Raw genomic sequence first — 56,556 nt, 5'->3', positions numbered from 1 at the left:
CAGCTCGCGGATGATCTGCCACATGGTGTGGCGGGAGCGCGGGTCGAGGCCGGTGGTCGGCTCGTCGAGGAAGATGATCCGCGGGTTGCCGACCAGGGTCATGGCGATGTCGAGGCGGCGCTTCATGCCGCCGGAGTAGGTGGAGGCGGGCTTCTTCGCGGCCTCGACCAGGTCGAAGCGCTCCAGCAGCTCGGTGACGACCTGCCGTCCCTCCCGGCGGGAGAGGTGCTGCAGGTCGGCCATGAGCAGCATGTTCTCCTCGCCGGTGATCAGCCCGTCCACGGCGGAGAACTGCCCGGTGACCCCGATGGCCGCCCGGACCGCCTGGGCCTGGGCGGTGAGGTCGTGCCCGGCGATCCGGGCCTGGCCGCCGTCGGCGGAGATCAGCGTGGACAGGATGCTGACCACCGTGGTCTTGCCCGCGCCGTTCGGCCCGAGCAGGGAGAAGATCGTGCCGGCGGGCACCTGGATGTCGATGCCGTCGAGGACTGCCTTGTCCCCGTAGGCCTTGCGCAGCCCGGTGGCCGCGATCGCGAGTTCTTGTCCGGTCGTCGTCATGCCCCAGAGCGTGCGGCCGACGCGGTTCAGAGCGGCTTCAACGGGGTTTCAGCCGGGCGGGAAGGGCTGCGGAACGCTGAAACCCGCAGGTGAGCGGTGGGCAGCGGCCCGCCCTTTAGGCTTCCTCTTGTGGGAAAGTCGCTTCGGAAAGAGGTCCCGTTGAGCTTCTGGTCGATCTACCAGCACGGCTTCGCGCGCGTCGCCGCGTGCACGGGCCACACCGTCATCGCCGACCCGCCCGCCAACGCCGAGGCGGTCCTGCGTCATGCGCGTCGGTGCGCCGAGGAGGGTGTCGCCGTCTCGGTGTTCCCGGAGCTGTGCCTGTCCGGGTACGCGATCGACGATCTGCTGCTGCAGGACGCGCTGCTCGACGACGTCGAGACGGCCCTCGCCACGATCGTCGCCGAGTCGGCGGACCTGCTGCCGGTGCTCGTCGTCGGCGCCCCGCTGCGCCACCGCGACAGGATCTTCAACTGCGCGGTGCTCGTGCACCGCGGCCGGATCCTGGGCGTCGTACCGAAGTCGTACCCGCCGAACTACCGCGAGTTCTACGAGCGCCGGCAGATCGCGGGCGGCGACGACGAGCGCGGCGGCACGATCCGGCTCGGCGGCGCGGACGTGCCGTTCGGCGTGGACCTGCTCTTCGCGGCGGCGGACGTGCCCGGTCTCGTGCTGCACGCCGAGGTCTGCGAGGACATGTGGGTGCCGGTGCCGCCGAGCGCGGAGGCGGCGCTCGCCGGGGCGACCGTCCTGCTCAACCTCTCGGGCAGCCCGATCACGGTCGGCCGGGCCGAGGACCGCAAGCTGCTGTGCCGCTCCGCGTCCTCGCGCTGCCTCGCCGCGTACGTCTACGCGGCGGCCGGCCTCGGCGAGTCGACCACCGACCTGTCCTGGGACGGCCAGACCCTGATCTACGAGAACGGGGAACTGCTGGCCGAGACCGAGCGCTTCCCGCTGGGCGAGCAGTACGCGGTGGCCGACGTCGACCTCGACCTGCTGCGGCAGGAACGGCAGCGGATGGGCACCTTCGGCGACAACCGCCGCACCCACGCCGCGCGCACCGCCGACTTCAGAACCGTCTCCTTCGAGCTCGCCCCGCCGGCCACCACCGACCTCGGCCTGCGCCGCCGCGTGGAACGCTTCCCCTTCGTCCCCGCCGACGCCGAGCGCCTCGCCCTGGACTGCTACGAGGCCTACAACATCCAGGTCGCGGGGTTGCAGCAGCGCCTCGCGTCGATCGGCGGCCCCAAGGTCGTCATCGGCGTCTCCGGCGGCCTGGACTCCACGCACGCGCTGATCGTCGCCGCCCGGGCGATGGACCGCGCCGGCCGCCCGCGCAGCGACATCCTGGCCTTCACCCTGCCCGGCTTCGCCACCAGCGACCACACCAAGGACAACGCCCACCGGCTGATGCGCGCCCTCGGCGTCACCGCGGCCGAGCTGGACATCACGCCGACCGCACGGCTGATGCTGAAGGAGATCGGCCACCCCTTCGCCGCCGGCGAGCCGGTGTACGACGTCACCTTCGAGAACGTCCAGGCGGGCTTGCGCACCGACTACCTGTTCCGCCTCGCCAACCAGCGCGGCGGCATCGTGCTCGGCACCGGCGACCTCTCCGAACTGGCGCTCGGCTGGTCGACGTACGGCGTCGGCGACCAGATGAGCCACTACAACGTCAACTCCGGCGTCCCGAAGACGCTGATCCAGCACCTCATCCGCTGGGTCGTCAGCAGCGAGCAGTTCGACGAGGAGACCGGCAAGATCCTCACCGCGATCCTCGACACGGAGATCAGCCCCGAACTCGTCCCCGGCGAGGAGATGCAGTCCACCGAGTCCAAGATCGGCCCGTACGCGCTGCACGACTTCACCCTCTTCCACGTGCTGCGCTACGGCTTCCGCCCCTCCAAGATCGCCTTCCTCGCCTGGCACGCCTGGCACGACCGCGAGAACGGCGCCTGGCCGCCCGGCTTCCCGGAGGACGAGCGCGGCACATACGACCTCGCCGCCATCCGCCACTGGCTGGAGGTCTTCATCCGCCGCTTCTTCGCCTTCTCCCAGTTCAAACGCTCAGCCATGCCGAACGGCCCGAAGGTCTCGGCGGGCGGCTCCCTCTCCCCGCGCGGCGACTGGCGGGCCCCCTCCGACGGCAACGCCCAGGCCTGGCTGCGGGACCTGGAGCGCTTCGGCCTCCTCGGGGAGGACGCCGGACGGTAAGCGTCCCCCGGCCCCGCGGTCCTAGGCGGGTCCCGGCGCTCCCGGCGCTCCCGGGTCTTGCGGCGTCGGGAAACGGGTGGCCCGCCAGGCAAGGACGAACAGGGCGGCCGAGGCCAGTGAACCCAGGGCCAGCCAGGTGATCTGCCCCGGAGAGCCGGCCACGCTCGTGGGGTGGAGGTAGCACAGCGGCAGCAGCCAGGCGGCCGTACCGGCGAGCGCGCCCGCGAACGGCAGGGCCGACGGCAGCACCTCGTCGTCGGGCCGTCGGCGCCCGCGCAACCGCAGCAGTACCTGCGCCGCCGGATACCCCGCGGCGAGGCCGAGCACGGCCGTCGTGACGGCCACGCTGCCGCCGGTGATCACGTGGTCGTGCCAGACGTACCGCTTCCCGGCGACCTTCATCACCTGGCCGTGCCAGACGGTCAGTTCGACCCGGTCGCCGGCCTGGAACGCCCCGGCGGCCTCGAAAGAGACCTCCAGCCGTTCGGTCGGCCTGCCGCCCGAGAAGTACAGCCGGTTGGTCTGCTTCGGCCCGCGCGCCTCGGTCCGGGAGATCGTCGCCGGAAGGGTCGACAGGCAGTCGTACGACTGGGCGGCGGACGCCCCGGCGGGGCAGGGGACGGCCTTCTCCCAGCCCCGCTGGTACGCCGTGGCGGCCGGCACGAACCATCCGGCCGTGCCCGCCGCCATGAGCAGCAGCAGACAGGCACACAGACGGCCCGCCCAGCCGCTGCCCACGCTGTTGCTCCGGACATAGCGGATCCTGCTCGACTCGGGAGTGCCGTACAGACCGTGCAGCCGCCGCAGCGCGGTCAGTCGTTCGGTGAACTCCGGCTTGCCGTACGCGGCGCCGGACGGCTGGGGCAGCAGCATCCTGCGCCCGTCGCGCAGCACCACCATGACCCGCTCGTTCTCCCCGCCCCGGGGCAGGGTCTGCACCCGGACCCGCAGATCGGCGATCTCCCGCCACGGCACGCTGCGGCGGCGCAGCAGCGTCCAGGAGTGCAGCCCGTACGCGTCCGCGCGCGCCCACCCCGTCGCCACGTACAGCGACCACACGACGGCCGCCACTAGCGTCAGCCCGAGGGTCGCCAGCACGACCGGCAGCTTGTCCGAAATCCCGTCCGCGCACGCCAGCCCCACTGCGGCCAGCAGTCCCCCGCCCGCCCCCAGGGGAACGAGCCACCGCGCGCTGTGCTCCCAGGGGGACCGGCAGACGATGTCAGAGCTGTTCACGCCCGCGATTGTGCCGCCGGTCAGCCCGCTGTTCTTGTGCCGGTTCCGGCAACGAAGAACGGCCCGGGACTGCCCGGACCACGACGTCACTTGTTCCAGGTCTCGTCGTACGGATCGTGCGGCACCGGGACCGGCTTCGCCGAGGTGACCTTCAGATAGGGGATGGGGCCGTTGTTGACGGGGTCCCGCGTGAGCGTGGGCGTGTACGTGCCGGTCACCTCCAGCCAGGCGTCCGGGCGCAGGACCGGGGGCAGGTTGCCGGTGAGGGCGATCTTGATCGGCTGGGCGTCCGCGGCGCAGCAGTTGAGGGCCATGCGGACCAGGTACGGCGCGCCCGAGTGGTCCAGGGCGAGGAACCCGGTGACGCGGACCGTACGGCCGTGCAGGGAACGGCCGTGGCCGTAGGCCGCACGGGAGGCGTAGTCGATCACGGACAGCGGGGCCGGGTCGGCGGCGGGCAGCCTGTCGTAGGTGAACGGCTTCTGCAGGGCCGTACCGGAGCGCAGGGCGCTGTAGGAGCCGAGGGCGGGCGGGGCGATGAGGATGAGGGCGAGGAGGGGGAGCAACAGGAGCCAGGAGATGCGGGGTTCGGGGTGGTGGTGGTCGTGTGTTTCGGTGGCGGCGGCCCTGGCACGCCGGCGTTCGTACCAGACCGTCGCCAGCGCCGCCGCGATCAGTACCGCGCCCGAGGCCAGCAGCAGCGGGCGCAGGCCCCCCTTGACGTACCGGAGGTAGAGGTCGGTGCTGCCCGCGTGGAGGAGGGCGGCGCCGAGCAGGAACATGACGGCGGCCTGGGACTGGCGGTTCACAGCAGCACCGTCCCGGTCACGAGCGCGCCCGCGATCGCCAGCGCGAAGGTGGCGGGCGCGAAGCGGAGGGCGAAGGTACGGCCGAAGGTGCCGGCCTGCATCGCGAACAGCTTGAGGTCGATCATCGGGCCCACCACCAGGAACACCAGCTTGGCCGTCAGCGAGAACTGGGTGAGGGAGGCCGCGACGAACGCGTCCGCCTCCGAGCAGATGGAGAGGAGTACGGCCAGGACGGCCAGGGCGAGCACGGAGAAGACCGGGTTTCCGGCCGCCGTGCGCAGCCAGTCCGCCGGGGTCGCCGCCTTCAGCGTGGCCGCGGCCATCGCCCCGAGCACCAGGAAGCCGCCCGCGTGCGTGGTGTCGTGCCGTACGGAGTTCCAGAACGCCTCCCCCTTGGTCGCGCCCTCGTGCGCCCCGTGGGCCGGCGGGCGCAGCCAGTCGGTGCGGCCCAGCCGCTGCCACAGCCAGCCCATCGCGCACGCCACCAGCAGGCTCGCCAGGAACCGGGCCAGCACCATCTCCGGGTCGCGCGGGAAGGCGACGGCGGTGGCGGTGAGCACGATCGGGTTGATCGCGGGGGCGGAGAGGAGGAAGGCGAGCGCGGCGGCCGGGGTGACTCCCCTGCGGACGAGGGCGCCCGCCACCGGCACCGAGGCACACTCGCAGCCCGGCAGCACCGCGCCGGCGATCCCTGCGACCGGGACGGCCAGAGCGGGGCGGCGCGGGAGGGCGCGCGCGAAGAAGGACGGCGGCACGAACACCGCGATCGCCGCCGACAGCAGCACGCCGAGGACGAGGAAGGGCAGCGCCTGGACCGTCACCGCGACGAACACCGTCATCCAGCTCTGCATCAGCGGGGTGCCGAGCAGCCCGCGGATCGGGGACTGGGCGAGCACCGCGAGGAGCAGAGTCAGCGTCAGTACGAGGGAGGAGCTGAGCCGGCGGCTCTCCTGGCCGCCCGGCGCGTCGCCGGGGCCGGCCTCAGCGCCGGGCGGGGCGTCTTCCGTGATGGCCACGTGCGGTTACCTCCGGCTGGCTGTCCTGGTTCGCTCCCTCCCCTTCGGTACGTGAGTCCTCCCCCGGGTGTTCACACCGTTGCTGGAACCACTCCTCTCCTTGGGACAGTCTTTTCCCTCGTGGGGAGCGTTCCGTATCAAGGTGGGCCGAGGGCCCCGCACATGGTGGTGTGCGGTGACGACGGGCTCGCGCACCGGCTGGCCGCCGAGCTGCGCGGAGTCTACGGCGAGCAGGTCACCCTCGTGGTACCGCCGAACGAGCGCACCGCCAGGCCCCCGGTGGTCGGACGGGCCCGGTCCGCTTCGGCCACGCTGTTCGACCGCATGGTGAACGCCGCGGTCGGCCGCGGCGGCAACGGACCCGGCTCGGGATCCGGCTCCGGATCCGGATCGACCGCGGCAGCCACCAGCACCGGCAGCACGGGCGGCAGCACGAGCGGAACCACAGGTGGCGGCAACGCCGGTGAGACCGCACGGGTGCTGGAGGCCGCCGAGATCACCGAGTCCGTGCTCGCCCAGGCCGGAGTGGAACGGGCCGCCGCGCTCGCCCTCGTCTTCGACGACGACGAGACCAACATCCGGGCCGCGCTGACCGCCCGCCGGCTCAACCCCCGACTGCGGCTCGTCCTCCGCCTCTACAACCGGCGGTTGGGCCAGCACATCGAGGAACTCCTCGACCAAGCCGCCGCGTTGGCCGCCGGCGACGGTGAGGGCGGCTCGGACGCGTCCACCACCGTGCTGTCCGACGCCGACACCGCCGCGCCCGCACTGGCCGCCACCGCCGTCGCCGGCACCAGCAAGGTCGTGCAGACCGAGGGGCTGCTGCTGCGGGCCGTCGAACGGCCGTCGGCCGGCACCGGGCTGTGCACGCTCGCCCTGCTCTCCCCGCCGGGCGCGGATCCCGAGGCCGGCGGGGACCAAGAGCCCCGGCTGCTGCCGGACGACGACGAGGTACGGCAGGCCGCGGGGCGGGCGGCCGTGGTGCTGGAGCAGGTGTCCTCGGCGGGCGGCGGGGAGCCGACCGCGCCCGGCCGCGGCGGGGTGCCGCCGCTCGCCTCGCTGTTCTCCCGGCGGCTGCGCTGGTCGCTGGCGGGCATGGTGGCCTGCGTGGTCGCGCTCGCCGTCGCGCTGTGGGTGGTCACCGGGATGCATCCCCTCAGCGCCTTCTATCTGACCCTGCTGGACCTCTTCGCGATCGACAACCCGGCCATCGGCGCGCCCATGGGCCGGCAGATCCTCCAACTGCTCTCCGGACTGGTCGGTCTGCTGCTGCTTCCGGTGCTGCTGGCGGCCGTGCTGGAGGCGCTGGGCACCTTCCGCACCGCCTCCGCCCTGCGCAAACCGCCACGCGGGCTCGGCGGGCATGTGGTGCTGCTCGGGCTCGGGAAGATCGGCACCCGGGTGCTGACCCGGCTGCGCGAGCTGAACATCCCCGTGGTGTGCGTCGAGTCCGACCCGGAGGCGCGGGGCCTGGCGACTGCCCGGCGGCTGCGGGTGCCCGTGGTGCTCGGGGACGTCACCCAGGAAGGGGTGCTGGAGTCCGCGAAGATCCACCGGGCGTACGCGCTGCTCGCGGTGACCAGCGCGGACACCACGAACCTGGAGGCCGTGCTGTACGCGCGGAGCGTACGGCCCGATCTGCGGGTGGTGCTGCGGCTGTACGACGACGACTTCGCCACCGCGGTGTACCGCACCCTGCGGGCCGCCTACCCGCACGCCCTCACCCGGAGCCGAAGCGTCACGCATCTGGCCGCGCCCGCGTTCGCCGGGGCGATGCTGGGGCGGCAGGTGCTGGGCGCCATCGCGGTGGAGCGGCGGGTACTGCTGTTCGCCGCGGTGGACGTCGCCGGGCATCCCCAGCTGGAGGGGCGGACCGTACGGGACGCTTTCCGGGCCGGGTCCTGGAGGGTGCTGGCACTGGAGGGGCGGGCGGACACGGCACCGGACCATGTGCTGGTCAAGGGGGACCGGGTCGTGGTCGCCGCCACCCGCCGGGGCCTCGCGGAACTGCGCTGACCTCGCTCAGCAAGCGCCCAGGTGCCGGGCCGCGAAGTCCATCTCCAGTCTCACCTGCTTGATCCGCTCGTCCACCACCAGGGAGCCGTGACCGGCGTCGTAGCGGTACACCTCGTGGGTCGCGCCTCTCGCCTCCAGGCGCTTGACGTAGTTGTCGATCTGACGGATCGGGCAGCGGGGGTCGTTGACGCCCGCCGAGATGTAGACCGGGGCCTTGACCGCGTCGACGTACGTGAGCGGGGACGAGGCCTCGAAGCGCTCGGGGACCTCCTCGGGGGTGCCGCCCAACAGGGTGCGGTCCATGGCCTTCAGGGCCTCCATCTCGTCGTGGTACGCGGTGACGTAGTCCGCGACGGGCACGACCGCGATGCCCACCGTCCATGCCTCGGGTTGGGTGCCGAGGCCGAGCAGGGTGAGATAGCCGCCCCAGGAGGCACCGGTGAGGATCAGCCGGGCGGGGTCGGCGAGGCCCGAGGACACCGCCCAGTCGCGGACCGCGGCCACGTCCTCCAGCTCGATCAGACCGACCCGGTGCTTCAGGGCGTCGGTCCAGGCGCGGCCGTAGCCGGTGGAGCCGCGGTAGTTGATGCGGATCACCGCATAGCCCTGGTCGACCCAGGCGGCCGGGCCCGCGGCGAAGGAGTCGCTGTCGTGCCAGGTCGGGCCGCCGTGCAGGTCGAAGACCGTGGGGAGCGGGCCGGTGGCGCCCGCCGGCTTCTGGATCAGGGCGTGGATACGGCCGCCGGGGCCCTCCACCCACACGTCCTCCACAGGCACCGACGGCGGGCAGGCCATGCCGGGCGGGTCCAGGACCACGCCGCCGGAGGTGGACCGCACCGCGGGCGGCTCGGCGGCCGACGACCACAGGTACTCGACATTCCCGTCCGGGCGGGCGGTGGCGCCGGAGACCGTGCCGGGCGGGGTGGGGATGCGGGTCAGCTCGCGGCTCGCCAGGTCGTACCGGAACAGCTCGCTGCGGGCCTCGAAGCCGTGGGCGATGAGCAGGGCCGAGCCGTCCGGGTACCACTCCGCGCTCACGTCGCCCGGCAGGTCCAGGGCGAGGTCGGTCTCCTCGCCCGTCGCCACGTCCCACACCAGCGGCTCCCAGCGGCCCCGCCGCTGATGGCCGATGAGCAGCCGGGTGTCGCCGTCGACCGGCGCGAAGCCCAGCACCTCCAGGCCCAGCTCCTCGGTGCCGCCCTTGGTGTCGTCCAGCTCGGCGACCGGCGTGCCGTCCGGGCGGAGCACGCGCAGCGCGGCGTGCATGGCGTCGCCGTGCTCGGTGTGCTCGACGGCGATCAGGGAGCCGTCGTGCGAGAGGTCGCCGACGCCCGCCGACTCGCGGTGCCGGTAGATCTCGACCGGGTCCTCGCCCTCGCGCGCGAGGTGGATCGTCGTGCCCTCGTCGTCCGTGGAGCGGCCGACGACCGCCGTACGCCCGTCCCGGGACAGGGCGAGCCCGGCCGGATAGGACGGATCGAGGCCCGGGACGGCCGGCTCGTCCTCGCCTCCCCCGAAGGGCTGGCGGCGCCAGATGCCGAACTCGTCGCCGTCCTTGTCGTCGAACCACCAGATCCAGGCGCCGTCCGGGGAGAGCGCGCCGTCCGTCGTGCCGTTCGGCCGGTGCGTCGCCTGCCGCTGCCCGCCCGTCGCGCGGTCCCACGCGTACAGCTCGTACGTGCCCGTCGCGTTCGACACGAACAGGGAGCGGTCCGGCGCGTCCTCCGCCCAGTCGGGCAGGGACACCCGCGGCGCCCGGAAGCGCTTCTCCCAGTCCGGCATGCCGGCCGCGTCCGCGCCCGGCCCGTTGCTCTCACTCATCGCCCCAGTCATGCGCCCATACTGCCTGGCCGCGCCGACAATTGGGTGACGGGTGTGCGCAGCCTGTGGATAACTTCCCGATCATGAGCACCCAGATCGACCATCACTCCGAGCACCACGTCTCGCTCTTCCCGATCTCCTCCCTCAAGGCGAGCAAGAGCTGACCCGCGGGCCGGCGCCCGGCGGCGGCGCCGTACCGTGGAAGGCGTGTACCGGTTTCTGCTGACTCCCCGCTGGTGGGGCATCAACGTCTTCGTGCTGCTCGCCATCCCGTTCTGCATCTTCATGGGGTCCTGGCAGCTGAGCCGGTTCGAGGGGCGGGTGCAGGAGCATCGCAGCGCCACCGAGCAGGCCGCGTCGGACAAGCAGGAGACCGCGCGCCCGCTGGAGTCGATGCTGCCCGTCGACAAGGCCACCTCCGGCCGCCGGGTCACCGCGAGCGGGCACTACGGCACCCAGCTGCTGGTGCCCGGCCGCCAGTTGGACGGCAGGAACGGCTTCTACGTCCTCACCCTGCTGCGCACCGACTCCGGCAAGGCACTGCCGGTCGTACGAGGCTGGCTGCCGGGCAAAGCGGACCCGGCGAAGGCGCCCGCGCCGCCGAGCGGTGAGATCACCGTCACCGGCGCGCTCCAGGCGTCCGAGACGCCCGGGGACAACGGGGTCAGCGCGACCGGCGGACTGCCGACCGGGCAGACGGCGGCGATCAGCTCGGCATCACTGGTGAACCTGGTGCCGTACAAGCTGTACGACGCCTGGGTGACCCTCGACAAGGCCGACGCCGGGATGAGGGCCGTGCCCGCGACGGCACCGGACGGCACCGGGCTGGACCTGAAGGCGTTCCAGAACCTCGGCTACACCGGGGAGTGGTTCGTCTTCGCCGGTTTTGTGGTGTTCATGTGGTTCCGGCTGGTACGCCGAGAGGCCGAGGCCGTGCGGGACGCTGCGCTGGGCCTGGTGCCGGAGGAGACACCGGAGCCGGTGACCAGTGGCTGACCACCGGCACCCCGGCTGCTAGGCCCCCGCCAGCACCCCGGTGTAAATGACCGTCCCCGCGCACTCCCCCGTCACCGTCGCCGTGGCCGCAGGGGAGCCCCCCTGTGCCGTGTGGGTGATCTGCACGCTGCCGTCGGCCGTGCCGTCCTCGGTCATCAGCTGGGTCGTCGTGCCCGCCGAGCCCCCGCTGTCGGCCGAACCGCCGGTGGCACTCGCGTCCTGGGACGGCGTCGGGCCCGTTGTGGCGCCACCGGTGTTCGAGCCGCCGGTGGTGCTGGTGCCGCCGCCGGTGGTGGGGCAGGTCTCGGAGGGTACGAAGGCGAACTTCTCCTCGTAGGCCCCGCCCGGCTGCAGGACCAGCCCGGAGACCTCCAGCGAGGGGTCGGGCAGATCGGTCGCCGCGTCCCCGGCCACATGCCGCGCGGTGCCGATCTTGGTCGGGTCGGCCGCGCCCACCGCGGTCGGGGTGATGGTGCCCGCGCCGGCGACGGTGCAGGCGGTGGAGGAGACGTTGACGACGCGGAAGGTGCCGTAGACCACGCCCGCGGAGTCGGGGGCGCCGGCGGTGCCGGTGGCCGAGCCCAGCTGGGCCGTCGTACACAGCGGGACGCCGCCGGCGGAGACGGTGGAGGACGGGTTGGCGCCCCCGGTGGAGCCGCCGCCGCTGCCGCCGCCCCTGCCCTTCTCCCCGGGCCTGTCCGGCTCCTTGCCGGGCTTGACGCTCGTACTGCCGGTGTCCTTGCTGCCGCCCTTGTCGCCGCCCTTGTCCTTGCCCTGCCCGGTGCCGCCCTGGGCCTGGGAGGACTGGCCGGCCATGGCGGTGTTGGGGTCGGTGCCGCCGGACTCGGAGACGTGGACGAGGGCGGGGATCGCGGTGCCGATGAACAGGGCCGCGGCGGCCATGCCGACGACGGCCTGCCGCTTGCGGGCCCGCCGCGCGGGCACGGCCCGGCGCAGATGCTCCAGCGTGCCGGTGCGCGGCTCGATGCCGTCGACGGCGGAGTGCAGCATGCGGCGCAGGGCCAGCTCGTCGGCACCGAGGCCGTCGAGGTCCGTGCCGAGGCCGTCGAGGTCGAGGCCGCCCGCATCGGTGCGGGAACCCTGCTTGAGGCCCTCGGGACCCTGGTCGAGGCCCTCGGGGCCCTTCTCGTCGGGGCCGTGGTTCACAGTTTCGTTCCCAGCGTGCGATTGCGTGTGCTCTTGCTCGTCCCGCCCCGTCGGCTCGTGCCAGGCGAAGGGCTCGTGACGTTCGTGGGAAAGGCGTTCATCGGAATCGCCCCCTTGGGCGCGCTCACTCATGCCGATGCCCCCATGGCCACCCGCAGCGCGGCCATGCCCCGCGAGCCGTACGCCTTCACCGAGCCCAGGGAGATCCCGAGGGTCTCGGCGACCTGGACCTCGGTCATGTCCGCGAAGTAGCGCAGGACCAGCACCTCGCGCTGGCGGCGCTGCAGGCCCTTCATCGCCTTGATGAGGTCGCGGCGCTCCAGCTGGTCGTAGGCGCCCTCCTCCGCACTCGCCATGTCCGGCATCGGCTTGGAGAGCAGCTTCAGGCCGAGGATGCGGCGGCGCAGGGCCGAGCGGGAGAGGTTGACGACCGTCTGCCTGAGGTAGGCGAGGGTCTTCTCGGGGTCGCGGACCCGTTTTCGGGCCGAGTGCACGCGGATGAAGGCCTCCTGGACCACGTCCTCGCAGGAGGCGGTGTCGTCCAGGAGCAGCGCGGCGAGGCCGAGCAGCGAGCGGTAGTGCGCCCGGTAGGTCTCGGTGAGGTGGTCGACGGTCGTACCGGCGGCCGCGGTCGCCGTGGTCGCCGCGGTCTCGTCGGAGCCGTCACGCTGACTGGGTATGCGGGCGGGCCGCGCTGCGGGCATGGGCGCGATCACCGGCATGCCGCCGGGCGTGCGGGGCCGGAGCGCCGCACGGGGCGGCCGGAGGGCCGCCGAGCCGCGGGCCGCGCTGAGTTCGAGTACCTCTGCCACGCCAGTTGGACACGTCCGACCCCGTCAGGGTTGTACGTGCCGGGCGTCACATGTGCGACAACCGGCCATGCCTCAAGTGCCGTCATGTGCCCCGCTCTTCCCCTATGTTCGATATGGGCGGGTATCCCCACACCCGGCCCGATCACGGCGTCCCCACACCCGAAGAGTGACCGCAAAGACGCTCCCCGCCCTCCGCACGGTTGCGGGGACGGGGAGAGAAATCCTCTGTTGCCTTGAGCAATGGTTCAAGTGGTTTGGACCATGCTCCCGGCCACATCTCTTACCCAGATCCTACAAACCTCTCGTCGGACCGGGTCACCGGTCGGCCCACTCCGCCGCGACCAGCTCCGCGATCTGCGCGGTGTTCAGCGCGGCACCCTTGCGGAGGTTGTCACCGCAGACGAAGAGTTCGAGCGCGGTCGGGTCGTCCAGGGCCCGCCGCAGCCGGCCCACCCAGGTCGGGTCGGTGCCCACGACGTCCGCGGGGGTGGGGTACTCGCCGGCGGCCGGATCGTCGCACAGCACCACGCCGGGCGCGGTCGCCAGGATCTCCCGGGCGCGGTCGACCGTGACCTCGCCCTGGAAGCGGGCGTGCACGGTCAGGGAGTGGGTGGTGATCACCGGGACGCGGACGCAGGTCACGGCGACCGGCAGCCGCGGCAGCCCGAGGATCTTGCGGGACTCGTCGCGGACCTTCATCTCCTCCGAGGACCAGCCGTCCTCCCGCAGCGACCCGGCCCACGGCACGACGTTCAGCGCGACCGGCTCCGGGAACGGCCCGGTGTCCTCCCCGACGGCCCGCCGCACGTCACCCGGCTTGGTGCCCAGCTCGGTGCCGGCCACCAGGGACAGCTGGGCCCGCAGCGTCTCCACCCCGGCCCGCCCGGCCCCGCTCACCGCCTGGTACGACGACACCACCAGCTCGCGCAGCCCGAACTCGGCGTGCAGCGCGCCCAGGGCGACGATCATCGTCAGGGTCGTGCAGTTGGGGTTGGCGACGATCCCGCGCGGCCGGGTGCGTACGGCGTGCGGGTTGACCTCGGGCACCACCAGCGGCACGTCGGGGTCCAGCCGGAAGGCGGCGGAGTTGTCGACGACCACCGCACCGCGCGCGGCGGCGATCGGCGCCCAGTGCGCGGCGACCTCGTCCGGGACGTCGAACATGGCGATGTCGACCCCGTCGAAGGCCTCCTCGCTCAGGGCCACCACCTCGACCTCCTCCCCGCGCACGGCCAGCTTGCGGCCGGCCGAGCGCGGGGAGGCGATCAGACGGATCTCGCCCCAGACGTCCGCGCGCTGGGACAGGATCTGGAGCATGACCGCGCCGACGGCCCCGGTCGCTCCCACGACCGCGAGCGTCGGCTTGCCGGTCATCGTCGTACGCCTCCGTACGTCGTGGAGACGGTCATCGGCCGGTGCCGCCGTAGACGACGGCCTCGTCGGTGTCGGAGTCGAGCCCGAAGGCGGTGTGCACGGCGCGCACGGCCTCCGGCACGTCGTCCTGGCGGGTGACGACCGAGATGCGGATCTCGGAGGTCGAGATCAGCTCGATGTTCACACCCGCGTCGCTCAGCGCCTCGAAGAAGGAGGCGGTGACGCCCGGGTTGGTCTTCATACCCGCGCCGACCAGCGAGATCTTCCCGATCTGGTCGTCGTAGCGCAGCGAGTCGAAGCCGATGCCGGAGCGGCTCTTCTCCAGCGCGTCGATGGCCTTGCGGCCCTCGGTCTTCGGCAGCGTGAAGGAGATGTCGGTCAGGCCCGTGGCGGCGGCGGACACGTTCTGCACGACCATGTCGATGTTGATCTCGGCATCGGCGATGGCCCGGAAGATCGCGGCCGCCTCACCCGGCTTGTCCGGCACGCCGACGACCGTGATCTTGGCCTCGGAGGTGTCGTGCGCGACACCGGAGATGATGGCCTGCTCCACCTTCTTGTCCCCAATCGGCTCACTGCTGACCCAGGTGCCCTGCAGCCCGCTGAAGCTGGACCGGACATGGATCGGGATGTTGTAGCGGCGGGCGTACTCCACACAGCGGTGGAGCAGCACCTTGGAGCCGGAGGCCGCGAGCTCCAGCATGTCCTCGAAGGAGATCCAGTCGATCTTCTTCGCCTTCTTCACCACGCGCGGGTCGGCGGTGAACACGCCGTCGACGTCGGTGTAGATCTCGCAGACCTCGGCGTCGAGCGCGGCGGCGAGCGCCACGGCCGTGGTGTCGGACCCACCGCGACCCAGCGTGGTGATGTCCTTCTTGTCGGCGCTGACGCCCTGGAAACCGGCGACGATGGCGATGTTGCCCTTGTCGAGCGACTCCCGGATCCGGCCCGGGGTGACGTCGATGATCCGGGCTTTGTTGTGGACCGAGTCGGTGATGACGCCTGCCTGGCTGCCGGTGAAGGACTGGGCCTCGTGACCCAGGTTTTTGATCGCCATCGCCAGCAGGGCCATGGAGATCCGCTCTCCGGCGGTCAGCAGCATGTCGAATTCACGCCCGGCAGGCATCGGAGAAACCTGCTCGGCGAGATCGATCAGCTCGTCCGTCGTGTCGCCCATCGCGGAAACGACGACGACAACCTGGTTGCCGTTCTTCTTCGCTTCCACGATCCGCTTGGCGACGCGCTTGATGCCCTCGGCATCGGCTACGGAGGAGCCTCCGTACTTCTGCACGACAAGGCCCACGTGCGCTCCTCGCTCGGTTCGTTTGTGTCGGCTCAGTCTAACGAGCGCCCGAATTCCACCACCGTGCTCCCGCATGGTGAGACATCGGCTGCTCGGTTCCGGAACCTGCCCAGCGTTCGGCGTCGCACGCGAAAAGTGCCCCGGGTCACAGAGGAGGACTGTTAAGTTTCAACCACTACGGGGGTGCGGCATGACGGAGATCCTGCTCGCGGCGACCGTCCTGCTCGGCGGGTGCGTGCAGTGGCTGACCGGGATGGGCTTCGCCCTGGTCGCCGTACCCGCCCTGGTACTGCTGCTCGGCCCCGCCGACGGGGTGGTGCTGGCCAACTGCGCCGCCGGAGCCATCAGCGTCGTGGGCCTGGCGGGCGGCTGGCGCCGGGTACGCCCGGCGGCGATGGTCCCCCTCTGCCTGGCGGCCGCCTGCACGGTCCCGGCGGGCGCCTGGCTGACCCGCCGACTCCCATGCCCCGTCCTGCTGTTGGTGATGGGCGCGCTGGTGACGGCGGCCGTCCTGCTGGTGATGCGCGGCGCCCGGGTCCCGGCCCTGCGCGGCGGCAAGGGAGCGGTGACTGCCGGCGCGCTGGGCGGCTTCATGAACGCGGCGGCGGGCGTGGGCGGCCCACCGGTGTCCCTGTACGCCCTCAACGCGGGCTGGACGGTACGGGAGTTCCTCCCCAACGCCCAGTTCTACGGCGTAGCCGTCAACGCCTTCTCCATCGCCGCGAACGGCACCCCTCGCCTGACCGGCGTGCAGTGGGCGGCCGTCTGCGCCGCGATGACGACCGGCGCGCTGGTCGGCTGCGCCATCGCCGGCCGCATCCCCGAGCACCGGGCCCGGCACCTGGTCCTGCTGCTGGCCCTGGCGGGGGGCGCGACGGCGATGACGAAGGGGCTGTGGGGGGTGTGCCGGTCCGTGCTCGGCTGACCGTTCACACGGCCAACTCCGCCTGCTGACGGCCTTTCGCCGCGTCGGGAATCGGGCTGGGGGCTCGTTCGTGAATTCGCGGTTCACCTCTGTATGAGAGAGCGGCGCCGACACGGGTTGCGGTCACATCATGTGGCACCCATCACAGGCTCAACTGACGGGAAATTTGCGGTTGTCGATGAACCCGTCCGTGACTTCCCCCGTCTTGGAGGTCGCCTGCAGCTGTGGTTGCGAACGTCGCCCCCGGGGCGGTCGCGGACACCGCCGGCATCTCCATGCAAGCTGCGTTCTGACTGTTCAGGAGTGTTCTCATGCAGGCAGAGAAGCATGCCCCTCACCCCTGCAAGGTGCGACGCCGGCGCGCGGACATGCCGCTGCTCGGTGGTGTCCGCCCACCCATAGCCCTGTTACCGAGCCTCTTGGCGGCCGTTTGCGCCCTGACCATATTTACTGTCGGGAATTCTCAAGACCATGACGTGTCCCGCGCCGTCTCCGAGTCCCAGAGGGATATCGCGACCGATTCCGCGCTTTCTCTGGGAGCGTCTCTGGAACAGAGCGCACAGGATCTGCACGATGCCGTCGGGCTGCTCGGCGGTGGCAGCCGGAAAAGCCCTGACGCGATCCTGACGTCCCTTACGAACGTCTACTCCAAGTGGCGGGGGCTCGCCGTCGTGGACACCGGCTCGGGCCGGCTGCTCGCCGCGCGCGGAGAGGCCGTGCCGCTCGACGGACTCACCGCGGCCGACCGTGACAGCGGTGGACTGCGGCCCCGGCTCGTCGCCGGGCGTTCCGGCGCTCCCCGGTTGCTGTCCTTCGCCTCTCTCGACGAGGCCGCGGGCAAAAGCCGGCTGGTCGTCTCGTCCGCGACACTGCGCCTGCCGAGCGAGCAGGACACCCGCTCCACCTTCGTCACCGACAGCAGCGGCCACATCATCGCCGCCGCCGGCAAGAACGTCACCAACACCGCCCTGCGTACGGCAGTCGAGGACGGAAAGGTCGACCTGCGCCGCGCGGGCCGGGGCTATCTCGTCATCGGACGCGCGGCCGTGCCCGACGGCGACCGCGTCCGCGGGCTCGGGCTCTCCGTGGCCACGGCGGTTCCGGTACCGGCCGGGACCGCTGCGCACGGCAACAGCCTCATCGGCCCCGTGGCAGCGGGCGTGCTGCTCGCGACAGGCCTCCTCGTCACCTGGCTGCTGGTCCGTCATGTGCAGCGCCCGCTGCTCCGGCTGCACCAGGAAGCACGCCGCCTCGCAGGCGGGGACGTCAAGCGTCCGGTGTCGGTGCGCGGGTGGGGGGAAGCCGCACGGATCGGACGGTCGCTGGAGTCGCTACGCCGCCAGCTCTCCGGGGAGAGCGATGCCTCCGGCCCGGCCCCCGCGCCGTCCCGCCGCGCCGGTCTGCGCATCGTCGTCCTGTGCTGCGCCGCCCTCGTCACGGCCTGGGCCGTGGCGCTGCCCCTGCTCAGCCTCGCCGACGGGCCGCAGGCGCCGGCGCAGGCCGCGCAGGACCAGCGGCACCGCGCCCAGGCCGCCGCCGACCGCGTCCGGCGCACCCTCGACGAGAACGTCGCCGACCTCTCCGCGATCGCCCAGCTCGCCGACGACAGCGGCGGCGGCATCTCCGCCGTACTCCACGAGCAGCTGCTCCGACACGGAGCCTGGCGCTCCCTCTACCTCGTGGATGCGGGCGGCCACGTCGTCGCACGTTCCGGCGAGGCCCCGTACGGCATCGACCGGGCCGCCGCCGCCAGGTCCGTGAAGCCGGGTGCACCCGCCGTGCTCCAGCTCAACACCTCCGGCACGACGCCGGTCTCGGCGGCCGTGGTGCCCGTGGGCGACGGCAGGCGCAAGCTCTTCGCCGAACTGCGGCCGGACGCCTTCAACGGCGTCCTGAACCGCCCCGGCCTCGGCCGGTCGTGGCTGGTCGACGCGCGGGGCAGGATCATCGCTGCCAACGGGGGCTTCATCGCCTTCAGCACACCGCCGGGCCATGGCCGCACCACCCTCGCCGCCGACGCCGACGTGAGCGGGACACCGGCCGTCGCGCGCCTGCACTGGCGGGTCGTCACCCACAAGCCGCTGTCCTGGACGCGCCTCGCCGCGTACGAGACGGAGCGGCACGCCGGGCTGGCCGGGCTGCTCGCCTTCACGGCGATGCTGCTCTGTCTGGGCTGGCTGGAACTGGCCGTCCTGCGTCCGCTGCGCGCCCTCGACCGCTCGGCGGCGGCACTCGCCTCGGGCGACCGGACCAGGGTGATCTACCCCGTCCACCACGACGAGGTGGGCTCCGTGGCCCGCAGCCTCGAACTCGTCCGGCAGCAGCTGGTCGCGGCGGGACGCCGGCGGCGCGACCACGCCCCCGCCACCGAGCGGCGGCCCCAGCCCCAGCCCCAGAGCACCTGAGCCGCCGCTCCCCTCAAGAGCCCGCCCCGAGAAGCAAGGTCATGCTCTTCCTCTACAGCGTCCTTCTCATCAGCTCCCTGGGCCTCCTGATCGCCGGCATGGTCGAACAGCGCAGGCACTACGACAACCTCTCCGCGATACCCCAGCGGGTGCTGGTCAACGGCATCCGCGGCAAGTCCTCCATCACCCGGCTGTGCGCGGGCGCCCTGCGCGGCGGCGGCCTCACCACCGTCGCCAAGACCACCGGCACCGCGGCCCGGTTCATCCACCCTGACGCCACCGAGGAACCGGTCTACCGCAAGTTCGGCATCGCCAACGTGGTCGAGCAGATCGGCATCGTGCGGCGCGCCGCCGCGTACAAGCCGGACGCGCTGGTCATCGAGTGCATGGCCGTCATGCCGGCCCTGCAGGAGGTCAATCAGTCCAAGCTGATCCGCTCCACCATCGGCGTGCTGTGCAACGTGCGCGAGGACCACCTCGCCGAGATGGGCCCCACCCTGGACGACGTGGCCCGCTCGCTGTGCCGCTCGATGCCCGAGGACGGCATCTGCGTCACCGCCGAGAAGGACCGCTTCCCCATCCTCCAGGAGGAGGCGGACGCCCGTAACTGCAAGCTGATCTACGCCGACCCGGAGACGGTCACCGACGAGGAGCTGCGCGGCTTCAGCTGGTTCACGTTCAAGGAGAACGTGGCCATCGCCCTCGCCGTCGCCGAACTCCTCGGCGTGGACCGCGAGACGGCCCTGAAGGGCATGTACGACGCCCCGCCGGACCCCGGTGTCCTCTCCGTCGAGAAGTACCGCACGCCCCAGGGCAGCACGCTCGCCTTCGCCAACGTGTTCGCGGCCAACGACCCCGAGTCGACGCTGATGAACGTCAACCAGCTCCTCGACCTCGGGGCGATCCACCGCCCCCTGCACGTGGTCATCAACTGCCGTCCCGACCGCGTCGAACGCAACGGCCAGATGGGCCAGATCATCCCCGAGCTGGCCCCCGACACGGTCTTCCTGATCGGCCATCCCACCAAGAGCGCCCGAGAGGGCATCCCCGGCGGCTGGGGCGGACGGATCGTCGACCTCGGCGGCGACGACCGCGACCCCGACAGCCTCACCGCCGACCTGCTCGCCGCCCTGGACGGCGACGCGTCCCTCGTCGCCATCGGCAACATCCACGGCCAGGGCGAGCTACTGCTGGAACGTTTCGCCCAACTCCCCTCCGCCGACACCGAGTCGGCCGCCCCCGGGACGTCCCGCTTTCCCGCTCAGACCGGAGACAACGACCAGTGACCCCCGTCCACCTCACCCCGGACATGGCCGCGATCGGTATCACGCTCGGGCTCCTCTTCTCCCTGATCTGCTACCTCACCACCAACCTCTCCCCCGGGGGCATGATCACCCCCGGCTGGCTCGCGCTGATCCTCGTCGGGAACTGGCAGCTGTTCCTCATGGTGATCGGGGTGACCGTCCTGACGTACGGCTGCACGCGTCTGATGCAGAGCGTCGTGATCCTCTACGGCAAGCGGCTGTTCGCGGCGGTGGTGCTGTGCGGGGTGCTGATCCAGGCGACGTGTTTCCTGCTCCTCCAGCACAAGTTCCCGTACCTCTTCGGTCACCAGACCCTCGGCTACATCGTGCCGGGCCTCGTCGCCTACCAGCTGGTCCGCCAGCCGCCCCGCGCCACCCTCGTGGCCACGTCCACGGTCACCCTCGGCGCGTACGTCGTCCTCGCCACGGGCGTCCTGCTGGGCGCACTGCCCGGCCTGTAAGCCGGTATGCCGCCCGCCACGTCACCGGCACGTGGCCCGGTATCCGATCCGGCGTTCGATTCGGTGTTCGAAGCGCCTGCTGTCCCCAGACGAAAGGGAATCCCCACCTGCCATGGCCGCCGCCCCCGCCGCTCCCACCGCCCGACGCAAGCGGAACCAACGGCTCTCCCTCGCCCTTCTCGCAGCCGTGGCCCTCGCTGCCGGCGTGGTCACCCACCAGCTGCGCACCGCCGGCGGCCCGGCCGCCGCCCGCACGGTCGATTCCGGCCAGGACCGACTGCCCCCCGCCAGTGCCCGGGGCCTCCATTACGACCGCCTCGCCGACCCCGCCCGCACCGTCGTCCGGGACGGCTCCGGCGCCGTGGTCGCCACCCTCACGGACGGGGCCCGCACCGCCGTCCTCACCGGGCCCGGCCGCACCTTCACCGAGCCGCGGACCACCACGTCACATGTGATCACGGACAGTTGGGTACGCCTGATGCCGCGCACGTGGGCGGCCGGCCAGGAACGGTCGAAGTGGTTCGCCGACTGGCTGCGCGCCAACCGCGGCAGCACGAAGCCGGACGTCCTCGCCGCGGCCCTGCAGTACCGGGCGGGAGAGAAGCCCCTCAAGGACGCGAAGGGCGTCCGGTACGCGGGAGCGGCGACGTACGGCACAGCCGGTGACGACAACGCGGGGACCACCCGTCCCAGCTCCGACTTCTACGAGTATCTGGGCATCCCCTGGACCTTCCCCGACGGTCACACGGTGCACCCCGACAAGGCGCGCTACGGCACCGTGGGCCCGTCGGGCTATGTACGGCTCGTCTACGGCTACCGAGAGGGCTACCCGCTGCTCGGCCGGGACGCCAAGGGCCCGGGCCTTCCCCGCACCGCCGACGCGATGGCCACGCAGGGCCCCGGCGTCCCGGTGCTCCGAGGCACGAGCACCCCCGCGGCGCTGAGCAGGCTCCAGCCGGGCGACCTCGTCTTCTTCGCCACCGCCGACCGTCAGGACCACCGCCTTGACCAGGTCGGCATCTATCTCGGCCTGGACGACGACGGCCACCCTCGCTTCGTCTCCAGCCGCGCATCGGCAGGCGGCCCCACCTTCGGCGACCACGGCGGCTCGGCCCGCCTGGACGGCAACGGCCTCTACGCGAAGGGACTGCGGGCGGCCAAGAGGCTCTGATACGTCATCTCATTCGCCGGTTATCCGCGCCTTAAGCGGTGCGTAATGAAACCTTAGGAGCCCAAGATGGTGTCCGGGGAGTAGTTGGACGCGGCGGCCAGTTGCTCGCGGCTGACGTTGGCCGTGACCATGACGAACGGAATTCACCGGCCCGCCTGGGTCCCCCTCCGTGGGCACCGGCTGCGCGGGGCCGGCGTGCACTTCGACGCCGTGCGGATCGAGGGGAGATGGGGCGAGGCCGTCGCCGACTGGCTGATCGAGCGCGGGGACGGCGACGCGGGGCCCATCGTGTGCGCGGGCGGCAGCGGGACGCGGTGGGTGTACTTCCTGCTGGCGCCCGGCGTCGTACACCGCTACGACTGGCCGCTCGGCGTGCAGTACTTCGGGCGGCGCGCCGAGCGGGCCGTCACGTACGTCGGCGTTCCGGCGCTGGGCGGCGACACCTGGCCGCCGCGCTGGTACAGCGAGCCGACGCCGACCGCGCCGTACGTCGACGCGGCGGCGCTGCTCGCGGTCACTTCGCCGACCGCATCCCCAGTTGTCCGCCGATCTCCTCGGCCATGACCCGGCCCGCCTCGAACTCCAGGGTCTCGTCGCCCATCGTGGCCTGGTCGGTGTCGAGGCCGTCCAGTTCCTCCAGGGGCTGGTTGAGGCGGACGTGGATGAGGACCGACTGCAGGGCGCGCAGGACGGCGGAGGACGTGGGGCCCCAGTTGGAGAAGTAGGAGAACTGCCACCACCACAGGGCCTCCGTGGTGCGGCCCGCGCGGTAGTGGGCCATGCCGTGGCGGAGGTCGGTGATGACGTCGGCGAGGTCGTCGGAGATCCGGGCCGGCACCGGGGCCTTGCGGGGCTCGTACGGGTCGAAGACCTCGGAGTACACGTCGACCGGCTCCAGGAGGCGGGCCAGGTTCTCGCGGAGTTCGTCCACGTCCGGCTCCGGCCCCAGGTCGGGCTCGTAGCGCTCGTCGGGGACGATGTCCTCGTGGGCACCCAGACGGCCGCCGGCCAGCAGCAGCTGGGAGACCTCCAGGAGGAGGAAGGGCACGGTCGAGCCGGGCTCGTCGCCCCTCGCCACCTCCGTGACGGCCACCAGGAAGCTCTCGATCTGGTCCGCGATCTGGACCGCGAAGTCGTCCGGGTTCCGACCGGTCGCGTGCAGTGTGGCGTCAGACATCTAGGAGTCGTCTCCCCTCGAAGGCGCGGCCGAGGGTGACCTCGTCCGCGTATTCCAGGTCGCCACCCACCGGGAGGCCGCTGGCCAGGCGGGTGACCTTCAGGCCCATGGGTTTGATCATGCGGGCGAGGTAGGTGGCCGTGGCCTCGCCCTCCAGATTGGGGTCCGTCGCAAGGATCAGCTCCGTGACCGTCCCGTCGGCCAACCGCGCGAGAAGTTCTCGTATACGCAGGTCGTCGGGGCCCACGCCCTCGATCGGGCTGATGGCGCCGCCGAGCACGTGGTAGCGGCCGCGGAACTCACGGGTGCGCTCGATGGCGACGACGTCCTTGGGCTCCTCCACCACACAGATGACGGAGGGATCCCGACGCGGGTCACGGCAGATGTTGCACAGCTCCTCCTGTGCCACATTGCCGCAGGTCGCGCAGAAGCGGACCTTCGCCTTGACCTCCAGGAGCGCCTGCGCGAGCCGCTTCACGTCCGCCGGCTCGGCCTGCAGGATGTGGAAGGCGATCCGCTGCGCGCTCTTGGGACCGACGCCGGGCAGCCGCCCCAGCTCGTCGATGAGGTCCTGGACCACGCCTTCGTACACCGGACTGCCCTTCCTTAAGACCTATCGGTACGTACCGTAGTTGGCCCGGCCTCAGAAAGGCAGACCGGGGATGCCCGTGCCGCCGCCGAGGCCCTGGGCCAGCGGGCCGAGCTTCTGCTGCTGCAGCGTCTGCGCGTTCTCGTTGGCCGCCTGTACGGCCGCCACGATCAGATCGGCGAGGGTCTCGGTGTCCTCCGGGTCGACCGCCTTCGGGTCGATCTTCAGCGCGCGCAGCTCTCCGGCGCCGGTCACCGTGGCCTTCACCAGACCGCCGCCCGCCTGCCCGTCGACCTCCGTGTTCGCCAGTTCCTCCTGCGCCCGCTGGAGATCCTGCTGCATCTTCTGGGCCTGCTGGAGCAACTGCTGCATGTTGGGCTGGCCACCACCGGGAATCACGATCAGCTCCTCTGCGTTCTTCTCCTTGAGCATGAGCCTACGTGGTCCACGCGCGCGTCGCCCCGCCACTCTTTCGAGTGAGAAGCGCGGCAGTCCTATACCTGATCAAGACCCTCTTCCGGGCGGAAAAGCTGGGAAAGCTCCTTCTTCGCCACCCATTGGGCGGTAGGAAGGGTGCCGCGCGTCGGCATGGAATGCGGCATGGGATGTCACGCAATGTGACGAGGTCGCGACAGGTGATCGAGGATCAGTAGGGAGTGCCGGGTGGGTCAGCCGGAGATGCAGCCCGAGGGACCGCCTCAGGACGGGCGGGGCGAGGGTGCGGCCGGGCTGCGGCCGGGCGATCTGACCGGGCGGGCCTTCCCGCTCGGGGACTGGGGCGAGCCCGCCGAGCGGCTCGACGAGCTGTACCGATGGGTGGAGCGCGGGGCGCTGCAGACGGCGTCCTGGTATCTGCGGGACCGGGTCTGGAAGCGGCGCGGCGCCCGGATCCTGCGCTCGGGAGCGGCGGCGGGCGCGGTGGCCGGGGCGGCACTCCCGCTGCTCGACCTCACCGGGACGGTCCACGGGGTCGCGCCCTGGGGCTGCCTGGCGCTCCTGCTCGGGGTCGCCTGCGTCGGCATCGACCGGTTCTTCGGTGTGACGTCCGGCTGGATAAGGGACGTGGCCACCGCACAGGCGGTACAGCGGCGGCTGCAGGCGTTGCAGTTCGACTGGGCCTCGGAGAGCATCCGGGAGGTGCTGGGCCCGGCGGAGGGTACGGCGAGCGAGGCGGCCGAGCGCTGCCTGGGGGTCCTGCGGCGCTTCGCGGAGGACGTCACGGAGCTGGTCCGCATGGAGACGACCGACTGGATGGTCGAGTTCCGCACCGGTTCCGCACCGCTGGGCATGCAGGCGGCGGTCGCGTATGTGCCACGGCAGGAGGCCGGCGGCCCGCTGGGCCGCTTCCCGATGCCGCCCGCGAACGGGACCCGCCCGAACATGCCACGACAGCGCCCACCGGAGCCGCGCTGAGGGCTCCGCTGGACCGCAGTGGACTTCACCCGGCCTGCTCAGCAGCCGAGCCCGGCGGAGCGAGCCTCACTGCTTGGTGTACGTCAGGCTCTCCCCGCCGCCCACCTTGGCCCGCTTCAGCCTGCCGTCCGGGAGCAGGGTGACCTCGGTGGCATCGCCCGGAGTGCAGGAGGAGGCGGGCTCGCCACTGGCGACGGTGGACGGCCCGATCTCCAACGGCCCGTCCGCACCGGGCTGTTCGGCGAGCTTGGCGTCGAAGACACAGTGGTAGGTGCCACCGCCGTCCGTCGGCCCGTCCGCGACCAGCGTCAGCACGCTGTCGCCCACCGCGCCCTGGCGGATGGTCAGCTGGCGGGTGTTGGTCCCGTTGGCGTTGTCGATGGTCGTCTCCCAGGTGCCCAGATAGCCCGCCGGAACCGCCCCGTCCGAGGAGGCGGACGCGGAGACGGAGACGGACGGCGTGGGCCCGGCCGTGCTGGGCGCCCCCGAGGTGGCGGAGCTGCTCACCGTGGGCGTCGGACCGACGGCCCCTCCCCCCTTGTCGTCCCCACCGCCCTTCCTCATCAACGCGTACACCGAGCCACCCGCGCCCAGCGCCACCACCAGCGCGACCACGACGAGCAGCACGGTCGACCGCCCACCGCGCCGCTCCCGCTCCGGCACCCCGGCGACGGGCGGCGGCCCGTACGGCGGCGTCCCGCCCCACGGGGCATACAGCTGCGGCTGAGGCTGCGGATGCTGCTGCGCGTACCCGTACGCCCCCGGTGCGGCCCCGAACCCCGGCGGCGGAGTCTGCCCCACCACAACGGTGGGCAGATGACTCACACCACCCCCAGGCTCCCCGACCGCCCCCGCCCCGCTGCCGTCGTCAGCGGCAGCATGCTCAGGCGAACCACCGCCACCGGCACCACCCGCACCCGCACCCGCCGACGGCGAGTCCGCCCCACCAGGGCCACCCACACCCGGCCCGGACCCCGCTACCGAACCCGCCCCGTCCCCCTCCGGATCCTCAACCTCCAGCAACTGCACAGCATGTCGGCCGAGTTGAGCCACCAGCGCCCCCGGCAGCCAGGGATCCCGAGACCGCCCCCCGGTCACGGTGTCCTCCGCCCCCGTCCGCTCCAGTACCGCATCGAGCGAAGGCCGAGCCCCCGGATCCTTGCGCAAGCAGTCCCGCACCAGGTCCGCGATCCCCTCCGGCACCCCCGCCAGATCCGGCTCCTCCTGAGCGATCCGGAACATCAGCGCGTGCACCCCGCTGTTGGCGGTCCCGAACGGCAGCGACCCGGTCGCCGCGTACGCCAGCACCGACCCCAGGCAGAACACGTCGCAGGCCGGCGTGATCCGATCCCCCCGCACCTGTTCGGGCGCCATGAACCCCGGCGACCCGACCAGCGACCCGGTCCGGGTCAGCCCCTCCCCGCCCACCGAGGTCGTCTCCAGCGCCCGCGCGATCCCGAAGTCGATGACACGCGGACCGTCGATGGTGACGAGCACGTTCGACGGCTTCAGGTCCCGGTGCACGATCCCGGCCGCATGGATGTCCTTCAGCGCGTGCGCGAGCCCTGCCGCGAGGATCCGTACCGACCGCTCGGGCAGTGCCCCGTGATCGTGCCCGACCACCTGTTGCAGGCTCGGCCCGGCCACATACCCGGTGGCCACCCACGGCACGGCCGCCTCGGTGTCCGCGTCCAGCACGGGCGCGGTCCAGTACCCGCCGACCCGCCGCGCGGCCTGCACCTCCTGCCGGAACCGCGCCCGGAACTCCTCCTGCGCGGCAAGCTCCTCCCGGACCAGTTTCACCGCGACGGTACGGCCCCGGTCCGACCGGGCCAGATACACATGCCCCATGCCGCCCGCACCCAGCCGCGCCAGCAGCCGATAGCTCCCGATGTGCTGCGGATCCCCCGCCCCCAGCTTCTCCATGGCCGCCCGCCTTCCCCCGATCCACCCCGTACGCCCCATACACGCAACGCATACGACTACGACGCATACGCGTGCGACGGACCGAGAATAGTGCGGCCCCACCGGTGAGTCGCGCGGCCCGCTGTCTACGGTTCCGTAACGGGCTCGGCACCCCGGACGCCCATCCCTTTGACAATCTGTCGCGGAAAGCGCCCGTCCACAGAACAAGACGCCGATAGGCCTTCCGCATCGCGGACATTTACGCTCGCGGGCATGACCCCTCAGCCCAACCCCGATGCCGGCGCCGCAGTGAAGGCCGCGGACCGCGCGCACGTCTTCCACTCCTGGTCAGCCCAGGACCTCATCGACCCGCTCGCCGTCGCCGGCGCCGAGGGGTCGTACTTCTGGGACTACGACGGCAAGCGGTACCTGGACCTCACCAGCGGGCTCGTCTACACGAACATCGGCTACCAGCACCCGAAGGTCGTCGCGGCCATCCAGGAGCAGGCGGCGAAGCTGACGACCTTCGCGCCCGCCTTCGCGATCGAGGCGCGCTCGGAGGCGGCCCGGCTGATCGCCGAGCGGACCCCCGGCGACCTGGACAAGATCTTCTTCACCAACGGCGGCGCCGACGCCGTCGAGCACGCGGTGCGCATGGCCCGGCTGCACACGGGCCGCCCCAAGGTGCTCTCGGCGTACCGCTCGTACCACGGCGGCACCCAGCAGGCCGTCAACCTCACCGGCGACCCGCGCCGCTGGGCGAGCGACAGCGGCACCAACGGCGTCGTCCACTTCTGGGCCCCGTTCCTCTACCGCTCCCGCTTCTACGCCGAGAACGAGGAGCAGGAGACCGCGCGCGCCCTGGAGCACCTGGAGACCACGATCGCCTTCGAGGGGCCGGGCACGGTCGCGGCGATCATCCTGGAGACCATCCCCGGCACGGCCGGAATCATGGTCCCGCCGCCCGGCTATCTGGCCGGGGTCCGCGAGATCTGCGACCGCCACGGCATCGTCTTCATCCTGGACGAGGTCATGGCCGGGTTCGGGCGGACGGGCGAGTGGTTCGCCGCCGATCTCTTCGGTGTCGTACCCGACCTGATGACCTTCGCCAAGGGTGTGAACTCCGGTTATGTCCCGCTGGGCGGTGTCGCCATCTCGGGCGCGATCGCCGAGACCTTCGGCAAGCGGCCGTACCCCGGCGGTCTGACCTACTCCGGGCACCCGCTGGCCTGCGCCGCAGCGGTCGCCACGATCAACGTGATGGCGCAGGAGGGCGTCGTCGAGAACGCCAAGCGTCTCGGCGAGACCGTCCTCGCCCCGGCCCTCGCCGAGCTGGCCGAGCGCCACCCGAGCGTCGGCGAGGTGCGCGGCGTCGGCATGTTCTGGGCGCTGGACCTCGTGAAGAACCGCGAGACCCGTGAGCCGCTGGTGCCGTACAACGCCGCCGGCGAGGCGAACGCCCCGATGGCCGCGTTCACGGCCGCCGCCAAGCAGCACGGCGTGTGGCCCTTCGTGAACATGAACCGCACCCATGTGGTTCCGCCGTGCAATGTCACGGAGGCCGAGCTGAAGGAGGGCCTCGCCGCGCTGGACGCCGCGCTGAGCGTGGCGGACGAGTACACGGCGTAACCGAACCACGCCTGCCGCCGGGGAGGCCCGAACGCGTAAGGTGACGTGCTCGTAAGAAATCTCGTGAGAGATGCGCGAGCACGTCGTCTACGCGTGAGGAGTGACCCCGACCATGCCCGGCAACGGCGCCGTGACACGCAGCACCCTGCGCCAGCAGATCGCGGACGCGCTCCGTGACGAGGTGCTGGCGGGGCGGCTGCGACCGGGCCGGGCGTTCACGGTCAAGGAGATCGCCGATCAGTACGGCGTCTCCGCCACCCCCGTCCGCGAGGCGCTGGTCGACCTGTCCGCGCAGGGCATCCTGGAGGCCGACCAGCACCGCGGCTTCCGGGTGCCGGAGTACTCCGTCACCGACTACCGGAACATGATCGAGGCCCGCAGTCTGGTCACCGACGGCATGTTCCAGGCCCTCACCACCGGCCACCCCGCCTTCCGCACCCCGCCCGAGGACCCCCGTACGACGGCCGCGCTGACCACGGTGCGCCGCCGCGGCGAGGAGGCCGCGCGGGCCGCCGCGGCCGGCGACCTGACGATTCTCATCGGCTACGACCTCCGCTTCTGGCGTGAGCTCAGCGCCCTGTTCGGCAACCCCTACCTCGGCGACTTCCTGCACCGCCTGCGCGTGCAGTCCTGGGTCTGCGCGGTGCAGCACCTGCTCCGCCTCCCCGACCTGCGCGGCCGCCTGTGGGCCGGGCACACGGACCTGGTCGACGCGCTGGCCCGGCGCGAGGCCGACACCGCCCGCTCGATCATCGCCGAGTCCAACGCCCACTCACTGGCGCTGCTGGAACACCTGACCAACGGGTAAATGACCAGTACCCTTCCCGAACCACCTCCTTGGTGGCCCCTTCTGTGTGCGAGGAGCCCTCTTTGGCCTGTGACCTGTGGCTGGTACCGCTCGTGGACGTGTTGTGCCACACGCCCGACAACCCGTTCGCCGAGGAACTCGCGCAGTACAACAACGCCCTGGCGGCGGCCGGCCTCCCGCCGGTGCCGGTGTACCAGTACATGCCGGGCCTGTCCGGCGAGGTCGCACCCGTGGCCGGCTTCGACTACGACGCCCTTCACTTCCTGCGCCGGGCGTACCTGTTGCAGGTCTGCGGCCTGCCGGTGACTCCGGTCGACGAACTCGGCGGCGACTACGAGCAGTTGCTGGAGATGTTCGAGTCCACGGCCCAGCAGTCCCATCTGGTCTGGCACTACGACCACGCGGGCGCGTACGTCCCGGTCGACTTCCCGCACCCGCTGTCGAACGAGGAACTCCTGGCGGGCGGCGGCCCGTTGGGCTCTTCGCAGACCTTGCTGCGCGAGCTGGAGTACGTCGCCGGGTCCATCGGCATCGACCCGGCCAACCCTCCGGCCGCCCCGGCCCCGCCCACGGCCCCCACCGAACTGGAGGAACCGGCCGTCCCCGCGCCGTACGACCCGAGCCCCTTCGCCCGCGAACGGCATGTGTGGCTGGGCCTGCACGCGGCGGCGACGCGCTCGCTGGCACAGGGCTCGATGATCGTCTTCAGCTGAGGGGTCCGCCGGGACGAGCTGGTGTGATTTCACCCACCTCTTCTTGCCGTGGGGGAAATGCCTGCCTACGTTCGGTGGCATGTCCCCCCACGGCCCCACCTTCGACTTCAGCGTCGACCTGAGCGCGCACGAGATGCTCCGGCGTACCCACGTCATGGCCGCCCTCGGCCCCGGCTGGGACCCCGCGGTGGCGCTCCGCGGCGAGGAGGAGGCGCGTGCGCTGCTGTACTCCGGGCTGGACGCCGAGCAGCAGCGCATCTACGACGAGCTGGTGGCGGCCGGTGTGCTCCCGGCGGGGCCCAGTGATGCTGCCGCTTGATCCGCAGGCCGACCGGGGACGGCGCGCCTGGGGAGTGGACTGCCCGAACTGCGACGATCGGGGCGGGTGGCGCTACCTGCTGTCCAACACCGGCAGCCTGCTGCACCTGCAGTGTCCGTCGTGCCACCACATCTGGTCGCACGAGACGTACTTCGGCGCCACCCGCTCCGCGCCCTGACGGTCAGAAGACCGGCGTCCCCGCCTGCGTCAGCTTCCAGTTGGTGACGGCGAAGTCGGCCGGGTCGAGGGTCTTCTTCGCGGTCACGTAGTCGATCATCAGCTGGCGGATCTCGTTGGTCGAGCTGTAGGCGATGGGCGCCGAGGCGATGTGCGGGTAGCCCGAGCCGCCGTTCGCGCGGTAGTTGTTCACCGCCACGACGAACACCTGGTCGTCGGCGATCGCCGCACCGTTGTAGGTGAGGTTCTTGATCCTCGACCCCTCCGGCTGGGCGATGTCGATCTCGTAGTCGACGCCCGCCGCCGTGTCGTACATGTAGTCCCAGAACTTGTTGGCGTTGGTGAGGGTCGCGGTGTCGACCTTCGTGCCGGCCGGGACCTGGTGGTAGTACTTCGCCGCGTACTCCAGGTACGCCTTGAGCTGGGCGCCGGTCAGCTTCTTGCCGTACAGGGTGTTGTCGTAGATGTAGAGGCCGGCGATGTCCTTGATGGTGACGCTGCCCTGGGGGATGTCGGCCGTGCGGGAGAAGGGGGCCGCGACCGAGATCAGCGGGAGGGCGGCGTCCGACGCCGACAGGCCCGCCTTCACGCTCTCCATCTGCACCTTGTGGATGAAGTCCATGATCGGCACGTCCTTCCAGCAGGACTCCGCCGCCGAGAGGTCCTGCGTGCAGGTGCCGACCGCCGTGTTGACGTACTTGACCACGAGTTCGTGGTCGGCCTCCAGGAGCTTCTTGATCTCCGGGTCCTCGTCCACCGTGTTGGGGTTGAGGGTCTGCGCCTGCTTGCTCGTCACCTTCCACTGCCCGCAGTGGAGTTCGAGCTCGAAGTCGAAGACGCTCAGGCGGTAGCCCCAGCAGTACGGCTCCGAGAGGAGCACCTCCTCGCCGGTCTCCGCGTTCTTGACCGTGTAGGACGGGACCTCGACGTGCGTGTGGCCCACCAGGATCGCGTCGATGCCCGGCACCTGCTCGGCCACGAGGTTCGACGCGTTCTCCACGTACGGGAGCGAGTCGCCGTAGGAGGAGGAGCCGTCCAGGCCGGAGTGGTCCGTCAGGAAGACGACGTCGCAGCCCAGCGCGCGCAGCCTCGGCACGTACTTCTTCGCCTGCTCCACCAGACCCGGGAACACCATCTTCCCGCTGACGTTGTCCTTGTCCCACAGCGCGATACCGGGGTTGGTGAGGCCGAGGATGCCGACCTTGATGTCCGGGGCGCCCGGAACGCAGATGCGCTTCACGGTGTACGGCTGGAAGGCCGGGCGCAGGGTCTTCGCGTCGAGCGCGTTCGCCCCGAGCAGCGGGAAGTGGCACTGGCTCTCGAACTTGCGCAGCACCTCGATGCCGTAGTTGAACTCGTGGTTGCCGAGGGCGGCGGCGTCGTAGCGCATGTGGTTCATGGCCACGGCCATCGGGTGCCTGGGGCCCTTGTTGCCGTCGGTGCCCGTGATCGGGTCGACGCGCGCGAAGTAGTAGGCCAGGGAGGTGCCCTGGATGATGTCGCCGGCGTCGACGAGGAGGACACGGTCCTCGCCCTTGGCCTCGCGCTGCTGCTTGATGAGGGTGGCCACGCGCGCCACACCCACGGAGTTGCCCGCCTTGTCGGTGTAGGCGGCGTCCTTGTAGTAGTCCCAGTCGAAGACGTGGCTGTGCAGGTCGGTCGTGCCCAGGATGGAGAACGACCAGGTCCGCGGCTTGTGTTCGGGCTGCTGCTCGGCCGCCTGCGCGGGGGCCGCCGCGACGGCACCGGCAGCGGCGACGGCCGCCCCGGTGACGGCCGACTTCTTCACGAACTCCCGGCGGTTCATGGGACTGAGGGGCATTCAGGGCTCCTGGTTTGGCTGGAGTTGGCGACGAGCAGTGGCGGTGCAGTGCGGAGGCTACCCGCGTAGATGCTGCTCGCGCCCGCGATTGCCGGAAAACCAGGAGAAGGTCATGTCCAGGTCAAGGATGGGTCAGTGCACGCCCTGTGCGAACCCCGGGGAAACAGCCGGTGTCGGATACGGCCGAGGAACCTGATGTTCAGATACGGCCGATGAGCCTGATCTCCGGCGGCCACAGCACCCCGCTCGCCATCAGCAGGGACGGGCCGAGATGCACCGGGCACACGTGCAGCGGGGGCAGCTGGTACCGGGTGACCTCGAAGATCGCGGGGTCCAGGCAGTCCGTGCCCTCGGCGTCGGCGCCTTCGCCGCCGTAGGGCCCCCGGCACCGCAGGTCCCGGTGGACGCTCATACCTCGATTGTCCACCGGAACCCGCGGCCATGGATCCTCTACAGGAACGAGTTGATCTCGATCGTCTCGTCCCGGCCCGGGCCCACGCCGATCGCGGAGATCGGGGCGCCGGACATCTCCTCCAGCGCCTTGACGTAGTTCTGGGCGTTCTTCGGCAGGTCGGAGAAGGACTTCGCCTTGGTGATGTCCTCGGACCAGCCGGGCAGGGTCTCGTAGATCGGCTTCGCGTGGTGGAAGTCGCTCTGGGAGTACGGCAGTTCCTCGACCCGCTTGCCGTCGATCTCGTACGCCACGCAGACCGGGATCTGCTCCCAGCCGGTGAGCACGTCCAGCTTGGTGAGGAAGAAGTCGGTCAGGCCGTTGACGCGGGTGGCGTACCGGGCGATGACGGCGTCGAACCAGCCGCAGCGGCGGTCCCGGCCGGTGGTGACGCCCCGCTCGCCGCCGATGCGGCGCAGCGCCTCGCCGTCCTCGTCGAACAGCTCGGTCGGGAAGGGACCGGCGCCGACGCGGGTCGTGTACGCCTTGAGGATGCCGATGACCCGGCTGATCTTCGTCGGGCCCACACCGGCGCCGGTGCAGGCACCGCCGGCGGTCGGGTTGCTGGACGTCACGAAGGGGTACGTGCCGTGGTCGATGTCGAGCAGCGTGCCCTGGCCGCCCTCGAACAGGACGACCTTGTCGTCCTCCAGGGCCTGGTTCAGGATCAGCACCGTGTCGGCGACGTACGGCTTGATCTGCTCGGCGTAGCCCAGCAGCTCCTCGACCACCTGGTCGACGGCGATGGCCCGCCGGTTGTACAGCTTGGTGAGGATCTGGTTCTTGACGTCGAGGGCCGCCTCGACCTTCTGCTGCAGGATCGACTCGTCGTACAGGTCCTGGACCCGGATGCCCACGCGGTTGATCTTGTCCGCGTAGGTGGGCCCGATGCCGCGACCGGTGGTCCCGATCTTGCGCTTTCCGAGGAAGCGCTCCGTGACCTTGTCGACGGTCACGTTGTACGGCGTGATGATGTGCGCGTTACCGCTGAGCAGGAGCTTGGACGTGTCGACGCCACGCTCGTTCAGACCGCTCAGCTCGGAGAGCAGGACCGACGGGTCTACGACGACGCCGTTGCCGATGACCGGCGTACAACCGGGAGACAGGATTCCGGAAGGGAGGAGGTGGAGGGCGTACTTCTGGTCGCCGACGACGACCGTGTGGCCGGCGTTGTTGCCGCCCTGGTACCGCACTACATAGTCCACCGAGCCACCGAGCAGGTCGGTCGCCTTTCCCTTGCCTTCGTCACCCCACTGAGCACCGAGCAGCACAAGTGCGGGCACGCGCGTACACCCCTTCCGGGTGGGGCATGTCCAAGGTCGGGGGCTTGGGCGTAAGGTTCACCGCCGCGTACCACAGCGACCGCCGTTGGTCGCCAACCGTCGGACCGGATGCCCCGGAATAGACGAAGCCCCTGGCGCAATAGCGCAAGGGGCTCTTGCACAAAGATGCTACCCGAGGAAGCGAGGCAGGACCGAGGTGGCGACTTTCGCGACGTCCGAACAGCTGCTGGTGATCATCGATCCGGCGGCACGGCAGACGGACGGGGAGTCCGTACGGATCGCGAAAGACGTGCTCAGCGCGGGTGCGGCGGCCAAGGTGTGTCTGCCGGACGGGCCGGAGGAATTCGCCCGGGCGCTGGGTCGGCGGGGTTCGAGGCGGCCGGTCGTGGTGGGTGACGGCCACGCTCTGGTGCGGGCCGTGACCCTGCTGCACCGGGCGCGGGAGCTGGCCGGATGTGCGCTGTCGGTGGTCCCGGTCGGTGACAGCGGGCTCGCCGAGGCGCTCGGGGTGCCGGGCGGGGCGGTGGCGGCGGCGCGGGCGGTGCTGGACGGGGCCGTGCGGCGGCTGGATCTGCTGGTCGACGAGAGCGACGGGGTCGTGCTGAGCGGGCTGGGCATTCCGCCGGAGCCGGTGCGGCCGGCTGCCGCCGAGCCGGTACCGGTCGGCTCCGGCCGCCCCTGGTACCGCTCCCTGGTCCGCACCCTCGCCCCCCGCCCGCCCCGGCTCCCCGCCGTACCCTCCCCCGGCCCCTCCCGGCTCCGGGTCGAGGTCGACGGGCAGACGGTGGTCGACCTGGGCCAGCCCGTGGAGGCCGTGTCGGTGACACCGGGCACGGGCGGACTCGCGGAGGTGGAGGTACGCCCGCTGTCGGTGGGCGCGGAGGCGACACCTTTGCGGACTTCCGGGCGGACCGTGACGGTCGTCGGCGCGGATTTCCGGTACCGGGCGGACTCGGGGGTGTCGGGGCCGGTACGAAGGCGGACCTGGCGGGTGGTGGAGGGGGCTTGGGGGTTGGTGTTGCCTTCAGCGTGAGGTGGGGGCCTGGAAGCCGGTGGTGTCGAGGGGGCAGTCGCAGGGTGCCGGGATGTGGAGCTGCCCGCCGAACGGCTTGCTGAGGCGGGCCTCGTACCCCAGGGGCGAGGGCGACCAGCAGACGGTGGCCTGCTCTTCCTGCATGTCGAGGAGCAGATGGACCGAGACCCCGGCGCGTCCACAGATGAGGGACTTGTCCTGGTAGTCGTCGTCCCGCGTAGAGGGGGAGGTCAGTTCACCGGCAAGGGAAAGGGCCGAGCCGTCCAAGCCACGATGTTCCCCCTGATTGATCTCAGGCTTGTAGCCGGGCGGCACGATCAGCCGGTCCAGGTCGTCCAGCAGATGCTACGCCTCCGGAATCCAGGCAAACATGCGGTCCCAATGGTCTGGTGACAAATATTTAACCGCGCCGACCCCTTCCCGCGCCCCTCCTGCGTGCACCATCCTGCTCCATCAGGACCCACCAGGACCCAGTCACCCGACATGGAAGGGGCCACCCGATGGCAGTGGACGAGGGCGTTGCCCCGGCGGCGGGCGTGGCGGACGAGGAGACGGTTCATCGGCTGAAACCCAACGCCGTGGGGCTGCTCGGCGTGGTCTTCATGGCCGTCGCCACCGCCGCGCCGATCACCGCGATGACCGGCAACGTGCCCTTCATGGTGTCGTCCGGCAACGGCATCGGGGCGCCCGCGAGCTATCTCGTGGCAATGGTCGTCCTGGCAATCTTTTCCGTGGGTTTCACGTCGATGGCCAAGCACATCACATCGACCGGGGCCTTCTACGGCTTCATCTCCTACGGCCTCGGACGGACCGCCGGCCTCGCCTCCGGACTGCTCGCGACCTTCGCCTACGTCGTGTTCGAACCGGCGCTGATCGGCATCTTCTCCACCTTCGCCACAACCACGCTGAGGGACCAGACGGGCCTGCACATACCCTGGTGGGCCTTCGCGATCCTGATGCTCGCGATCAACGCGACCGGCACCTGGTTCGGGATCAGCGTCGCCGAGAAGCTGCTGGTGGCGCTGCTGGCGACCGAGGTGACCGTGCTGGCGGCGATGGCGGTGTCCGTGGCCTTCCACGGCGGTGGACCGCACGGGTTCAGCCTCGCGCCGGTCGACCCGGTCAACGCCTTCAAGGGCACGTCCGCCGGGCTCGGGCTCTTCTTCGCCTTCTGGTCCTGGGTCGGCTTCGAGTCGACCGCGATGTACGGCGAGGAGTCCCGCGACCCCAAGAAGATCATCCCGAAGGCCACGATGATCAGCGTCCTGGGCGTCGGCGTCTTCTACGTCTTCGTCTCCTGGATGGCCATCACGGGCAACGGTGAGGCCGAGGCCGTGCGGGCCGCCTCCTCCGCCAACCCGCTCGCCCTGTTCTTCGACCCCACCGAGCGGTACGTCGGCCACTGGGCCGTCGACGTCATGCAGTGGCTGATGATCACCGGCTCACTGGCCTGCGGCATGGCCTTCCACAACTGCGCCGCGCGCTATCTGTACGCCCTCGGGCGGGAGGGTGTCCTGCCGTCGCTGAAGCACACCATCGGCCGTACCCACGGCCGGCACGGCTCTCCGCACATCGCGGGCCTGGTGCAGACGGTGGTGAGCGCCGTACTGATCGCCGCGTTCTGGATCGCCGGCAAGGATCCGTACAACGCGCTCTACGTCCTGCTGGCCATCCTCGGCACGATGGCGATCCTCATCGTGCAGGCCGTGTGCTCCTTCGCGGTGCTCGTCTACTTCCGCAAGCACCACCCCGAGAGCCGCCACTGGTTCCGGACCTTCACCGCCCCGCTCATCGGCGGCATCGCGATGCTCGGCGTGGTCGTCCTGCTGGTGTCCAACATGGGGGTCGCGGCGGGCGCCGAGTCCGGCTCCCTGCTGCTGAAGGCGACCCCGTGGCTGGTGGCGCTGGTCGCGGCGACGGGCGTGGGCTACGCCCAGTACCTGAAGCGGCGGGCGCCCGAGCGGTATGCGCTGCTGGGGCGGACGGTGCTGGAGGAGACCAAGGAACGCTGAGGGGCTCGGCAGACGGCCGAAGGGCTCAGCGACCGTACTTCCGCTCCCGGTACACCCGCCAGCGTTCCATCATCTCCGCCACGTCCCTCTCCACGAACTCGAAGAAGTCCAGCGTCTCGGCCAGCCGGCGTCCCGCGGGGGTGTCGGCCCCGAGGCTCGACACCCCTTCCCGCAGAGCCTCCTCCCAGCGCTTGATGATCGCCTCGCGGTTGGTGAGCGCCTCGTACCACTGGTCGCTGTGCACCCGGTACCGCTCCCGGCGCGAGCCCGGCTCGCGTTCGCGGGAGACCAGGTGGACCTGGGCGAGATAGCGGACCGCGCCGGAGACGGCCGCCGGGCTGATCCGGAGCTGTTCGCCCAGCTCGGCGGAGGTCAGGGTGCCGTCGTCGGAGGCGAGCAGCGCACCGAACACCCGCGACGGCATACGCGGCATGCCCGCCTCGACCAGCTGTGCCGCGAAGTGCTCCACGAACCGCGAGACCGACTCCGGGTCCCGGTCTGTCCTCGACTCCGTCATGTGCTTCACCCTATCCGACGTTCATGCACTTCCTTAACTTCACAAATTTCTGAAAGAAGCGTACGTTCGGGAACCATGACGAAGGCAATCACGGTCTCCGGGCTCCACAAGTCCTTCGGCCGTACGCACGCGCTGGACGGCCTCGACCTGGACGTCGAGGCCGGTGAGGTGCACGGCTTCCTCGGCCCCAACGGCTCCGGCAAGTCGACCACGATCCGGGTGCTGCTCGGGCTGCTGCGCGCCGACGCGGGCGCCGCGCAGGTGCTGGGCCGCGACCCGTGGCGGGACGCGGTGGAGGTGCACCGCCGGATCGCCTACGTGCCCGGTGATGTGACGCTGTGGCGCAACCTCTCCGGCGGCGAGGTCATCGACCTCTACGGCCGGCTGCGCGGAGGACTCGACACCCGGCGGCGCGCCGAGCTGATCGAACGCTTCGAGCTGGACCCGACCAAGAAGGGCCGTACCTACTCCAAGGGCAACCGGCAGAAGGTCGCCCTGGTCGCCGCCTTCGCCTCGGACGTGGACCTGCTGATCCTGGACGAGCCGACCTCGGGCCTGGACCCGCTGATGGAGGAGGTCTTCCAGCGCTGTGTGGAGGAGGAGCGGGAGCGCGGCCGTACGGTCCTGCTGTCCTCACACATCCTGAGCGAGGTCGAGGAACTCTGCGACCGGGTCAGCATCATCCGCAAGGGGCGGACGGTGGAGAGCGGGTCGCTGGCGGACCTGCGGCATCTGACCCGGACGAGTGTGAGCGCCGAACTCGCCGGGCCGCCCAACGGGCTGGCCCACCTGCCGGGCGTGCACGACCTCGACGTCCAGGGCCACCGGGTCCGGCTCCAGGTCGACACCGACCGACTGGACGCCGTACTGCGCTCGTTGACCGCCTCCGGCGTGCGCTCGCTGACCTCGACACCGCCGACCCTGGAAGAGCTGTTCCGGCGGCACTACCAGGACGGGCCGGGCGGGGTGGCGGTATGACGCGCCAACTGACCGGCACCGGAACCCTGCTGAGGTTCGCCCTGCGCCGCGACCGCGTGCTGATCCCGGTCTGGGTCGCGGTGAACGCGCTGATGGTCCTCTCCATGCCGAACACCCTGAAGACCCTGTACGGCACCCCGGCCGCCCGCGCCGACCTGATGCATCAGATGGCGACCAACACCTCTCTGCGGGCCATGGTCGGCCCGGTCTTCGACGACTCGCTCGGTGCGCTGACGGCCTGGCGGGTCGGGGTGTACGCGGGCGCCCTCGCCGCCGTGACGAGCCTGCTCGTCGTCGTACGGCACACCCGGGACGAGGAGGAGAGCGGGCGGCAGGAGCTGGTGTCCTCCGGGATGGTGGGGCGCCGGGCCCCGCTCACGGCCGCCCTGCTGACGGCGGCCGTCGCGAACGCGGCCCTGTGCGTCCTGGTCGTGGCGGGGCTGGCCGGGCAGGGCGCCTCGGGTGCGCTGGCCTTCGGGCTCGGGGTGGCGGGCGTCGGCATGGTCTTCGCCACGATGGCGGCGATCGTCGCCCAGCTGACGGAGAGCGCCCGGCTGGCCCGGGGGCTGACGGCGGCCGTGCTGGGCGGGGCGTTCGTGCTGCGTGCGGCGGGCGACTCAACGTCGGATGGGGGCACCTCCCAGGCTTTCGGCACTGGGGGAGGATCGTCGGTGCTGACCTGGCTGTCCCCGCTGGGCTGGCTGGAGAACCTGCGCGCCTTCGCGGCCGAACGCTGGTGGGTGCTGCTGCTTTTCGCGTTGGCCATCGCCCTTCAGGCCTTGGTCGCCTACGAGTTGGCCGGACGCCGGGACATCGGCATGAGCTTCCTGCCGACCCGGCCGGGACCGGCGGCCGGCCGTCTCGGCACGGCGGGCGCGCTGGCCTGGCGCCTGCAGCGCGGCAGCGTGCTCGGCTGGTCGATCGGCTTCTTCCTCGCCGGAGTCGTCTACGGCGGGATGACGGACGGCGCGGCCAAGCTGGTCGGCGACAACGCCAAGGCGCGGGAGATCTTCCAGCGGATGGGCGGCCAGTCGGGGCTGACGGACGCGTTCCTCGCCGCGATGGTCGGCATGCTCGGTCTGGTCGCCGCGCTCTACGTCGTCTCCTCCGTGCTGCGGCTGAGCGGCGAGGAGACCTCCGGCCGGGCCGAACCGGTGCTGGCCGCGGCCGTGGGTCGGCTGCGCTGGGCGGCCGGCCACCTGATCATCGCCTTCGGCGGATCGGCCCTGCTGATGCTCCTGGCCGGCCTGGGCTTCGCGGTCGGCTACGGCCGGCAGATCGGACCGGTGCTGGGGGCGTGCCTGCTCCAGGTGGCCGCGGTCTGGGTGATCGGCGGGGTCGCGGTCCTGCTGTTCGGCGTCCTGCCGCAGGGCGCGGTCGCGGCGTGGGGCGTGGCCGGTGCGGTGTTGCTGATCGGCTGGATCGGCCCCGCGCTGAACGCACCGCGGGCGGTGCTGGACCTGTCCCCGTTCGGGCATCTGCCGAAGTTGCCGGGCGGGGGGATGGAGTGGGGGCCGGTGGGGGTGCTGCTGGGGCTGGCTGCGGTGCTGGTGGCCGGCGGGCTGGCGGGCGTGCGGCGCCGTGATCTGGCGGGCTGAGGCTCAGTCGACGTACTGCTTCAGCTCGTCGGTGTCGAGTTCGATGCCGACGGGGTCGGGGAGGGTGACCTTGCCGCCGAACGCGACCAAATGGATGTCCCGGTATCCGACCTCCGGGTCCGGGACAGTGTGCACAAGGATCGAGTGGTTGTCACGGTCGATCAGCAAGTACACCGGGATGCCCGCCTCACCGTACGCCCGGGGTGTGTCCACCCGATCCCGGTGGTGGGTGTCCGAGTCGTACGACGTGATCTCGACCGCCATCAGCACACCGTCAGGGTCGGCCCACTCACCTTGCCCGTTGAAGTAACCCGCAGGTGCAAGGATGCCGTCAGGCCGGGCGCGGCCCTTCCGGTACGCCTCGCCCTTCAGCCCCTGGCCTGTCGTGTTGAGGGTGAGGTCGGGCCGTGCTTCCTTGCACCGGAAAGCCAACCACATGGCGATCTCACCGTGGCTGCCGTTCGTCACCTTCTTGACCCCGATCCGTCCGTCGATGAACTCGAACCTGACGGTCTCGTCCTCGCGTTCGGCGAATTCCGCGATCCGCTCGAACACGTCCACCGACATCTGAGACGAGGTGCGCTCTGCCATAACCGCCATGGCGCCCTCCTTCGCAGGCAGGCACCAGCGTGACAAGCCACCGGCGGCCTTCGATCGGGATCGCTCGGCGATCATCCGAACGGGTGATCAACCGACCTCGACGCCGAGCCCCTCCAGCCCCCGGATCACGAAGTTCGGCTTGCGCCGCGGCTCCGCCGCCAGGGTCAGCGTGGGGGCCTGCCGGAGGAGGGCCGTCATCGAGGCGGCCAGCTCGATGCGGGCCAGTGGGGCGCCGATGCAGTAGTGGATGCCGGCGCTGAAGGAGATGTGCGGGTTGTCGGTGCGGGTCAGGTCCAGGTGGTCGGGGTCGGTGAAGACGGCCGGGTCGTGGTTGGCGGAACCGAAGAGCATGGCGACCTCCGAGCCCCTCGGGATCACCGTGCCGTCGATCTCGATGTCGTCCAGCACCCAGCGTTCGAAGAGCTGCAGCGGGGTGTCGTAGCGCATCAGCTCCTCGATCGCGGACGGGACCAGGGAGTGGTCGGCGCGCAGGGCGGCCAGCTGGCCGGGGTTGCGGAACAGCGCCCACCAGCCGTTCACCGTGGCGTTGACCGTGGCCTCGTGGCCGGCGTTGAGCAGCAGGACCGCCGTGGAGATCATCTCCTGCTCGGTCAGCCGGTCGTCGTCCTCGTCATGGGCCGCGATCAGACCGGAGACGAGGTCCTCGCCCGGCTCCTTGCGGCGGGCCGCGATCAGCATCCGCAGGTACTCCGAGAACTCCACCGAGGCACGGACCGCCTTAGCCGCGGTGTCTTCCGACGGGTTCAGCTCGTACATCCCGCAGATCGCCGCCGACCAGGGGCGGAGCTGGGCGCGGTCCGCCTCGGGGATGCCCAGCATCTCGGCGATCACGGCCACCGGCAGCGGCTCCGCGACGTCGGTCAGCAGATCACCGCCGCCGTTGTGGACGAGCGCCGCCACCAGGTCGTTCGCCAGGCCGTGCACATACGGCTTCAGGCGCTCGACGGTGCGCGGTGTGAACGCCTTCGACACCAGGCGCCGGATCCGGGTGTGGTCCGGCGGCTCCAGGTCGAGCATGCCGTGGTCGTTGAGGGTGTGGAACGGCTCGTGCTCCGGCGCGGGCGGGGTCCGCCCGAACTCCTCGTGCGAGAACCGGTGCTGATACGTCCGCCCCAGCCGGCGGTCCCGGAGCAGCGCCGAGACATCCGCGTGGTGCGGGACCAGCCACTGGTCGGTCGGCTCGTACCGGATCACCCGGCCGCGTGCGCGCAGCTCGGCGTAGGCCGGGTACGGGTCGGCGAGAAACGCCGGGTCCCAGGGATCGAAACCGAGGTCGGTGGGGCCTGCCATGCGGGGACGCTAACGCGCCGGGCCGAGATCTGACCAGGGGCGTCCGCCCCGCCTCCCGTCAGCCCGGTGTCACCAGTCGCGCCTCGTAGGCGAACACCGCTGCCTGGGTGCGGTCTCTGAGGCCCAGTTTGACCAGGATGCGGCTCACATGGGTCTTGATCGTCGACTCCGCCACCACCAGGCGTTCGGCGATCTCCGCGTTGGACAGGCCCTGGGCGATCAGGATCAGGACCTCTGTCTCGCGTTCGGTGAGGTCGCCGTAGGCCGCCTGGGCCGACGAGGCCAGGCGCTGGGGGTCCGAGAGGCGGGAGAACTCCGTGAGCAGGCGTTTGGTGATCGAGGGAGCCAGGAGGGCCTCGCCCGCGGCCACCACCCGTACGCCGTCGGCCAGTTGGCGGGCGGAGGCGTCCTTCAGGAGGAAGCCGGAGGCTCCCGCGCGCAGCGCCTGGTACACATACTCGTCCAGGTCGAAGGTCGTCAGGACCAGCACCTTCGCCGCCGCGTCCGCCGCCACGATCTCCCGGGTGGCCTCGATGCCGTTCAGCTCCGGCATGCGGATGTCCATCAGGACGACGTCCGGGGCGAGTTCGCGGACCCGGTCCACTGCCTCCCTTCCGTTGACTGCCTCGCCGACGACCTCGATGTCCGGCATCGCGTTCAGCAGGACGGAGAAGCCCTCGCGGACCATCATCTGGTCGTCCGCGATCAGTACGCGGATGGTCATGCGTCCCCTTCGCTCACGACAACCGCGGGCACCGGCAGGAACACCGTCACCTCATAGCCCCCGTCCGGCGACGGGCCCGTCGTCATCTCGCCGTTCAGCATGGACACCCGCTCCCGCATGCCCGTGATGCCGTGCCCCGCGCCCGGTGACGGTTTGACGAGGTGCGGCGCGGGCGGCGGGGTGTTGACCACGCGCAGGCCCAGACCGCCGAGGACATAGCCGATCTCCACGCGGGCGCTCGCTCCCGGCGCGTGCCGCAGGGTGTTGCTGAGGGCCTCCTGCACTATTCGGTACGCCGACAGCTCCACGCCCTGCGGCAGCTCACGCACCGCTCCGGTCACCGCCTTCTCCACCGTCAGGCCGGCCTCCCGCACATTGGCGAGCAGCCCGTCGAGGTCGGCCAGGGTGGGCTGGGGGGCGTCCGGCGCCTCGTAGTCCTCCGCGCGTACGACCCCGAGGACCCGGCGCAGCTCGGTCAGGGCCGCCACCGCGTTCTCCCGGATGGTGGCGAACGCCTTCTCCAGCTCCTCCGGCGGGTTCTCCACCCGGTAGGGCGCGGCCTCCGCCTGGATGGCGACCACCGACATGTGGTGGGCGACCACGTCGTGCAGCTCACGGGCGATCGTCGTGCGCTCCTCCAGCAGGGTGCGACGGGAGCGCTCGTGCTCGGTCACCGTCTGCTGGGCGGTCACCTCCTGCGCGGCCTGCCGGCGTATGTGCCGGACGGTGACCACCAGCAGGAGCAGCGCGGACAGGACCAGCATCTGGGCCACGTCGGTGTCGTAGTGCTGCGGGCCGAGAACGCTCGCGGCGAAGGAGCCGTAGAAACCGGTCAGCACCCACATCCAGGCCGCAGTGCGGGGGCGGGTGCGCAGCGCGACGACCGTGAGCACCACCAGATGGGAGAAGAAGCTGCCCGGCAGCCACGGCCAGCTGCTCCACTCTGCCCCACCGATGACCGCGGTGGCCGTGGTCGCGGCGAGGGACAGCCAGAACGCCCCGGCCGGACGCGCCAGGGTCAGCAGGACCGGCGCCAGGGCCAGCAGTCCGCACAGCAGGGACGGCACCCCGGAGTCGCCCGTGCTCGACAGGCCGAGGAGCATCGCCACCAGGCCGAGGACGACGACGACCGCGTGCGGCGCCCAGGCCGCGTACTCCTTCATGCGGCCGGACCGGCGGCGCACCAGGGCGCTGTCGGCGCCCAGGCGGGGCAGCGGCCGGTAGGCGAAGGCCTCGTGGAACAGGTCTTGCCGCAGCCCGCTCAGGGCGTCCGCGGCCAGCCGGAACTCCGGGCTGCGCGGCCGGCCGGCCGGCCCCGGCGGTGTCGTCTGCGTGTGCGTCGTCTGGGTCACGTACGAAACGGTAGGCGGGCGGCGGGGCGCGGTCGTCACCTTGGAGACTGGTTCTCGGGTGTCCCTCTCAGGTACTACGGGTCGCCCCTTGAGGGTGTCACCGGCCGCCGGGGCGGACCACGCCGGACTCGTAGGCGAAGACCGCCGCCTGGGTGCGGTCGCGCAGGCCCAGCTTCACCAGGATCCGGCCCACGTGCGTCTTCACGGTCTGCTCGGCCACGACCAGCCGCTCGGCGATCTCCGCGTTCGACAGGCCCTGCGCGATCAGCGCCAGCACCTCCGTCTCCCGCTCGGTGAGATCGCCGACGCGCTGCTTGAGCGGGGCCCGGGGGCTGCCGTCCAGACGGGAGAACTCGGCGATGAGACGGCGGGTGATGCCGGGCGCGAGGAGGGCGTCGCCCGCGGCCACCACCCGGACCGCCTCGGCCAGCTTGTCCGCGGAGGCGTCCTTGAGCAGAAAGCCGGAGGCCCCGGCCCGCAGCGCCTCGTACACGTACTCGTCCAGGTCGAACGTGGTCAGCACCAGCACCTTGATGGCGGGATGCTGGGCGGTGATCCGGCTGGTCGCCTCGATGCCGCCGAGTTCGGGCATCCGGATGTCCATCAGCACCACGTCCGGGGCCAGTTCGGCGGTCTGCACGATCGCGTCCAGACCGTCCACCGCCTGCCCGACCACCTCGATGCCGGGCTGGGCGCTGAGCAGCACGCTGAAACCCTGCCGGACCATCTCCTGGTCGTCGGCGATGAGTACGCGGATGGGACCGGCGCCGCTCGTCATGGGTGCTGTTCTCCTGTCGGGGGCTCGTGCGGATACGGGTCAGGGCTGGAGCCGGGTGGCAGCTGCCGCCGGAACACGGCGGGCAGGCCGAGGCCGGCCGGCACCGGGGTGCCGTCGCGCGGCAGGAACGCGGTCACCCGGAAGCCGCCGTCCTGCTCCCCCGCCGCGACCACGTGCCCGCCCAGCATCGCCGCCCGCTCCCGCATGCCGAGCAGACCGTGCCCGCTGCCCGGGGACGGCGGGGCCGGACGGCTGGGCCGGGAGTTGGTGATGTCCAGGCAGATCCCGTGGGGGTGGTGGAGGACCCCCACGCTCACGCTCGCGCCCGGGGCGTGCCGCAGGACGTTGCTCAGGGCCTCCTGGACGATCCGGTACGCCGACAGCTCCACACCCGGCGGATAGCCGCGGGGCTCGCCCTCCACCGTCTTGACCACGTCCAGGCCTGCCGCCCTGGTGTTCTCCATCAGGGCGTCCAGGCGGGCGAGGTTCGGCTGCGGGGCGTCGGGGGCCGGGCCGGTGCCGGGGGCGGACAGCCGGTGGGTCTCCTCGACGGTCTCGGGGTCGTCCGGGCCCTCCGACCGCAGCACCCCGAGGACCCGGCGCAGCTCGGTCAGGGCCTCCAGGGCGTTGTTGCGGATGCCGGCGAGGTTCTCCTTCAGCTCCTCGGAGGGGTTCTCCACCAGGTGCGGGGCCACCTGGGCCTGGATCGAGATCACCGACATGTGGTGCGCGACCACGTCGTGCAGCTCGCGGGCTATACGGCTGCGCTCCTCCAGCAGCGTGCGCCGGGCCCGTTCCTCGGCGGTGATCGTCGTCTGCTGGACCAGTTCGGTGCGGGCCTCGCTGCGGCTGCGCAGGGCGCCGCCGATGGCGGTGGCGATCGCGAACAGGCCGACGGCGACGGTGCCTGTCGGGGAGTAGCGCATGGCTCCCATGCCGCCCTCCACGACGGCGGTCACCAGGGCGGTCGTCACGAGCGCGGCGACCGTCCCCCGGAACCGGACGCGCAGGGCCAGGAGCAGCAGTACGGCCATGTGGGCCAGCAGGACGGGTGTGGTCCAGGGCCAGTTGGGGCCGGGCAGCCGGAGCCCCGGTGTCGCCAGCTGCTGGCGGGCGAGCAGCGCGGTGGTGAGGGCGGCGGCAAGGGACAGGGCCCAGGCGGGTACCGGGCGCCAGAGGGCCAGGACGACGGCGGCGGCCTGGAGGAACGTGCAGAAGAACGCCACGGCCGGTGTGAAGCCGTAGCTGTTGGCCAGCGCCTCGCCGCCGCCGAGGGCGATGCCCAGGGCGAGATAGCCGACGAGCAGGTAGGTGAGGTGGCGGACCCAGCGGTGCCGGGAGAAGGGGGGTGAGTTCGGCGAGGGGTTCTCGCCGAGCCAGGTCCGCAGGCGGCGCAGGGTGGTGGTCCTGGGTGTCGATGGACGGTCGGTGGCGGGTGCGTTCTCGGGTGCGGGTGTCCCCTGGGGGTTCTCACCGTCGGCGGCCGCGGACTTCACGAGCTCAACACTAGGCATTGCGTGGGTTCTTTGCTGGGGGCAGATGGCGGCGGACCACATGGGACCTGCGGTTTCGGGGGCGGCGGGGGCCCTGTTCGTGGTGGCGGAAGGCCGTCCAGCACACGGCGAGGGTCAGGGCGAAGACCGGAAGCCAGGCAAGGCGGTACGGCACCCAGCCCAGGGAGTCGGGTGAGGTGTGCAGGCCGGGCAGTCGGCCGGCCAGGAGGCCCGTGGCCGTCGTGGCCATCATGGCCGTCTGGTGCCACAGGTAGATCGTCATCGCGGAGAGGTTGACCAGAGCCACCGCCGCCCAGAGCAGTGGGCGGGTCATCGCGCGGCGCAGCCGGTCGCGGAGGAGGAGAGCGAGACCGCACTGGGCCAGACCGAAGGTGACGGCCGCCAGGGTCGGGGGGTCGAGGTTGGAGATCCTCGCGCCGGGGACGCCGACCATGGACGCCGGGTAGCCGGCGCAGCCGACGAGGACGGCGGTGGCCGCCGTACCGCCGAGGAACAGGATCCGGGCCGCGCGGCGGCTGTCCAGCTCGCCCCGGGTCCAGGCCGCGCCCAGGGTGTAGGGGACCAGCCAGCCCGCCGGGAGGTTCAGCCAGGCGAGCCAGGACGGGCCGGTGTGCAGGCCGAAGCGGAGCAGGTCCACATGCAGGACGACGGCGAGGGGCCAGAGCGGGTGGAGGCGGGTGAGGAGCGGGGTGGCGGCCGTCAGACCGGCGAAGACCAGCAGGAACCACAGCGGTGACAGGGCGAGCTTGAGCAGGGCCTCGATCGTGGCGAGAGGGGTGCCGGTGAGGAGGAGGGCCGTGGCGGCCACCGCCCACAGGCACAGGAGTGCGGCCACCGGGCGGAGGAGGCGGGTCAGGCGGGCGCGCAGCCAGGAGCCGTAGGTCTCGCCTCGGTCCCGGGCGGTGGCGAGGCTTCGGGTCGCCACATGGCCGCCGACCAGGAAGAACACGGCGAGGGTCTGGAACAGCCAGGAGATCGGGGCCAGCCAGGGCATGTGCTGCAGCGGGCTCGTGGTGTGCAGGCCGCCGTCGCCGGCCACGAGTGCGGTCACCAGCCAGTGGCCGAGGACGACGCCGAGGATCGCGATGGCTCGCAGGGCGTCTACGGCTCGGTCGCGGGAGGCGGGGGTGACGGTGTCCAGGTGGTGGGCGGATCGGTGGAGGGCGGATCGGTGGAGGGTGCGGGTCGCCTTCGGCGGGATATGGATTCCCACCCGCACCACCCATGACAGTTTCGTCGTCGGGTGCGGGTGGCCCTCGTGGGGCGGAAGCGCCGTCGGCGGCTGCGGGGCCGTGGTGAGGGGCGATTCGTGGGAAGCGGTGCGGGGAGTCGTGGTGGGTGGCGGGGTGGGTGAAGACGTGCGGGGAGTCGTGGTGGGTGGCGGGATGGGGGAACACGTGCGGGGCGGCGCCGTGGGTGGCGAGGTGGGGGAAACCATGCCGGAGGCCGTCGTGGGTGGCGAGGTGGGGGAAACCATGCCGGAGGCCGTCGTGGGGTGTGGGATGCGGGATGTGTTTGCGTCAGGCATGGGGCGCCTCCGGGGGGTCGCCGAGGGTGATCCGGGCCAGGTTGGCGAGGGAGGCCGAGCCCGGGGTGAAGTAGCCGCTGTGGCCGGCGTCGCCCGCATCGAAGACCCGGGCGCCGAAGGCGTGGGAGACCGGGTCGGCGCCGAGGCCGACCGTGGTGCCGAAGAGGGTGGCGCTGCCATGCGGCACAAGCGCGATCCAGTCCTCGCTGCCGCGGGCCGCCCAGACCCTTGCGTGGGTGTGCAGGGCCGTGACGGAGTCCGCACCGGTGCCGGGGCTGCCGACCAGAGCGATGTCGTCGGCGTCCAGGCCTCGGGCGGCACGGCCGCAGACGACCGTGCCGTAGGAGTGGCAGAGCAGGGACAGGTGCGCCTGCGGGTTCATCGCGGCGCGCAGGTGGCGTACGAAGGCACGCAGGCGGGGGGCGGCTTCCTTGGCGCGGGTCGTCGTGGTCACCGTGGTGCTGACGGTGGCCGGTGTCTCGTAGCCGAGCCAGGCGACGACCGCGGTGCGGGTGCCTCGGGGCGCGCGGTGGGTGAGGTCCGTGTAGAGGGCCGCGGCCGCCTTGTGGAAGCGGGCGTAGGTGTCCAGGGAGGTGTCCGAGCCGGGCACCAGAACGGCGATGTCGTCGGCGTGGGCCAGGTCGCCGAGCACCTCCGTGGCTTGGCCGGCGCCTCGGCCGTCGAAGGTGAGGAGGTGGCGGGACGGGGCCGCCAGGGTGCGGTCGGCAGCGGCGCGGTGGGGGTCGCCGTGCGCGGCGGCCATGTCGGCGGCACGGGTGGCATCGGCTCGGTTGGCGGCGTAGGTCGTCTGGAGGGTCGTCGCCGTGAGCGGGGGGAGGGTGGCGGGGGCCGGGGCGGGGATCTGTGGGCGGGCGGCGCCGGCGAGGGGGGCGGCTACGGCTGCGGTGAGGAGGGTGGCGAGGAGGGTACGGCGCCATTTTCGGGTGCGGGTGCGGGGCGCCTTCGGCGGGATTCGGGTTCCCACCTGCACCACCCGTGACGGTTTCGTCGCCAGGTGCGGGCGGCTCTCGCGGGGCGGAAGCGCCGTCGGCGGCTGCGGGTGTGCGGTCTCGTGGGTGTACCCCATGGGCGGGCTTCCCTTCAGATTGCCCGGCCATCGGGCTTGTCTGACAAGGAAGTTATGGATCGGGGGGAGTCGTCGGCGTCCCGCCAGGGAGCTGTTCTGCGGGGTAGCTCTCAGGTACTACGGGTATGACCGGGGCCGACCCGCAGGGGTTGGCCCCGCCCCAGCCGTTCGCAGGCGGCGTACTGCCCCTGCTACCAGGCCAGTTGCGCGATCTCCTCCGCCACCACCGCGCACGCGTCCGCCGCCGGGTCGATGAGGGGGAAGTGGCCGACGTCCTCCAGCAGGGTCAGGCCCACCACCTCGCCGGCCTTCGCCGCCGCGTCCGCGTACGACTCGGCCACGGCCTGCGGCACCACCAGGTCCGTACGGCCCTGGACGAGCGTCGTCGCGATGCCCGTCGGCAGGAGCAGGGCGGGGTCGGCGTAGGGGCGGCGCTCGGCGAAGGTGTCGTGGCCGCCGAGGAGTTGCAGGCTCGCGTTGCCGCACACGTCCAGCTTCTCCGCCATCTCGAAGTCCGCGATCGGGGCGAGAGCCACGACACCCCGCAGGGGGGCCGGACTGTCGGTGCGCCAACCGCTGTCCGGGGGCAGGACGTGGCGGGCCGCCGCCCACAGGGCGAGGTGGCCGCCGGCGGAGTGGCCCGTCACCACCGTGCGGCCGAGGTCGGCCTGCGGGAGCGCCTCCCGGACCAGGGCGGGCAGCGCGTCCAGGGCGGCCGCGATGTCGTCGAAGGTGTCGGGCCAGCGGCCGGCCGAAGGAGTGGCGTCGCCGCCGTCACCCTTGTTCTGCCCGGGGATCAGGGGGTCACCGCCGCGCCGGTACTCGACGTTGGCCACGGCGAAACCCCGGCGGGCCAGATAGTCCGCGAAGGGAGTGATGTGGCGGCGGTCGTAGCGGGCGCGCCAGGCGCCACCGTGCAGGACCACGACCAGCGGAGCCGGGGAGTCCGGGGCGGTCCGGGGGGCGTAGAAGTCGATCAGCTGGTCGGGGTGGCTGCCGTACGCGGAGGTGACGTCGGGGTCGACCGGCGGGTGCGAGAAGGCCGACTCCTCTTCGGCGGCGGCGCGGGCTGCTGCGGCGTCGTCCGGCATGCTCCAACCTCTCAGCGATGGAACCTGTTTGGCGCCTGGTGGACCAGGTGGGGAATTTTCGTTCGCCGTTGGCGGGACCGTATCAGGCCGGTGACATGCGGGGACATGGGGATGTCACGCAGGGTGAGGAATAAACGGTTCTGTAGGGAAAGGCCTGGGCCTGGGAGACAGGGGGACCCGTCTCCCAGGCCCGGCCTCAGGCCCTTGCCCCTCCCCCTACGCCAGTTCCTCGGCCAGGATCCGGGCCGCCCGCTCCGTCTCGCCGAAGCTGACGTACAGCGGGGTGAAGCCGAAGCGGAGGACGTCGGGGTGGCGGAAGTCGCCCACGACACCCCGGGCGATCAGGCGTTTCATCACCTCGCCGGCGTCGTCACAGCGCAGGGCGACCTGGCTGCCGCGTTCCTCGTGCCGCTCCGGAGTCACGGACTCCACGCGCCCCGGCTCGGTGTACGCCCGCACGCACCGCAGGAAGAAGTCCGTCAGCGCGAGGGACTTGGCGCGGACGGCGGAGACGGACACGTCGTCCCAGACGTCCAGGGCCGCCTCCAGGGCCAGCATGGACAGGATGTCCGGGGTGCCCACGCGGCCGCGCAGGGCGCCCGGTGCCGGGGTGTACGACGGGCTCATGCCGAACGGGTCGGTGTGCGAGTTCCAGCCGGGCAGCGGGGAGTCGAAGCGGGGCTGGAGATCGCGACGGACGTACAGGTACGCCGGGGAACCCGGACCGCCGTTCAGGTACTTGTAGGTGCAGCCGACCGCCAGGTCGACCCCGTGCTCGTCCAGGCCCACCTCCAGCGCACCCGCGCTGTGGCACAGGTCCCACACCGCGAGGGCGCCGGCGGCGTGGATCGCCGACGTCAGGGACGGCAGGTCGTGCAGGCGGCCCGTGCGGTAGTCGACGTGGTTCAGCAGCACCGCCGCCGTACGGTCGCCCAGCTCCGCCGGCACCTCGGCCGGCGTCACCGCGCGCAGGGTGCGGCCGGTCAGACGGGCCGCCGACTCGGCGATGTAGCCGTCCGTGGGGAAGGTGGTGGCGTCGACCAGGATCTCGGTGCGGTCCTCGCCCGCCATCCGTACCGCGGCCACAAGTGCCTTGAACACGTTGACGCTTGTGGAGTCGCCCACGACGATCTGCCCGGCCGCCGCGCCGACCAGCGGGGCGATCCGGTCACCGATCCGCTCCGGCGCGGTCCACCAGCCGCTCTCCTCCCAGGAGCGGATGCGCAGTTCGCCCCACTGGCGGCGGACCACGTCGGCCACCCGGTCCGGGACGTTCGCGGGGAGCGCGCCGAGCGAGTTGCCGTCCAGGTACACCACATCGTCGAGGACGAAACGGGAACGCAGCGGGGCGAGCTCGTCGGCCGCGTCCAGCTTCTCTGCTTCCCGGGCCAACTCAGACATGGGACCTCGCCGTCCACAGCTCCGGGAACACGTTCTTGCGGGCGCGCTTCTCCAGCCAGGCCACGCCGGCCGAGCCGCCCGTGCCGGGCTTGGCGCCCATCGCACGACGGGTCGCCACCAGGTGGTCGTTGCGCCAGCGCCAGACCAGTTCGGCCACGTCGGTCAACGCCTCGCCCAGCCGGGCGAGTTCGGCGTCCTGCTCGCCGGAGTAGATCGCCGTCCAGGCCCGCTCGACCGCGTCCGAGGGCTCGTAGCGCTGCGAGACGTCCCGGTGCAGGACGGACCCGGGGATCGGATACCCGCGCCGCGCCAGCAGCCGCAGCACCTCGTCGTACAGGCTGGGCTCGTGCAGCGCCTTCTCCAGCTCCGCGTGCGCGCGCGGGGCGCCGCGGTGCGGTACGAGCATGGACGCGGACTTCTCGCCGAGCAGGAACTCCAGGCGTCGGTACATCGCCGACTGGAAGCCGGAGCCCTCGCCGAGGGCGGAGCGGTACGAGTTGAACTGCGCCGGGGTGAGCTGGCCGAGGGGCTTCCAGGAGGCGTTGAGGGCCTCCAGTTCCCGTACGGAACGCTTCAGCGCGGCGATCGCGGTCGGTATGTCGTCGCCGCGCAGGGCGGCCGCCGCGGTCTCCCACTCATGGACGATGACGGTGAACCACAGCTCCATGACCTGGGTCGTGACCAGGAAGACCATCTCTCCGGGATCGTCGGAGAGGGTGTGCTGGAGGTGGGTGAGCACGTCCGCCCTGACGTAGTCCTCGTACGGCGTCGTGCCCGCGAAATCGAGATGCGGAGTCTCGGGCTCCTGAGTCTCCAAGGACTGCTGAGCCGGTTGGGACATCGCTGTCTCCTGTTATAGCTCCGGGTAGCGGTCCGCCCCTGCCGATGCCGGCACGGGGGCCCCGGTCCCCACCCGGCATCCTCCGCAATGGGGCCCCGATACGGCAAGGCCCGTCCGTTGCCAGACGGGCCACACCGGTGACGTACGTCGGCTAGCCGAGGGTCTGGGCCGCCGTCGGGGAGGAGTCCTTCAGGAACTGCGAGCAGCGCTCGTACTCCTCCTGCTCGCCGATCGCCTGGGCGGCGCGGGAGAGGGCGTGCAGGGCGCGCAGGAAGCCGCGGTTCGGCTCGTGCTCCCAAGGCACCGGGCCGTGGCCCTTCCAGCCGTTGCGGCGCAGGGCGTCCAGGCCGCGGTGGTAGCCGGTACGGGCATAGGCGTACGACTCCACGACCGCGCCGCGCTCGAACGCCTCGTCGGCCAGCTGGGCCCAGGCGAGGGAGGAGGTGGGGTACTTGGCGGCGACGTCCGCGGGGGCGGTGCCGGCCGCGAGCTGTTCGCGGGGCTCGGGGTCGTCGGGGAGGTGGGTGGGGGGCGGACCGCCGAGAAGGTTTTCGTGAATCGTCATGGGGTCCAGTCTGGCTCACCTCACGGATTCCTGTGCTGATGGCATGTGCCCCGCGCTGCCGGCCCACTGTCTAGGTACGCCGCTCCCCCTCCAACGGCGGAGCCGTCACGCAGCCGTGTACGTGGCACTCGGGGTGTCGGCACTCCGGAGGCGGGCGGCGGACCAGGGCGAAGGCCAGCAGCGAGCCGGCCACCAGCACCCCCGCGCAGATCGGCATCGCGCGATCGAACGCCGCGTCGAACGCCGTGGGCGACCGGTACGCGTCCGGGCCCATCCCGGCGAGCAGCGGCAGCGCCGCGACCGCGATCAGGCCCGCCGCCCGGGCCGCCGCGTTGTTGATGCCGCTGGCCAGGCCGGCCCGGGTGGCGTCGACAGAGGCGAGGACCGTGGCCGTCAGCGGGGCCACCAGGGTGACCATCCCCGCCCCCATCACCAGCAACGCGGGCAGCACGTCCGTCAGATAGTCGGCGCCTCTCCCCACCCGCAGCATCAGCAGCATCGCCGCCGCGCACAGCAGCGGGCCGACCGTCAGCGGCAGGCGCGGGCCCGTGCGGTCCGCCAGGGCGCCCGAGTGGGCGGAGAAGAGGAGCATCAGGGCCGTGGTCGGCAGGAGGGCGGTACCGGCTTGCAGGGGTGAGTAGCCCGCGACCACCTGCAGTTGGAGCGCGGTGAGGAAGAAGAAGCCGCTGAACGCCGCGTACACGCACAGGGTGACCAGATTGACCGCCGTGAACTGGCGCGAGGAGAAGATGTCCGGCGGGAGCATCGGGTCCGGGCGGTGCCGCTCCACGTGCACGAAGGCAACCGCCGCGACCACACCGGCCACCCCGGTCAGCGTCACCACCAGGGAGCCCGCCCTCGCCTCGATCAGCGCGTACGTCAGCAGGGCCAGGGCCAGGGCGCCCAGTGCCGCGCCGAGGACGTCGAAGCGGGCGTGCTTCCCGCCGTCCCTCGACTCGGGGACGTGCCGCAGGGCCACCGGTACGCACAGCAGGGCCAGCGGGACGTTCAGCAGGAACACCCAGCGCCAGCCGGGGCCGGCCACCAGCCAGCCGCCGAGGAACGGGCCGACCGCCGCCCCGATCCCGCCGAAGCCGGACCAGAGGCCGACGGCCCGGCTGCGGTCGTCGCGGTGGAAGGACGACTGGATGATCGCCAGGGAGCCGGGGGTCAGGAGCGCGCCGCCGATGCCCTGCAGGGCCCGCGCGGCGATCAGCATGACCGGGTTCGGCGCCAGGCCGCACAGCAGCGACGCCGCCGCGAACCACACCACGCCCAGCACGAAGATCTTCCGCCGGCCGTAGTGGTCGCCCAGCGAGCCGCCCAGCAGGATCAGCCCGGCCAGCGTGACCATGTACGCGTTGACCGTCCATTGCAGGGCGGCCAGGCTGGCGCCCAGGTCGTCGCCGATGCGCGGGAGCGCCACGTTGACGACGGTCGAGTCCAGCAGCGCCATGCTGGACCCGAGGACCGTGGTGAGCAGGATCCACTTGCCCCGGGGCGAGGCCAGCCGGACGTCGGGCATGCCCCCAGGTATACAGCGGCCCGGCGACCGAAGACAGGCCGCCGGGCGCGCCGCGAGAGAACGGACGTACCGCTTACTTGATCTTGTTGCCCGCCGAGCGCAGGTTCTGCGTGGCCTCGACGACACGCGCGGCCATGCTCGCCTCGGCCAGCTTGCCCCAGGTGCGCGGGTCGTAGGCCTTCTTGTTGCCGACCTCGCCGTCGACCTTCAGGACGCCGTCGTAGTTCTGGAACATGTGGGCGGCGACCGGCCGGGTGAAGGCGTACTGGGTGTCCGTGTCGATGTTCATCTTCACGACGCCGTTCTCCAGCGCGGTCAGGATCTCCTGCTCGGAGGAGCCGGAGCCGCCGTGGAAGACGAAGTCGAAGGGGGAGGCCTTGCCGAACCTTGCCGCCACGCCCTCGTTCAGCTCCTTCAGCAGCTCGGGGCGGAGCACGACGTTGCCCGGCTTGTACACGCCGTGGACGTTGCCGAAGGAGGCGGCCAGCAGGTAGCGGCCCTTCTCGCCCAGGCCGAGGGCCTCGGCGGTGCGGATCGCGTCCTCGACCGTGGTGTACAGGGAGTCGTTGATCTCGTGGGAGACGCCGTCCTCCTCGCCGCCGGTCGGGGTGATCTCGACCTCCAGGATGATGTTGGCGGCGCGGGTGCGCTCCAGCAGCTCCTGGGCGATCTCCAGGTTGTCGGCGAGGGTCTCGGCGGAGCCGTCCCACATGTGGGACTGGAACAGCGGGTTCCGGCCGGCCTTCACGCGCTCCTCGGAGATCGCGATCAGCGGACGTACGTACCCGTCGAGCTTGTCCTTCGGGCAGTGGTCGGTGTGCAGCGCGATGTTGACCGGGTACTTCTCGGCGAGGATGTGCGCGTACTCGGCGAGGGCGACCGCGCCGGTGACCATGTCCTTGCTGTACTGGCCGCCGAGGAACTCGGCACCACCGGTCGAGATCTGGACGATGCCGTCGCTCTCCGCCTCCGCGAAGCCGCGCAGCGCCGCGTTCAGGGTCTGGCTCGAGGTGACGTTGATGGCCGGGTAGGCGAACTTGCCTGCCTTCGCCCGGTCGAGCATCTCGTTGTAGACCTCGGGGGTTGCGATGGGCATCTGTCCGCTCCTTGTGTTGCGGGTTGGGGTTGTGCGTTACGGCCCTGACCTAGACCTGAGGGTTTCGACGCCGTCGTCGTCCCCATCTTTCCAGACATGGACCGATGGTCCATGCGCCGCTCAAGTCCAGGTCAATCCGCGTCGTCAGTCCAGACCCAGTTCATCCTTCGAGAAGGCGAACCGGTACGGAACGCCCGCGCCGGCCTCGATCTTCTCGGCGGCACCGGTCGCGCGGTCCACGATGGTCGCGACGGCGACGACCTCGGCACCGGCCTCGCGCACGGCCTCGACGGCGGTGAGCGGCGAGCCGCCGGTGGTGGAGGTGTCCTCGACGACCAGCACCCGGCGGCCCTTGATCTCCGGGCCCTCGACCCGCCGCTGCAGCCCGTGCGCCTTCGCCGCCTTCCGTACGACGAACGCGTCCAGCTTCTTGCCGCGCGCGGCGGCGGCGTGCAGCATGGCGGCCGCGACCGGGTCGGCGCCCATGGTCAGGCCGCCGACCGCGTCGAACTCCAGGTCGGCCGTCAGGTCCAGGAGTACCTGGCCGACCAGCGGGGCGGCCTCGCCGTCGAGGGTGATGCGGCGCAGGTCGACGTAGTAGTCGGCCTCCAGACCCGAGGAGAGGGTCACCTTGCCGTGCACCACGGCCTTGTCCTTGATCTGCTGCAGCAGCGCGCCACGTACGTCCGTCATGCCGACCAGCTTAAAGGCGCCGCCAGGTCCAGGTCGTCGTCGCCTCCAGCGGCTCCAGCGGGGTGACCAGGCGCGGGAGGGCGTTCAGGCCGTTGGGCGGGCCGGTCTGCGGCTCCACGCACACGGCCTCGGCCTGCTCGTCGTAGACGACCACCCACTCCTCACGGCTGGTCACCTTCAGCTCCAGCTGCCCCGGCCAGGTGAGGGTGACGTCGACGCCGCCGGGCATGCCGAAGCAGTCGTCCCAGGGGCCGGGCCTGGGGTCGATCCGGTCGCCGGTGGGCAGATGGTCGTCCCCGCGCTCCTCCTGCCAGGCGGGCTTGAAGTCGACCGTGACGTCCTCGCCGCCCAGGTTGCGGTTGAACCAGGGGTGCCAGCCGATCTGCGCCGGGAAGGAGTCGTCCCGCGCCTCCACCGACATCGTCAGCGTCAGGCCGT

53 protein-coding genes (2 of these 53 cut by a window edge) are annotated in these 56,556 nt (G+C 71.5%); 19 read left to right on the top strand and 34 right to left on the bottom strand.

What is annotated here, in order from left to right:
- On the bottom strand, positions 1 to 558 hold the 5' portion of the coding sequence (locus ACZ418_RS17440) for an ATP-binding cassette domain-containing protein (RefSeq protein ID WP_468363167.1). The gene continues 414 nt to the left of window position 1, outside the view; 558 of the gene's 972 nt are visible here — the first part of the coding sequence; its start codon is at positions 556 to 558; the stop codon falls past the left edge of the window.
- Positions 559 to 717: 159 nt separating this feature from the next.
- Between ACZ418_RS17440 and ACZ418_RS17435 the strand changes: the two genes are divergently transcribed.
- Positions 718 to 2,772 (top strand): NAD(+) synthase, encoded by a 2,055-nt coding sequence (locus tag ACZ418_RS17435; RefSeq protein WP_468363224.1) that lies wholly within the window; start codon positions 718 to 720, stop codon positions 2,770 to 2,772.
- 21 nt (positions 2,773 to 2,793) lie between these two features.
- Here the strand turns inward: ACZ418_RS17435 and ACZ418_RS17430 are convergent, their stop codons facing one another.
- From ACZ418_RS17430 to ACZ418_RS17420, 3 genes are all read right to left on the bottom strand, one after another.
- On the bottom strand, positions 2,794 to 4,008 hold the full coding sequence (locus tag ACZ418_RS17430; protein WP_468363165.1) for a PH domain-containing protein: 1,215 nt from the start codon (positions 4,006 to 4,008) through the stop codon (positions 2,794 to 2,796).
- An 86-nt stretch (positions 4,009 to 4,094) separates the two neighbouring features.
- Positions 4,095 to 4,817 carry a TIGR03943 family putative permease subunit gene (locus tag ACZ418_RS17425; protein WP_468363163.1) on the bottom strand — a complete coding sequence of 241 codons (723 nt, stop codon included), beginning with the start codon at positions 4,815 to 4,817 and terminating at the stop codon, positions 4,095 to 4,097.
- A complete protein-coding gene (locus tag ACZ418_RS17420) occupies positions 4,814 to 5,833 on the bottom strand; it encodes a permease (protein ID WP_468363161.1) in 1,020 nt (339 codons plus the stop codon). The genes ACZ418_RS17425 and ACZ418_RS17420 overlap by 4 nt, the downstream gene beginning before the upstream one ends.
- 162 nt (positions 5,834 to 5,995) lie before the next feature.
- Between ACZ418_RS17420 and ACZ418_RS17415 the strand changes: the two genes are divergently transcribed.
- Entirely contained in the window at positions 5,996 to 7,849 is a 1,854-nt protein-coding gene (locus ACZ418_RS17415; protein ID WP_468363159.1) for an NAD-binding protein, read from the top strand.
- Between the two features lie 6 nt (positions 7,850 to 7,855).
- Here ACZ418_RS17415 and ACZ418_RS17410 read toward each other — a convergent pair whose 3' ends face one another.
- Positions 7,856 to 9,670 carry a S9 family peptidase gene (locus ACZ418_RS17410; RefSeq protein ID WP_468363157.1) on the bottom strand — a complete coding sequence of 605 codons (1,815 nt, stop codon included), beginning with the start codon at positions 9,668 to 9,670 and terminating at the stop codon, positions 7,856 to 7,858.
- A 207-nt stretch (positions 9,671 to 9,877) separates the two neighbouring features.
- Here ACZ418_RS17410 and ACZ418_RS17405 point away from each other — a divergent pair, with 207 nt between their 5' ends.
- Positions 9,878 to 10,666: an SURF1 family protein gene (locus ACZ418_RS17405; RefSeq protein ID WP_468363155.1), complete on the top strand. Its 789-nt coding sequence runs from the start codon at positions 9,878 to 9,880 to the stop codon at positions 10,664 to 10,666.
- Between the two features lie 18 nt (positions 10,667 to 10,684).
- Here ACZ418_RS17405 and ACZ418_RS17400 read toward each other — a convergent pair whose 3' ends face one another.
- The 4 genes from ACZ418_RS17400 to ACZ418_RS17385 all read right to left on the bottom strand — a co-directional run bounded on the left by ACZ418_RS17400 (position 10,685) and on the right by ACZ418_RS17385 (position 15,322).
- Complete coding sequence (locus ACZ418_RS17400) at positions 10,685 to 11,833, bottom strand: hypothetical protein (RefSeq protein WP_468363153.1); 1,149 nt, start codon at positions 11,831 to 11,833, stop codon at positions 10,685 to 10,687.
- Between the two features lie 128 nt (positions 11,834 to 11,961).
- Positions 11,962 to 12,645 carry a SigE family RNA polymerase sigma factor gene (locus ACZ418_RS17395; RefSeq protein WP_468363151.1) on the bottom strand — a complete coding sequence of 228 codons (684 nt, stop codon included), beginning with the start codon at positions 12,643 to 12,645 and terminating at the stop codon, positions 11,962 to 11,964.
- Between the two features lie 315 nt (positions 12,646 to 12,960).
- On the bottom strand, positions 12,961 to 14,019 hold the full coding sequence (locus ACZ418_RS17390; RefSeq protein WP_468363149.1) for an aspartate-semialdehyde dehydrogenase: 1,059 nt from the start codon (positions 14,017 to 14,019) through the stop codon (positions 12,961 to 12,963).
- 31 nt (positions 14,020 to 14,050) lie between these two features.
- The gene (locus ACZ418_RS17385; RefSeq protein WP_468363147.1) at positions 14,051 to 15,322 is read right to left on the bottom strand and encodes an aspartate kinase; all 1,272 of its coding nucleotides are present in this window, start codon (positions 15,320 to 15,322) and stop codon (positions 14,051 to 14,053) included.
- Between the two features lie 190 nt (positions 15,323 to 15,512).
- Here ACZ418_RS17385 and ACZ418_RS17380 point away from each other — a divergent pair, with 190 nt between their 5' ends.
- The 6 genes from ACZ418_RS17380 to ACZ418_RS17355 all read left to right on the top strand — a co-directional run bounded on the left by ACZ418_RS17380 (position 15,513) and on the right by ACZ418_RS17355 (position 22,152).
- A complete protein-coding gene (locus tag ACZ418_RS17380; protein WP_468363145.1) occupies positions 15,513 to 16,247 on the top strand; it encodes a sulfite exporter TauE/SafE family protein in 735 nt (244 codons plus the stop codon).
- A 476-nt stretch (positions 16,248 to 16,723) separates the two neighbouring features.
- Positions 16,724 to 18,652 (top strand): HAMP domain-containing protein, encoded by a 1,929-nt coding sequence (locus tag ACZ418_RS17375; RefSeq protein WP_468363143.1) that lies wholly within the window; start codon positions 16,724 to 16,726, stop codon positions 18,650 to 18,652.
- A 41-nt stretch (positions 18,653 to 18,693) separates the two neighbouring features.
- Complete coding sequence (pgsB, locus tag ACZ418_RS17370) at positions 18,694 to 19,938, top strand: poly-gamma-glutamate synthase PgsB (protein WP_468363141.1); 1,245 nt, start codon at positions 18,694 to 18,696, stop codon at positions 19,936 to 19,938.
- Positions 19,935 to 20,417 (top strand): poly-gamma-glutamate biosynthesis protein PgsC/CapC, encoded by a 483-nt coding sequence (locus ACZ418_RS17365; protein ID WP_468363139.1) that lies wholly within the window; start codon positions 19,935 to 19,937, stop codon positions 20,415 to 20,417. The genes pgsB and ACZ418_RS17365 overlap by 4 nt, the downstream gene beginning before the upstream one ends.
- A 112-nt stretch (positions 20,418 to 20,529) precedes the next feature.
- Positions 20,530 to 21,588, top strand: a complete 1,059-nt coding sequence (locus ACZ418_RS17360; protein ID WP_468363137.1) for an NlpC/P60 family protein — start codon at positions 20,530 to 20,532, stop codon at positions 21,586 to 21,588.
- Between the two features lie 129 nt (positions 21,589 to 21,717).
- Complete coding sequence (locus ACZ418_RS17355) at positions 21,718 to 22,152, top strand: hypothetical protein (RefSeq protein ID WP_468363135.1); 435 nt, start codon at positions 21,718 to 21,720, stop codon at positions 22,150 to 22,152.
- Here ACZ418_RS17355 and ACZ418_RS17350 read toward each other — a convergent pair.
- From ACZ418_RS17350 to ACZ418_RS17340, 3 genes are read right to left on the bottom strand one after another with little or no spacing between them, the layout of a single operon-like run.
- Positions 22,103 to 22,765: a DUF5063 domain-containing protein gene (locus ACZ418_RS17350; RefSeq protein WP_468363133.1), complete on the bottom strand. Its 663-nt coding sequence runs from the start codon at positions 22,763 to 22,765 to the stop codon at positions 22,103 to 22,105. The two genes, ACZ418_RS17355 and ACZ418_RS17350, sit on opposite strands and share 50 nt — an antisense overlap.
- Positions 22,758 to 23,357: a recombination mediator RecR gene (gene recR, locus ACZ418_RS17345; protein ID WP_199211360.1), complete on the bottom strand. Its 600-nt coding sequence runs from the start codon at positions 23,355 to 23,357 to the stop codon at positions 22,758 to 22,760. Before recR ends, ACZ418_RS17350 begins: the two co-directional genes overlap by 8 nt.
- A 51-nt stretch (positions 23,358 to 23,408) precedes the next feature.
- Positions 23,409 to 23,753 (bottom strand): YbaB/EbfC family nucleoid-associated protein, encoded by a 345-nt coding sequence (locus ACZ418_RS17340; RefSeq protein ID WP_031164799.1) that lies wholly within the window; start codon positions 23,751 to 23,753, stop codon positions 23,409 to 23,411.
- A gap of 264 nt (positions 23,754 to 24,017) precedes the next feature.
- On the opposite strand from ACZ418_RS17340, the gene ACZ418_RS17335 reads away from it, so the two are divergent.
- Positions 24,018 to 24,767 (top strand): SLATT domain-containing protein, encoded by a 750-nt coding sequence (locus ACZ418_RS17335; protein WP_468363130.1) that lies wholly within the window; start codon positions 24,018 to 24,020, stop codon positions 24,765 to 24,767.
- Between the two features lie 66 nt (positions 24,768 to 24,833).
- Here ACZ418_RS17335 and ACZ418_RS17330 read toward each other — a convergent pair whose 3' ends face one another.
- A complete protein-coding gene (locus ACZ418_RS17330; protein ID WP_468363128.1) occupies positions 24,834 to 26,693 on the bottom strand; it encodes a serine/threonine-protein kinase in 1,860 nt (619 codons plus the stop codon).
- A gap of 252 nt (positions 26,694 to 26,945) precedes the next feature.
- Here ACZ418_RS17330 and ACZ418_RS17325 point away from each other — a divergent pair, with 252 nt between their 5' ends.
- The 5 genes from ACZ418_RS17325 (at position 26,946) to ACZ418_RS17305 (ending at position 30,319) form a co-directional block, all read left to right on the top strand.
- Positions 26,946 to 28,301: an aminotransferase class III-fold pyridoxal phosphate-dependent enzyme gene (locus tag ACZ418_RS17325; protein ID WP_468363126.1), complete on the top strand. Its 1,356-nt coding sequence runs from the start codon at positions 26,946 to 26,948 to the stop codon at positions 28,299 to 28,301.
- Positions 28,302 to 28,413: 112 nt separating this feature from the next.
- Entirely contained in the window at positions 28,414 to 29,109 is a 696-nt protein-coding gene (locus ACZ418_RS17320) for a GntR family transcriptional regulator (RefSeq protein WP_468363124.1), read from the top strand.
- Positions 29,110 to 29,171: 62 nt separating this feature from the next.
- Entirely contained in the window at positions 29,172 to 29,822 is a 651-nt protein-coding gene (locus ACZ418_RS17315; protein WP_468363122.1) for a hypothetical protein, read from the top strand.
- Positions 29,823 to 29,901: 79 nt separating this feature from the next.
- A complete protein-coding gene (locus ACZ418_RS17310; protein ID WP_468363120.1) occupies positions 29,902 to 30,141 on the top strand; it encodes a DUF6400 family protein in 240 nt (79 codons plus the stop codon).
- Positions 30,128 to 30,319: a hypothetical protein gene (locus tag ACZ418_RS17305; RefSeq protein ID WP_468363118.1), complete on the top strand. Its 192-nt coding sequence runs from the start codon at positions 30,128 to 30,130 to the stop codon at positions 30,317 to 30,319. Before ACZ418_RS17310 ends, ACZ418_RS17305 begins: the two co-directional genes overlap by 14 nt.
- A 3-nt stretch (positions 30,320 to 30,322) precedes the next feature.
- Here ACZ418_RS17305 and ACZ418_RS17300 read toward each other — a convergent pair whose 3' ends face one another.
- From ACZ418_RS17300 to ACZ418_RS17290, 3 genes are all read right to left on the bottom strand, one after another.
- Positions 30,323 to 32,140, bottom strand: coding sequence for a bifunctional metallophosphatase/5'-nucleotidase (locus ACZ418_RS17300; protein WP_468363116.1), 1,818 nt, complete (start codon positions 32,138 to 32,140; stop codon positions 30,323 to 30,325).
- A gap of 199 nt (positions 32,141 to 32,339) precedes the next feature.
- Positions 32,340 to 32,552, bottom strand: coding sequence for a hypothetical protein (locus ACZ418_RS17295; protein ID WP_468363114.1), 213 nt, complete (start codon positions 32,550 to 32,552; stop codon positions 32,340 to 32,342).
- Between the two features lie 38 nt (positions 32,553 to 32,590).
- Positions 32,591 to 33,874, bottom strand: coding sequence for an adenylosuccinate synthase (locus ACZ418_RS17290; protein WP_468363112.1), 1,284 nt, complete (start codon positions 33,872 to 33,874; stop codon positions 32,591 to 32,593).
- Positions 33,875 to 34,070: 196 nt separating this feature from the next.
- Here ACZ418_RS17290 and ACZ418_RS17285 point away from each other — a divergent pair, with 196 nt between their 5' ends.
- On the top strand, positions 34,071 to 34,907 hold the full coding sequence (locus ACZ418_RS17285) for a diacylglycerol kinase family protein (protein WP_468363110.1): 837 nt from the start codon (positions 34,071 to 34,073) through the stop codon (positions 34,905 to 34,907).
- Here the strand turns inward: ACZ418_RS17285 and ACZ418_RS17280 are convergent.
- On the bottom strand, positions 34,899 to 35,174 hold the full coding sequence (locus tag ACZ418_RS17280) for a hypothetical protein (protein ID WP_468363108.1): 276 nt from the start codon (positions 35,172 to 35,174) through the stop codon (positions 34,899 to 34,901). The two genes, ACZ418_RS17285 and ACZ418_RS17280, sit on opposite strands and share 9 nt — an antisense overlap.
- A gap of 233 nt (positions 35,175 to 35,407) precedes the next feature.
- Between ACZ418_RS17280 and ACZ418_RS17275 the strand changes: the two genes are divergently transcribed.
- On the top strand, positions 35,408 to 36,919 hold the full coding sequence (locus tag ACZ418_RS17275) for an APC family permease (RefSeq protein WP_468363106.1): 1,512 nt from the start codon (positions 35,408 to 35,410) through the stop codon (positions 36,917 to 36,919).
- A 25-nt stretch (positions 36,920 to 36,944) separates the two neighbouring features.
- On the opposite strand, the gene ACZ418_RS17270 is transcribed toward ACZ418_RS17275, so the two are convergent.
- Entirely contained in the window at positions 36,945 to 37,436 is a 492-nt protein-coding gene (locus tag ACZ418_RS17270; protein WP_468363104.1) for a GbsR/MarR family transcriptional regulator, read from the bottom strand.
- A gap of 75 nt (positions 37,437 to 37,511) precedes the next feature.
- Here ACZ418_RS17270 and ACZ418_RS17265 point away from each other — a divergent pair, with 75 nt between their 5' ends.
- Positions 37,512 to 38,414 (top strand): ABC transporter ATP-binding protein, encoded by a 903-nt coding sequence (locus tag ACZ418_RS17265; RefSeq protein ID WP_468363102.1) that lies wholly within the window; start codon positions 37,512 to 37,514, stop codon positions 38,412 to 38,414.
- Positions 38,411 to 40,012 carry an ABC transporter permease gene (locus ACZ418_RS17260; protein WP_468363100.1) on the top strand — a complete coding sequence of 534 codons (1,602 nt, stop codon included), beginning with the start codon at positions 38,411 to 38,413 and terminating at the stop codon, positions 40,010 to 40,012. Before ACZ418_RS17265 ends, ACZ418_RS17260 begins: the two co-directional genes overlap by 4 nt.
- Positions 40,013 to 40,015: 3 nt before the next feature.
- Here ACZ418_RS17260 and ACZ418_RS17255 read toward each other — a convergent pair whose 3' ends face one another.
- The 16 genes from ACZ418_RS17255 to ACZ418_RS17180 all read right to left on the bottom strand — a co-directional run.
- On the bottom strand, positions 40,016 to 40,612 hold the full coding sequence (locus ACZ418_RS17255; RefSeq protein ID WP_468363098.1) for a Uma2 family endonuclease: 597 nt from the start codon (positions 40,610 to 40,612) through the stop codon (positions 40,016 to 40,018).
- 87 nt (positions 40,613 to 40,699) lie between these two features.
- Positions 40,700 to 41,923: a cytochrome P450 gene (locus ACZ418_RS17250; RefSeq protein ID WP_468363096.1), complete on the bottom strand. Its 1,224-nt coding sequence runs from the start codon at positions 41,921 to 41,923 to the stop codon at positions 40,700 to 40,702.
- A 58-nt stretch (positions 41,924 to 41,981) separates the two neighbouring features.
- Complete coding sequence (locus tag ACZ418_RS17245) at positions 41,982 to 42,647, bottom strand: response regulator (protein ID WP_468363094.1); 666 nt, start codon at positions 42,645 to 42,647, stop codon at positions 41,982 to 41,984.
- Positions 42,644 to 43,999: a sensor histidine kinase gene (locus ACZ418_RS17240; protein WP_468363092.1), complete on the bottom strand. Its 1,356-nt coding sequence runs from the start codon at positions 43,997 to 43,999 to the stop codon at positions 42,644 to 42,646. The genes ACZ418_RS17245 and ACZ418_RS17240 overlap by 4 nt, the downstream gene beginning before the upstream one ends.
- Positions 44,000 to 44,096: 97 nt before the next feature.
- Entirely contained in the window at positions 44,097 to 44,777 is a 681-nt protein-coding gene (locus tag ACZ418_RS17235) for a response regulator (RefSeq protein WP_468363090.1), read from the bottom strand.
- On the bottom strand, positions 44,774 to 46,273 hold the full coding sequence (locus ACZ418_RS17230) for a sensor histidine kinase (RefSeq protein WP_468363088.1): 1,500 nt from the start codon (positions 46,271 to 46,273) through the stop codon (positions 44,774 to 44,776). Before ACZ418_RS17230 ends, ACZ418_RS17235 begins: the two co-directional genes overlap by 4 nt.
- Before the next feature lie 10 nt (positions 46,274 to 46,283).
- Entirely contained in the window at positions 46,284 to 47,522 is a 1,239-nt protein-coding gene (locus ACZ418_RS17225) for an acyltransferase family protein (protein ID WP_468363222.1), read from the bottom strand.
- A gap of 289 nt (positions 47,523 to 47,811) precedes the next feature.
- Positions 47,812 to 48,906 (bottom strand): alpha/beta hydrolase, encoded by a 1,095-nt coding sequence (locus ACZ418_RS17220; protein ID WP_468363086.1) that lies wholly within the window; start codon positions 48,904 to 48,906, stop codon positions 47,812 to 47,814.
- A gap of 191 nt (positions 48,907 to 49,097) precedes the next feature.
- Positions 49,098 to 49,997 (bottom strand): alpha/beta hydrolase, encoded by a 900-nt coding sequence (locus ACZ418_RS17215; RefSeq protein WP_468363084.1) that lies wholly within the window; start codon positions 49,995 to 49,997, stop codon positions 49,098 to 49,100.
- A 216-nt stretch (positions 49,998 to 50,213) separates the two neighbouring features.
- On the bottom strand, positions 50,214 to 51,398 hold the full coding sequence (gene kynU / locus ACZ418_RS17210) for a kynureninase (RefSeq protein ID WP_468363082.1): 1,185 nt from the start codon (positions 51,396 to 51,398) through the stop codon (positions 50,214 to 50,216).
- On the bottom strand, positions 51,391 to 52,239 hold the full coding sequence (locus tag ACZ418_RS17205; RefSeq protein ID WP_468363080.1) for a tryptophan 2,3-dioxygenase family protein: 849 nt from the start codon (positions 52,237 to 52,239) through the stop codon (positions 51,391 to 51,393). Before ACZ418_RS17205 ends, kynU begins: the two co-directional genes overlap by 8 nt.
- A 151-nt stretch (positions 52,240 to 52,390) precedes the next feature.
- Complete coding sequence (locus tag ACZ418_RS17200; protein ID WP_468363078.1) at positions 52,391 to 52,804, bottom strand: DUF3151 domain-containing protein; 414 nt, start codon at positions 52,802 to 52,804, stop codon at positions 52,391 to 52,393.
- 70 nt (positions 52,805 to 52,874) lie between these two features.
- Complete coding sequence (locus ACZ418_RS17195) at positions 52,875 to 54,329, bottom strand: MFS transporter (protein WP_468363076.1); 1,455 nt, start codon at positions 54,327 to 54,329, stop codon at positions 52,875 to 52,877.
- Between the two features lie 73 nt (positions 54,330 to 54,402).
- Positions 54,403 to 55,425 (bottom strand): class II fructose-bisphosphate aldolase, encoded by a 1,023-nt coding sequence (gene fbaA, locus ACZ418_RS17190; protein ID WP_468363074.1) that lies wholly within the window; start codon positions 55,423 to 55,425, stop codon positions 54,403 to 54,405.
- Positions 55,426 to 55,569: 144 nt separating this feature from the next.
- Complete coding sequence (gene pyrE, locus ACZ418_RS17185) at positions 55,570 to 56,118, bottom strand: orotate phosphoribosyltransferase (protein ID WP_069779633.1); 549 nt, start codon at positions 56,116 to 56,118, stop codon at positions 55,570 to 55,572.
- A gap of 10 nt (positions 56,119 to 56,128) precedes the next feature.
- On the bottom strand, positions 56,129 to 56,556 hold the 3' portion of the coding sequence (locus ACZ418_RS17180) for an aldose epimerase family protein (protein ID WP_468363072.1). The gene runs 361 nt beyond the window's last position; only the last 428 of its 789 coding nucleotides appear in the window; the start codon falls outside the window, past its right edge; it ends in the stop codon at positions 56,129 to 56,131.

It is taken from the genome of Streptomyces sp. NPDC030820, from assembly GCF_055572075.1.
This window is presented reverse-complemented; position numbering and strand designations above follow the sequence as displayed.

Excerpts from the sequence above, each read along its gene's own strand:
- ACZ418_RS17235 (WP_468363090.1), bottom strand. The coding sequence starts at position 44,777 with ATGACGAGCGGCGCCGGTCCCATCCGCGTACTCATCGCCGACGACCAG.
- ACZ418_RS17410 (WP_468363157.1), bottom strand. The coding sequence starts at position 9,670 with ATGAGTGAGAGCAACGGGCCGGGCGCGGACGCGGCCGGCATGCCGGAC.
- fbaA (WP_468363074.1), bottom strand. The coding sequence starts at position 55,425 with ATGCCCATCGCAACCCCCGAGGTCTACAACGAGATGCTCGACCGGGCG.
- ACZ418_RS17300 (WP_468363116.1), bottom strand. The coding sequence starts at position 32,140 with ATGCCCCTCAGTCCCATGAACCGCCGGGAGTTCGTGAAGAAGTCGGCC.
- ACZ418_RS17380 (WP_468363145.1), top strand. The coding sequence starts at position 15,513 with ATGACGGAGATCCTGCTCGCGGCGACCGTCCTGCTCGGCGGGTGCGTG.
- ACZ418_RS17320 (WP_468363124.1), top strand. The coding sequence starts at position 28,414 with ATGCCCGGCAACGGCGCCGTGACACGCAGCACCCTGCGCCAGCAGATC.
- ACZ418_RS17220 (WP_468363086.1), bottom strand. The coding sequence starts at position 48,906 with ATGGGGTACACCCACGAGACCGCACACCCGCAGCCGCCGACGGCGCTT.
- pgsB (WP_468363141.1), top strand. The coding sequence starts at position 18,694 with ATGCTCTTCCTCTACAGCGTCCTTCTCATCAGCTCCCTGGGCCTCCTG.
- ACZ418_RS17260 (WP_468363100.1), top strand. The coding sequence starts at position 38,411 with ATGACGCGCCAACTGACCGGCACCGGAACCCTGCTGAGGTTCGCCCTG.
- ACZ418_RS17255 (WP_468363098.1), bottom strand. The coding sequence starts at position 40,612 with ATGGCGGTTATGGCAGAGCGCACCTCGTCTCAGATGTCGGTGGACGTG.
- ACZ418_RS17295 (WP_468363114.1), bottom strand. The coding sequence starts at position 32,552 with ATGAGCGTCCACCGGGACCTGCGGTGCCGGGGGCCCTACGGCGGCGAA.
- ACZ418_RS17415 (WP_468363159.1), top strand. The coding sequence starts at position 5,996 with ATGGTGGTGTGCGGTGACGACGGGCTCGCGCACCGGCTGGCCGCCGAG.
- ACZ418_RS17305 (WP_468363118.1), top strand. The coding sequence starts at position 30,128 with ATGCTGCCGCTTGATCCGCAGGCCGACCGGGGACGGCGCGCCTGGGGA.
- ACZ418_RS17310 (WP_468363120.1), top strand. The coding sequence starts at position 29,902 with ATGTCCCCCCACGGCCCCACCTTCGACTTCAGCGTCGACCTGAGCGCG.
- ACZ418_RS17245 (WP_468363094.1), bottom strand. The coding sequence starts at position 42,647 with ATGACCATCCGCGTACTGATCGCGGACGACCAGATGATGGTCCGCGAG.
- ACZ418_RS17250 (WP_468363096.1), bottom strand. The coding sequence starts at position 41,923 with ATGGCAGGCCCCACCGACCTCGGTTTCGATCCCTGGGACCCGGCGTTT.
- ACZ418_RS17355 (WP_468363135.1), top strand. The coding sequence starts at position 21,718 with ATGACGAACGGAATTCACCGGCCCGCCTGGGTCCCCCTCCGTGGGCAC.
- ACZ418_RS17195 (WP_468363076.1), bottom strand. The coding sequence starts at position 54,329 with ATGCCCGACGTCCGGCTGGCCTCGCCCCGGGGCAAGTGGATCCTGCTC.
- ACZ418_RS17215 (WP_468363084.1), bottom strand. The coding sequence starts at position 49,997 with ATGCCGGACGACGCCGCAGCAGCCCGCGCCGCCGCCGAAGAGGAGTCG.
- ACZ418_RS17200 (WP_468363078.1), bottom strand. The coding sequence starts at position 52,804 with ATGACGATTCACGAAAACCTTCTCGGCGGTCCGCCCCCCACCCACCTC.
- ACZ418_RS17265 (WP_468363102.1), top strand. The coding sequence starts at position 37,512 with ATGACGAAGGCAATCACGGTCTCCGGGCTCCACAAGTCCTTCGGCCGT.
- ACZ418_RS17360 (WP_468363137.1), top strand. The coding sequence starts at position 20,530 with ATGGCCGCCGCCCCCGCCGCTCCCACCGCCCGACGCAAGCGGAACCAA.
- ACZ418_RS17325 (WP_468363126.1), top strand. The coding sequence starts at position 26,946 with ATGACCCCTCAGCCCAACCCCGATGCCGGCGCCGCAGTGAAGGCCGCG.
- kynU (WP_468363082.1), bottom strand. The coding sequence starts at position 51,398 with ATGTCTGAGTTGGCCCGGGAAGCAGAGAAGCTGGACGCGGCCGACGAG.
- ACZ418_RS17390 (WP_468363149.1), bottom strand. The coding sequence starts at position 14,019 with ATGACCGGCAAGCCGACGCTCGCGGTCGTGGGAGCGACCGGGGCCGTC.
- ACZ418_RS17270 (WP_468363104.1), bottom strand. The coding sequence starts at position 37,436 with ATGACGGAGTCGAGGACAGACCGGGACCCGGAGTCGGTCTCGCGGTTC.
- pyrE (WP_069779633.1), bottom strand. The coding sequence starts at position 56,118 with ATGACGGACGTACGTGGCGCGCTGCTGCAGCAGATCAAGGACAAGGCC.
- ACZ418_RS17350 (WP_468363133.1), bottom strand. The coding sequence starts at position 22,765 with ATGTCTGACGCCACACTGCACGCGACCGGTCGGAACCCGGACGACTTC.
- ACZ418_RS17275 (WP_468363106.1), top strand. The coding sequence starts at position 35,408 with ATGGCAGTGGACGAGGGCGTTGCCCCGGCGGCGGGCGTGGCGGACGAG.
- ACZ418_RS17330 (WP_468363128.1), bottom strand. The coding sequence starts at position 26,693 with ATGGAGAAGCTGGGGGCGGGGGATCCGCAGCACATCGGGAGCTATCGG.
- ACZ418_RS17205 (WP_468363080.1), bottom strand. The coding sequence starts at position 52,239 with ATGTCCCAACCGGCTCAGCAGTCCTTGGAGACTCAGGAGCCCGAGACT.